Origin of the sequence: Streptomyces sp. NPDC005494 (assembly GCF_042872025.1) — a bacterium.
GTDB lineage: Bacteria > Actinomycetota > Actinomycetes > Streptomycetales > Streptomycetaceae > Streptomyces.
Genome location: NZ_JBIAJR010000001.1, coordinates 1077411 through 1133708 on the forward strand (window position 1 = coordinate 1077411; position 56298 = coordinate 1133708).

General features: G+C 71.8%; 48 protein-coding genes and 3 tRNA genes (1 of these 51 cut by a window edge). 20 read left to right on the forward strand and 31 right to left on the reverse strand.

Features of this window, described 5'->3' with window-relative positions; genetic code table 11:
* From ACFYQ6_RS04790 to ACFYQ6_RS04820, 7 genes are all read right to left on the reverse strand, one after another.
* A protein-coding gene (locus tag ACFYQ6_RS04790; protein WP_361571729.1) for a GH1 family beta-glucosidase crosses the window boundary here: on the reverse strand, nt 1–131 show its 5' portion. It extends 1327 nt beyond the left edge of the window; 131 of the gene's 1458 nt are visible here — the first part of the coding sequence; its start codon is at nt 129–131; its stop codon lies off the left edge, out of view.
* Between the two features lie 171 nt (nt 132–302).
* Entirely contained in the window at nt 303–1223 is a 921-nt protein-coding gene (locus tag ACFYQ6_RS04795; protein ID WP_356734835.1) for a carbohydrate ABC transporter permease, read from the reverse strand.
* Nucleotides 1224–1238: 15 nt separating this feature from the next.
* Complete coding sequence (locus tag ACFYQ6_RS04800; protein ID WP_388760512.1) at nt 1239–2237, reverse strand: carbohydrate ABC transporter permease; 999 nt, start codon at nt 2235–2237, stop codon at nt 1239–1241.
* A 170-nt stretch (nt 2238–2407) separates the two neighbouring features.
* Entirely contained in the window at nt 2408–3730 is a 1323-nt protein-coding gene (locus ACFYQ6_RS04805) for an extracellular solute-binding protein (protein WP_361571731.1), read from the reverse strand.
* A 699-nt stretch (nt 3731–4429) separates the two neighbouring features.
* The gene (locus ACFYQ6_RS04810; protein ID WP_388760514.1) at nt 4430–5917 is read right to left on the reverse strand and encodes a cellulose binding domain-containing protein; all 1488 of its coding nucleotides are present in this window, start codon (nt 5915–5917) and stop codon (nt 4430–4432) included.
* Between the two features lie 135 nt (nt 5918–6052).
* Nucleotides 6053–7513 (reverse strand): sensor histidine kinase, encoded by a 1461-nt coding sequence (locus ACFYQ6_RS04815; protein ID WP_388760517.1) that lies wholly within the window; start codon nt 7511–7513, stop codon nt 6053–6055.
* Nucleotides 7510–8220, reverse strand: a complete 711-nt coding sequence (locus ACFYQ6_RS04820) for a response regulator transcription factor (RefSeq protein ID WP_361571739.1) — start codon at nt 8218–8220, stop codon at nt 7510–7512. Before ACFYQ6_RS04820 ends, ACFYQ6_RS04815 begins: the two co-directional genes overlap by 4 nt.
* 78 nt (nt 8221–8298) lie before the next feature.
* Between ACFYQ6_RS04820 and ACFYQ6_RS04825 the strand changes: the two genes are divergently transcribed.
* On the forward strand, nt 8299–8859 hold the full coding sequence (locus ACFYQ6_RS04825; RefSeq protein ID WP_361571742.1) for a hypothetical protein: 561 nt from the start codon (nt 8299–8301) through the stop codon (nt 8857–8859).
* 17 nt (nt 8860–8876) lie between these two features.
* Here the strand turns inward: ACFYQ6_RS04825 and ACFYQ6_RS04830 are convergent, their stop codons facing one another.
* From ACFYQ6_RS04830 to ACFYQ6_RS04885, 12 genes are all read right to left on the reverse strand, one after another.
* The gene (locus ACFYQ6_RS04830) at nt 8877–9884 is read right to left on the reverse strand and encodes an aldo/keto reductase (RefSeq protein WP_388760520.1); all 1008 of its coding nucleotides are present in this window, start codon (nt 9882–9884) and stop codon (nt 8877–8879) included.
* Entirely contained in the window at nt 9878–10927 is a 1050-nt protein-coding gene (locus tag ACFYQ6_RS04835) for a lysylphosphatidylglycerol synthase domain-containing protein (RefSeq protein WP_361571747.1), read from the reverse strand. Before ACFYQ6_RS04835 ends, ACFYQ6_RS04830 begins: the two co-directional genes overlap by 7 nt.
* Before the next feature lie 19 nt (nt 10928–10946).
* Nucleotides 10947–11978 (reverse strand): glycosyltransferase family 2 protein, encoded by a 1032-nt coding sequence (locus ACFYQ6_RS04840; protein ID WP_361571750.1) that lies wholly within the window; start codon nt 11976–11978, stop codon nt 10947–10949.
* A gap of 9 nt (nt 11979–11987) precedes the next feature.
* Nucleotides 11988–12854 carry a UbiA prenyltransferase family protein gene (locus tag ACFYQ6_RS04845; RefSeq protein ID WP_361571753.1) on the reverse strand — a complete coding sequence of 289 codons (867 nt, stop codon included), beginning with the start codon at nt 12852–12854 and terminating at the stop codon, nt 11988–11990.
* A 194-nt stretch (nt 12855–13048) separates the two neighbouring features.
* A complete protein-coding gene (locus ACFYQ6_RS04850; protein WP_241839504.1) occupies nt 13049–14221 on the reverse strand; it encodes a glycosyltransferase family 4 protein in 1173 nt (390 codons plus the stop codon).
* Nucleotides 14218–15429 carry an endonuclease/exonuclease/phosphatase family protein gene (locus ACFYQ6_RS04855; RefSeq protein ID WP_388760524.1) on the reverse strand — a complete coding sequence of 404 codons (1212 nt, stop codon included), beginning with the start codon at nt 15427–15429 and terminating at the stop codon, nt 14218–14220. Before ACFYQ6_RS04855 ends, ACFYQ6_RS04850 begins: the two co-directional genes overlap by 4 nt.
* A gap of 31 nt (nt 15430–15460) precedes the next feature.
* Nucleotides 15461–16546 carry an NAD-dependent epimerase/dehydratase family protein gene (locus ACFYQ6_RS04860; RefSeq protein ID WP_361571759.1) on the reverse strand — a complete coding sequence of 362 codons (1086 nt, stop codon included), beginning with the start codon at nt 16544–16546 and terminating at the stop codon, nt 15461–15463.
* Nucleotides 16540–17970 (reverse strand): aspartate aminotransferase family protein, encoded by a 1431-nt coding sequence (locus ACFYQ6_RS04865; RefSeq protein ID WP_361571762.1) that lies wholly within the window; start codon nt 17968–17970, stop codon nt 16540–16542. Before ACFYQ6_RS04865 ends, ACFYQ6_RS04860 begins: the two co-directional genes overlap by 7 nt.
* A 113-nt stretch (nt 17971–18083) precedes the next feature.
* On the reverse strand, nt 18084–19184 hold the full coding sequence (locus tag ACFYQ6_RS04870; RefSeq protein ID WP_388760527.1) for a LuxR C-terminal-related transcriptional regulator: 1101 nt from the start codon (nt 19182–19184) through the stop codon (nt 18084–18086).
* Nucleotides 19185–19587: 403 nt separating this feature from the next.
* A complete protein-coding gene (locus ACFYQ6_RS04875; RefSeq protein ID WP_361571768.1) occupies nt 19588–20775 on the reverse strand; it encodes an aspartate-semialdehyde dehydrogenase in 1188 nt (395 codons plus the stop codon).
* 250 nt (nt 20776–21025) lie between these two features.
* A complete protein-coding gene (locus ACFYQ6_RS04880; protein WP_361571771.1) occupies nt 21026–21913 on the reverse strand; it encodes a fused MFS/spermidine synthase in 888 nt (295 codons plus the stop codon).
* A gap of 87 nt (nt 21914–22000) precedes the next feature.
* Nucleotides 22001–22363, reverse strand: a complete 363-nt coding sequence (locus ACFYQ6_RS04885; RefSeq protein WP_361571774.1) for a hypothetical protein — start codon at nt 22361–22363, stop codon at nt 22001–22003.
* Between the two features lie 248 nt (nt 22364–22611).
* Here ACFYQ6_RS04885 and ACFYQ6_RS04890 point away from each other — a divergent pair, with 248 nt between their 5' ends.
* A complete protein-coding gene (locus ACFYQ6_RS04890; protein ID WP_361571777.1) occupies nt 22612–23967 on the forward strand; it encodes a tetratricopeptide repeat protein in 1356 nt (451 codons plus the stop codon).
* 77 nt (nt 23968–24044) lie between these two features.
* Here ACFYQ6_RS04890 and ACFYQ6_RS04895 read toward each other — a convergent pair whose 3' ends face one another.
* Nucleotides 24045–24641, reverse strand: coding sequence for a histidine phosphatase family protein (locus tag ACFYQ6_RS04895; protein WP_361571780.1), 597 nt, complete (start codon nt 24639–24641; stop codon nt 24045–24047).
* Nucleotides 24642–24955: 314 nt separating this feature from the next.
* Here ACFYQ6_RS04895 and ACFYQ6_RS04900 point away from each other — a divergent pair, with 314 nt between their 5' ends.
* From ACFYQ6_RS04900 to ACFYQ6_RS04930, 7 genes are all read left to right on the forward strand, one after another.
* Nucleotides 24956–25903, forward strand: coding sequence for a phosphatase PAP2 family protein (locus tag ACFYQ6_RS04900; protein WP_361571783.1), 948 nt, complete (start codon nt 24956–24958; stop codon nt 25901–25903).
* The gene (locus ACFYQ6_RS04905) at nt 25800–26984 is read left to right on the forward strand and encodes a hypothetical protein (protein WP_388760533.1); all 1185 of its coding nucleotides are present in this window, start codon (nt 25800–25802) and stop codon (nt 26982–26984) included. Before ACFYQ6_RS04900 ends, ACFYQ6_RS04905 begins: the two co-directional genes overlap by 104 nt.
* Nucleotides 26975–28597 (forward strand): hypothetical protein, encoded by a 1623-nt coding sequence (locus tag ACFYQ6_RS04910; protein ID WP_388760536.1) that lies wholly within the window; start codon nt 26975–26977, stop codon nt 28595–28597. Before ACFYQ6_RS04905 ends, ACFYQ6_RS04910 begins: the two co-directional genes overlap by 10 nt.
* Nucleotides 28594–29928, forward strand: a complete 1335-nt coding sequence (locus tag ACFYQ6_RS04915; protein ID WP_361571790.1) for an AAA domain-containing protein — start codon at nt 28594–28596, stop codon at nt 29926–29928. The genes ACFYQ6_RS04910 and ACFYQ6_RS04915 overlap by 4 nt, the downstream gene beginning before the upstream one ends.
* 73 nt (nt 29929–30001) lie before the next feature.
* The gene (locus ACFYQ6_RS04920) at nt 30002–30343 is read left to right on the forward strand and encodes a hypothetical protein (RefSeq protein WP_356734791.1); all 342 of its coding nucleotides are present in this window, start codon (nt 30002–30004) and stop codon (nt 30341–30343) included.
* A gap of 280 nt (nt 30344–30623) precedes the next feature.
* A complete protein-coding gene (locus ACFYQ6_RS04925) occupies nt 30624–31322 on the forward strand; it encodes a bifunctional DNA primase/polymerase (RefSeq protein ID WP_361571793.1) in 699 nt (232 codons plus the stop codon).
* Nucleotides 31313–31386, forward strand: a tRNA-Lys gene (locus tag ACFYQ6_RS04930). Before ACFYQ6_RS04925 ends, ACFYQ6_RS04930 begins: the two co-directional genes overlap by 10 nt.
* Nucleotides 31387–31447: 61 nt before the next feature.
* Here ACFYQ6_RS04930 and ACFYQ6_RS04935 read toward each other — a convergent pair.
* Nucleotides 31448–32689, reverse strand: coding sequence for a M6 family metalloprotease domain-containing protein (locus tag ACFYQ6_RS04935; protein ID WP_388760541.1), 1242 nt, complete (start codon nt 32687–32689; stop codon nt 31448–31450).
* 411 nt (nt 32690–33100) lie between these two features.
* Between ACFYQ6_RS04935 and ACFYQ6_RS04940 the strand changes: the two genes are divergently transcribed.
* The gene (locus tag ACFYQ6_RS04940; protein ID WP_361571798.1) at nt 33101–34954 is read left to right on the forward strand and encodes an EAL domain-containing protein; all 1854 of its coding nucleotides are present in this window, start codon (nt 33101–33103) and stop codon (nt 34952–34954) included.
* A 126-nt stretch (nt 34955–35080) separates the two neighbouring features.
* Here the strand turns inward: ACFYQ6_RS04940 and ACFYQ6_RS04945 are convergent, their stop codons facing one another.
* Nucleotides 35081–36181 (reverse strand): LLM class flavin-dependent oxidoreductase, encoded by a 1101-nt coding sequence (locus ACFYQ6_RS04945; protein WP_361571801.1) that lies wholly within the window; start codon nt 36179–36181, stop codon nt 35081–35083.
* Nucleotides 36182–36314: 133 nt separating this feature from the next.
* Nucleotides 36315–37079: a decarboxylase gene (locus ACFYQ6_RS04950; protein WP_361571804.1), complete on the reverse strand. Its 765-nt coding sequence runs from the start codon at nt 37077–37079 to the stop codon at nt 36315–36317.
* A 183-nt stretch (nt 37080–37262) separates the two neighbouring features.
* Here ACFYQ6_RS04950 and ACFYQ6_RS04955 point away from each other — a divergent pair, with 183 nt between their 5' ends.
* From ACFYQ6_RS04955 to ACFYQ6_RS04985, 7 genes are all read left to right on the forward strand, one after another.
* Complete coding sequence (locus tag ACFYQ6_RS04955) at nt 37263–38225, forward strand: D-2-hydroxyacid dehydrogenase (RefSeq protein ID WP_361571807.1); 963 nt, start codon at nt 37263–37265, stop codon at nt 38223–38225.
* 222 nt (nt 38226–38447) lie between these two features.
* Nucleotides 38448–39350: an ectoine/hydroxyectoine ABC transporter substrate-binding protein EhuB gene (ehuB, locus tag ACFYQ6_RS04960; RefSeq protein ID WP_388760546.1), complete on the forward strand. Its 903-nt coding sequence runs from the start codon at nt 38448–38450 to the stop codon at nt 39348–39350.
* A 19-nt stretch (nt 39351–39369) separates the two neighbouring features.
* On the forward strand, nt 39370–40104 hold the full coding sequence (gene ehuC, locus ACFYQ6_RS04965; protein WP_388760549.1) for an ectoine/hydroxyectoine ABC transporter permease subunit EhuC: 735 nt from the start codon (nt 39370–39372) through the stop codon (nt 40102–40104).
* Nucleotides 40101–40745 carry an ectoine/hydroxyectoine ABC transporter permease subunit EhuD gene (ehuD, locus tag ACFYQ6_RS04970; protein WP_388760552.1) on the forward strand — a complete coding sequence of 215 codons (645 nt, stop codon included), beginning with the start codon at nt 40101–40103 and terminating at the stop codon, nt 40743–40745. The genes ehuC and ehuD overlap by 4 nt, the downstream gene beginning before the upstream one ends.
* A complete protein-coding gene (ehuA, locus tag ACFYQ6_RS04975; protein ID WP_388760555.1) occupies nt 40735–41568 on the forward strand; it encodes an ectoine/hydroxyectoine ABC transporter ATP-binding protein EhuA in 834 nt (277 codons plus the stop codon). The genes ehuD and ehuA overlap by 11 nt, the downstream gene beginning before the upstream one ends.
* A gap of 176 nt (nt 41569–41744) precedes the next feature.
* A complete protein-coding gene (locus ACFYQ6_RS04980) occupies nt 41745–42503 on the forward strand; it encodes an IclR family transcriptional regulator (protein WP_388760558.1) in 759 nt (252 codons plus the stop codon).
* 356 nt (nt 42504–42859) lie between these two features.
* A tRNA-Lys gene (locus ACFYQ6_RS04985) sits at nt 42860–42933 on the forward strand.
* Between the two features lie 63 nt (nt 42934–42996).
* Here ACFYQ6_RS04985 and ACFYQ6_RS04990 read toward each other — a convergent pair.
* The 3 genes from ACFYQ6_RS04990 to ACFYQ6_RS05000 all read right to left on the reverse strand — a co-directional run bounded on the left by ACFYQ6_RS04990 (nt 42997) and on the right by ACFYQ6_RS05000 (nt 47092).
* Nucleotides 42997–43587, reverse strand: coding sequence for a lytic polysaccharide monooxygenase (locus ACFYQ6_RS04990; RefSeq protein WP_356734769.1), 591 nt, complete (start codon nt 43585–43587; stop codon nt 42997–42999).
* A gap of 159 nt (nt 43588–43746) precedes the next feature.
* Nucleotides 43747–45768, reverse strand: a complete 2022-nt coding sequence (locus ACFYQ6_RS04995; RefSeq protein ID WP_388760562.1) for an SPFH domain-containing protein — start codon at nt 45766–45768, stop codon at nt 43747–43749.
* Between the two features lie 37 nt (nt 45769–45805).
* The gene (locus ACFYQ6_RS05000; RefSeq protein WP_388760564.1) at nt 45806–47092 is read right to left on the reverse strand and encodes a peptidoglycan-binding protein; all 1287 of its coding nucleotides are present in this window, start codon (nt 47090–47092) and stop codon (nt 45806–45808) included.
* A gap of 169 nt (nt 47093–47261) precedes the next feature.
* On the opposite strand from ACFYQ6_RS05000, the gene ACFYQ6_RS05005 reads away from it, so the two are divergent.
* The 3 genes from ACFYQ6_RS05005 to ACFYQ6_RS05015 all read left to right on the forward strand — a co-directional run bounded on the left by ACFYQ6_RS05005 (nt 47262) and on the right by ACFYQ6_RS05015 (nt 51524).
* A tRNA-Lys gene (locus ACFYQ6_RS05005) sits at nt 47262–47335 on the forward strand.
* A gap of 320 nt (nt 47336–47655) precedes the next feature.
* Nucleotides 47656–49593, forward strand: a complete 1938-nt coding sequence (locus ACFYQ6_RS05010) for a glycosyltransferase family 2 protein (protein ID WP_388760567.1) — start codon at nt 47656–47658, stop codon at nt 49591–49593.
* Nucleotides 49590–51524: a galactose oxidase-like domain-containing protein gene (locus tag ACFYQ6_RS05015; RefSeq protein WP_388760570.1), complete on the forward strand. Its 1935-nt coding sequence runs from the start codon at nt 49590–49592 to the stop codon at nt 51522–51524. Before ACFYQ6_RS05010 ends, ACFYQ6_RS05015 begins: the two co-directional genes overlap by 4 nt.
* A gap of 107 nt (nt 51525–51631) precedes the next feature.
* Here the strand turns inward: ACFYQ6_RS05015 and ACFYQ6_RS05020 are convergent, their stop codons facing one another.
* From ACFYQ6_RS05020 to ACFYQ6_RS05040, 5 genes are all read right to left on the reverse strand, one after another.
* Complete coding sequence (locus ACFYQ6_RS05020) at nt 51632–52660, reverse strand: glycoside hydrolase family 6 protein (RefSeq protein ID WP_388760574.1); 1029 nt, start codon at nt 52658–52660, stop codon at nt 51632–51634.
* Between the two features lie 280 nt (nt 52661–52940).
* A complete protein-coding gene (locus tag ACFYQ6_RS05025) occupies nt 52941–53636 on the reverse strand; it encodes a class F sortase (RefSeq protein WP_388760577.1) in 696 nt (231 codons plus the stop codon).
* 1 nt (nt 53637) lies between these two features.
* Entirely contained in the window at nt 53638–54198 is a 561-nt protein-coding gene (locus ACFYQ6_RS05030) for a hypothetical protein (protein WP_388760580.1), read from the reverse strand.
* 66 nt (nt 54199–54264) lie between these two features.
* Nucleotides 54265–55059: an HAD-IIA family hydrolase gene (locus tag ACFYQ6_RS05035; RefSeq protein WP_356734759.1), complete on the reverse strand. Its 795-nt coding sequence runs from the start codon at nt 55057–55059 to the stop codon at nt 54265–54267.
* A gap of 177 nt (nt 55060–55236) precedes the next feature.
* Nucleotides 55237–56112, reverse strand: coding sequence for a hypothetical protein (locus tag ACFYQ6_RS05040; RefSeq protein ID WP_388760583.1), 876 nt, complete (start codon nt 56110–56112; stop codon nt 55237–55239).
* Nucleotides 56113–56298 lie beyond the last annotated feature (186 nt).

The window sequence follows — 56298 nt, forward strand, 5'->3', positions numbered from 1 at the left end:
GGCGTGCGGCCGTCCTCGGCGGCGGCGCCCTCGACCTGGTAGGAGGCGGTCGCCGCACCCCAGATGAAGCCCGTGGGGAACTGTGCCTCAGGCGCCTGCTTCGGGGTGGTGTCGGGTCGTACGGCAGTCATGCGGGAGCGCTCCCATGAGGTGGAGGGACAGGGACAGGAAGTGCGGGGGCCCCGGCCCCGTACGGCCTGCGGTCAGGTACAGGCCGTACGGGACGGCCGGGGGCCGGACCAGGACGGAACGGCGGGCCCGGGGTCGGACCGGGAGGAACGGCGACGCCGGGGCGGGCGGGGTCAGCCCTTGACGGCGCCGGACATGATGCCCCCGACGATCTGCTTGCCGAAGATCACGAAGACGACGAGCAGCGGCAGGGTGCTGATCAGCGCGCCCGCCATGACGATGCTCTGGTCCGGCACGTAGGACGCGCTCAGCTGGCCGAGGGCCACCTGGAGCGTGGGGTTCTGCTGGTTCAGTGCGAGGTAGGGCCAGAAGAAGTCGTTCCAGGACTGGACGAAGGTGAGCATGCCGAGCACCATCATGGCGGGGCGGGCGACCGGCAGCACGATGCTCCACACGATGCGGAGGTTGTTCGCGCCGTCCATCCTGCCCGCCTCGATGAGCTCGTACGGCAGCGCCTCCAGGAGGTACTGGCGCATGAAGAACACACCGAACGCGCTGACGAGGGTCGGGAAGATCACCGACTCCAGCTGACCGCCCCAGCCGATGTCCGACATCATCATGAAGAGTGGCACGACGCTGAGCTGCGGGGGGATGGTCAGCGTGGCGATGACCGCGGTCATCAGTGCGCCACGGCCCTTGAAGCGCATCTTGGCGAAGGCGTATCCGGCCAGGGTGCAGAAGAACAGGGTGGCCAGGGTGATGCTCGCGGACACGATGACCGTGTTCAGGATGGCCTTGCCGAGGTTGGCCTGTTCCCAGGCCGCCTCGAGGTTGTTGAACAAGTTGCCGCCCGGGATGAGCGGCGGCGAGGTGTCGAGCACCTCGTCCTGGGTGCGGGAGGCGGCGACGAGCGTCCAGTACAGCGGGAACAGCGAGCCGAGGCCGACGACGGCGAGCGCGAAGTAGGCGAAGGGGCCCGCGTGGTGCTGGCGGCCGGCCCCCGGCTTGAAGCGGCGGCGACGCGGAGGCTCGTCACGGACGGCCTTGGAGACGCGGCGGTGGTCCGGAGCGGTGACGGTGCTGGTGGTGGTCATGGGTATCGCTCCCCGTCAGGCCGCGGTCTTGCGCACGAAGCGCCCGACGAGCCAGTTGATCGCGGCAATGAGCAGCAGCAGGACGAGCATGGCCCAGGCGACTGCGGCGGCCGGACCGAGGTGCCCGAGGTTCCAGCCGTAGTTGTAGAGATAGATGCTGAGGGTCTCGTACTGGTGCTCGGTGCCGCCCTGGGCTCCGATCTGGCCGCCCTCGAGCAGGAGTGGCTCACCGAAGAGCTGCATCGATCCGATGGTCGAGATGACGATCGTGAAGAGGATCGTCGGCCGGAGCGCGGGGATCGTCACGTTGCGGAACTGCTGCCAGCGTGAGGCGCCGTCGAGCGAGGCCGCTTCGTAGAGGTCGGACGGGACCGCCTGCATCGCGGCCAGGTAGATCAGCGTGTTGTAGCCCGTCCAGCGCCAGATCACGATGACCGCGATGGCGATGTTGGAGGACCAGTGACCGTTGGCCCAGTTCGTCTCACCGATGCCGAAGAAACCGAGAACCCAGTTCAGCAGGCCGCCGTCGGCCCGGAACACCAGGGCGAAGACGAGGGCCGCGGAGGCGACCGAGGTGGCGTACGGCGTGAGGATCACGGTGCGCCAGAAGGTGCTGGCCCGCAGTTTGTAGTTCAGCAGGTGGGCGAGGCCCAGCGCGATCATCAGCTGCGGGACGGTCGAGATGACGCCGATGACGAAGGTGTTGCTGACCGCGGTCCAGAACTCGCCGTCCTGGAGGATGTTGCTGAAATTCTCGAAGCCGACCCATTCCATCTGGTCGAGGCCGGTCATCTCCACCCGGTGGAGGGCTATCCAGCCGGTGTAGATCAGTGGGTAGAGCCCGAAGGCCCCGAACACGAGGAAGAAGGGCGCGATGTAGGCGTACGGCGACGCCTTGTCGTCGAAGCGCCAGAGCCGGCTGCGCCACGCCTGGCGGCCGGGGGACATGGGCTTCGGGGCGCGACGGCTGGGCCGCGAGCCCTGTACGTCCCTGGTGGGGGTGGTGGTTGCCACAGGTGGGAGTCCTTCCCTGGGGTGTGCCGACACCGCAGGGGCATGCCGGACCTCTGGTCAGGTCCGGCGGAGGTGTCGGAGAAGGTGCGCGGTGCCGGTAGGGGAACCGGCACCGGTGCGGGCCGGCCGGGACGCGTGGAAGGCGTCCCGGCCGCCCGCACCGGCGAGGATCAGCCGATCACCTTGTCGATGGCCTCGGTCGCCGCCTTCCAGGCGTCGTCCGGCTTGGTGCCGCGCTGCTCCATGTTGTTGATCTGCGTGCCGATGGTGTCCTTCATGACGCCGTCCTTCGGGCCGAGCACGGCCGCGGGGATGACCTGCGCCTCTTCGGCGTAGATCTCACCGATCGGGGCGTTGTTGAAGTACTCCAGCTTGGCGCTCTTCACGTCGGGGAGCTCGTACGCGCCCTTGTTCGACGGGAAGAGACCGGCGGCCTTGAAGACGGCGGCCTGCTGCTCGGGGGCGGTCAGCCACTTGACGAGCTCACCGGCCTCCTTGACGTGCTTGCCCTTGGCGGGCACGGAGAGGAACGAACCGCCCCAGTTGGCCGCGGTGTCACCCGGGGTACGGGCGATGTCCCACTTGCCCTTGAACTGGTCACCGGAGTAGGTGGCGATCTGCGCTGCCATCCACGCGGGGCACGCGACGGTGGCCATGGTGCCCTTGCGCAGGGCGGCCTGCCACGGCGGGCTGAACTGGGCGAGGCCCTGGGTCAGCTTCTTGTCGACCGCCTCGGAGGCGAGCTTCCAGCCCGCCTTGACGCCGGCGCTCTCCTTGTACATCGGCTTGCCGTCCTTGGCGTAGTACTGCTCCGAGTCGGAGCTCACGACGCCGTTGTACATGGCACTGGCGGAGTCCATGAAGAAGGTGCCCTTGGGAGCCTTCTTCTTGTACTCCTCACCGAGCGCGAGGTAGTCCTCCCAGCCGCCGGCGAGCTTCGCGGCGACCTCGGTGCGGTCGCTCGGCAGCCCGGCCTGCTCGAAGAGGTCGCGGCGGTAACAGATCGACATCGGGCCGATGTCGGTGCCGGCGCCGATGACCTTGCCCTCGTCGGTGGTCGCCTGCAGCGCCTTCCAGTTCACCCACTGGTCGGTGTCGATGACCTTGGAGAGGTCGGCGAAGGCGTCCGCCTTGGTGTCGACGAGCTCCTTCACACGGCCGACCTCGATGCCCTGCACGTCGGCCAGGCCGCTGCCCGTGTTGAGCTGCTGGAGGAACTTGGGGTAGTAGACCTTCTCGTCGGCCGTGACGTTTTCCTTGACCGTGATGTTCGGGTGGAGCTCGTGGTACTTCTCGAAGAGCCCCGCCTCCTTGTAGCCGAACTGTCCGAAGTCGGCCACGGTCAGGGTGATGTTCCCGTTCGCGTCGGACCCCTCGGAGTCCGATCCCGAGTCGCTGCAGCCGGTCAGCAGCAGGGCGGCGGCCGTGAGGCCCGTGGTGGCTATGACGGCGGTTCTGCGGCTTCGACCTGCGACGGTGCGGGTGATGCGCATTCCACTACTCCTTGTTCCAGGGTGGGACTGGCGTTCGATGTGCTCGGCAGACGCGCTGTGGGTGCGGATGCCGGTCGTACGGAGAAGACATGGGCCGTGCCGTCCCCGTACGAGCGAAAAAACCTCGTCCGATATGGGAGCGCTCCCATGCGCTGTTGCCGGAAGATTGCTGCCTCAAGGGGGTGGGTGTCAAGACTTGAAGACGCTTCCGTTGCCCGAGCGTGTCCTGCAAGTCACGCGACCGTGTCCGGCAGAGGGCTTGCGTTAACTCTGACGTCCTGCATGCGTCATCTGCTGCGGCCCGAGTCTGCGCAGGTCAGGTGGTGTTGGGCCACGAAACGCCTCTCGTGGGGACCGGAACGGCCCGGCCACGGCCGGTATTTCCACGCCGGATCCGAAAGGGTGCCGGGCAGCGCGGCCCGGCGATCACGCCCGCCGGAAAATGAACGGGGCGAGGCCTTGTGGGGGCGCCCTGGGGGGTCACGAGGTCTTCGCGCGTTCTTTCCCCGAACTCCGTTGCATCACGGAGCGGTTCCGCTTGTGCCGGGACGCGGCCCCTGAACCGCCCCGGCGATCGGACGGGGAGGCCGCGGCGCGCGCCGCGGCGGGAACGGCAAAGGAGCGCGCGCCCCGGGCCGGATGTGGGGGGGGTGGGGCCGGCCGGGGCGCGCGCGTCGAGGGGTGGTCAGGGGGGCGTGGCTACCGGAAGGCGCCGAACGCCTTGGTGAAGGCCAGCGGCTCCTGGAGGATCGAGCTGCAGGTCGCGTCCGCGGCCGGCTTCGCACCACCGGCGCACTGCACGTCCCGCGTTCCCGACCACATCGCCAGCCGGCCGATGCCCTTCTCCTCGGCGAAGCCGACCAGTTGGGTGGCGTCCTCGACGGTGAAGACCTCGGTGGCGACGTCGTTCACGCCGATCATCGGGGTGACCGCGACGGTCTTCCAGGCAGCCGCGTCCGAGAGGCCGAGCACGCCCTTGAGCTGCGCCTGTGTGGCGGTGGCGGCCTGGACGGCGTAGTCGCCCATGTCACCGCTGTAGGAGGCGCCGTAGTCCATCGCCATGATGTTGACCGCGTCGATCGTGACGCCGTTCCTCTTCGCGTCCGCGATCAGGTCCACACCCGGCTGGGTCAGCCCCTCGGGCATCACGGGCAGGGTGAAGGAGACGTCGAGGTCCGGGTGCGCCTCCTGCAGCTGGGCGATGGCCTGCGCGCGGCGCGAGTTGGCCGCGGCGTCCGGCAGGGCGCCGCCCTCGATGTCGAAGTCCACCTTGGTCAGCCCGTACGCGTCGACGACCTTCCCGTACGCGGCGGCGAGCTCGGATGCCGAGGAGCAGTTCAGCGCCAGTTCCGCGCCGGCCGCACCGCCGAAGGAGACCCGGACGTCGCCGCCCTCGGCGCGCAGCGCCGTGATCTGCGAGGCCACGTGGTCGTCCCCGAGCCCCGTCACGCCGCCCCACAGCGGGGCGCAGCCGCCGCCCGAGGTGATGAAGGCGAGGGTGAACTCCTTGACGCCGGTCCTGGAGGCGGTGTCCAGCAGGTCGTAGGCCGGGTGGAGGGAGGTGTCGACGTACGGGGAGAAGCCGGCGCCGCCGGTGGACCCGCCGGGCGTCTGCGACGGCTCTGCGGTCGGTTCCGGATCGGCCGTCGCGGTCTTCGTGGGCTCCGGTGCCTCGGTGGGCGCCTCCGTGGGCGCTTCCGTGGGCGTGGGCGTCCCGGTGGGGCGTCCGCTGGGCTCCGGCGTCGTACCGCCCTGCGCGGAGCAGGCGGCGTCGTTGATGAGACAGCCCTCCGGGTCGGCGGCCGTACCCGTGGACGCCGTGACGAAGCCGATCGTCACGGAGGCGCCGGGGGCGATGTCCGCGTTCCAGCTCGCGGGCTTCACGGTGACGTGGTTGCCGCTGACGGTGTGCTCGCCGTTCCACAACGAGTCGATCTTCGTGCCGGCGGGCAGGTCGAATTCGAGTGTCCAGCCGGACTGCACGGTCGCGGTGTCGTTCGAGACGACGTACTGACCGGTGTATCCGCCGGTCCAGCCGCTGGTCCTCGTGTAGGCCGCGCCGACCGCCGCGGCCTGGGCGGTGCCGGTGAGGGCGAAGACCGTACCGCCGACGACCGCCGCGGCGACGAGGGCGCCGACCGCCTTCGTGCGGGTGCTCGTCCTGCGGCGGTGCGTACTGGTGACCATCGCGTGCCTGCCTCTGTCCTGCTGGGGGGTGGGGGGTCCGCGTCAGCACGCTAGCCGCCCCGGAACAGGCAAAAGGGACGCATGGGACCGGAGTTGAGGTTCTTGAGGTGGGCTTAAGGAGGGCATCGGCGCCGGTTAAAGGTGGGAGCCGGCTCCCGGACCGCCCCGGAACGCTGTGTTCCGGCTCCTCACTCCCCGTGGTCCTCGCCTGCCGCTCCGCCGCCCCACCCGGTGACCCCCGCGTGCCCGTTCGGCCGCGCCGCCGTCGAGCCCGATCCAGATGCGGACCTCCGTGCCGCCGAGCACCGAGCGCCCGATGCGCAGATCTCCGCCGGTGGATTCGGCGACCCTGCGGACGATGTCGAGGCCGAGGCCGGTCGATCCCACCCCGCCCTTCGCGCCGTTGCTCCCGCTGGCTCCCCTGGCCAGGGCGGATTCCGGATCGGGTATGCCGGGCCCGGCGTCCGACACCAGCACGATGACGGCGTCGCCGCTGTGGTGCACGTCGACGGCGAACGCGGTGCCCTCCGGGGTGTGCCGGAAGACGTTGCCGAGCAACGCGTCGAGGGCTGCGGCCAGTTCGGGCCGGCCGACGGGGATGCGTACCGACCGGTCCACGCCCGCGAGGCGCACCGTGCGGCCCTCGTCCTCGGCCAGCGCCGACCAGAAGCCCATGCGTTCCCTGATGACCTCGGAGGCGTCGCACCCGGCTCCGGCGCCCGGGGGGCCCTGGGTCTGGGGGCGCTGCTCGCGTGCCGTACGGATGATCGTGTCGACCTCGTGCTCCAGCTGTTCGACGGCGGCCCTGGTCTGCTCGGCGGCCGGGCCCTCGCCCAGCGAGGCGGCGTTGAGGCGGAGCACGGTCAGCGGGGTGCGGAGCCGGTGCGACAGGTCGGCGGCCAGCTCGCGTTCGTTGGCCAGGAGCTGGACCACCTGGTCGGCCATGGAGTTGAAGGCGACCGCCGCGGAGCGCAGTTCGGTGGGCCCTTCCTCGGGAACCCTGGTTCCCAGCCGCCCCTCGCCCAGGTCGAGGGCGGCGCCCGCGAGGCGCTGCGCGGGCTCCACCATCCGCACACCGAGCCGGTCGGCGACGGCCACCGAACCGACGACGAGCGCCACTCCGACTCCCGCGAGTACCAGCCAGGCGGTGCCGACGCCGTTGGACACCTCGTTCTCGGGCACGAACACCTCGACGACGGCGATGCCTCCGGAGCCGAGCGCCGTGGGCTGGAGCAGCGCGGAGCCGCCCCGGACCTCGGCGATGGCGGCGCGGCCCGACTTCCGTACGGTCTCCAGGTCCGCCCGGGTGGCCCGCCGGGTGCCGATCTCCAGCCGGGAGCCGCCCTGTTCGGGGGCGGGGACGTGCACCGCGAGGCGTCCACGGCCGCCGGGCTCGGTGGACAGGACGGCCCGGGTCAGTTCCTCACGGTCGGTGGTGATGGTGAGGGTGGGGCCGATGGTGGCGGCCTGCCGCTCGGCGTCGGAGAAGGCGCGGTCGCGGGCCATCTCCTTGATGACCAGCCCGAGCGGCACGGCGAACGCGATCACGACCATGGCGGTGACGGCCAGGCAGACCTTGACCAGGGCCCATCTCATGCGGGCTGCCCGGCCGCCGGAGCCGGGGGTTCGAGCTTGACGCCGACTCCGCGCAGGGTGTGCAGATAGCGCGGCCGTGCGGCCGTCTCCCCCAGCTTGCGACGCAGCCAGGAGAGGTGGACGTCGATGGTCTGGTCGTCGCCGTACGACTGCTGCCAGACCTCGGCCAGCAGCTCGCGGCGCGGGACGACGACGCCGGGGCGGCTCGCGAGGAAGGCCAGCAGGTCGAACTCGCGGCGGGTCAGGTCCAGTGCCGTGCCGTCCAGTTCGGCCTGCCGGCGGAGCGGGTCGATGGAGAGTCCGCCGACCTGGAGGACGCGCGGCGGCGGGGCCTGGGCGCCGGGCCCACGGGTGCGGCGCAGGACGGCCGCCATGCGGGCGGAGAGGTGCTCCACCGAGAACGGCTTGGTCAGGTAGTCGTCGGCCCCGTCGTTGAGCAGCCTGACTATCTCGGCCTCGTCGTCACGCGCGGTCGCGATGATCACGGGTACGTCGGTGATGGAGCGCAGCATCTTGAGGGCCTCGCCGCCGTCGAGGTCGGGCAGTCCGAGATCGAGGACGACGACGTCGAAGCGGAAGTGCGCGACCTCGCGCAGCGCTTCGAGCGCGGTTCCGACGCTCCGTACCGTGTGGGAGGCCTCGGTCAGGTGCCGGATGAGGGCGGAACGTACGAACTGGTCGTCCTCGACCACGAGCACACTAGGCATGCGCCGCACCGTAGCCCATCCGGAGGAACACGGTCCCCTCCAGGACAGCGCGTGGACGGGTGGTGCAGGATGTGCCCGATGCAACGAGGACTCGTACACGTGATCGCGTGGTCGCTCGCCACCGGGGCGGCGGTCACCCTGTCGTGGTGGGGCGTGCACACCGTCATGTCGGGGACGGCGTACGACCCTCCGCTCGCCGTTCCGATCTCGGTGGAGGCGCGGGGCGGTCAGGCCACGGACGAGCCGGTGTCGTCCTCCACCCACCGCGCGCTGCCGTCAACGACCCGCTCGCCCTCGGCCTCGCCGTCCCCGAGCAGTGCCGCCCCGTCCCGCGCGCCGGCCTCCCCGCGGCCCTCCGCCCCGCCGTCGGGCGACCGGAGCCCTGCGGAGTCCCGGCCGCCCTCGGCGGCCTCGGGCAAGATGAAGAGCTACCCGACACGAGGCGGCCGGGTCGTCCTGGAGCTGGCGGACGACTCTGCCGAGCTCGTGTCGGCCACGCCGGAGACGGGCTGGTCGATGCAGGTGTGGACGAACCCGGAGTGGATCCGGGTGGACTTCGGCGACGGGGCGGGCGCGACGGTCTCCGTCTTCTGCACCTGGAACGGACATCCGCCGATCGTCGAGGTCGTCGACCAGTGAGCCCGCCCCGTCCGTGATCACCCGGAGACGGCGGAGGCGCCGGAGGGGCCGAGCGGGGCCAGCGCGTCGAGCTCGTCCCGGATCTCCTTCTCCAGCTCCAGCTCCAGCCCGTCCATGGCCTCGTCGAGCTGGGCCACGCTGCTCACGCCGAGCACCGGCATGACGGGCACCGGGCCCCCGGCCATCCATGCCAGGGACAGCTGGTTGGCGGTCACTCCGAGCCGTCCGGCCAGTTCGCGCAGCCTGCTCAGCCGCCGCTCGTTCACAGGGCTGCGGTACTCGGGCGAGAGCGGCCGGTCCGCCCGCGTGAGGGCACCCTGGAGCAGCGGCGAGTACCCCTGGAGCAGCGCGCCGTGCTCGCGGGCGTGGGCGAACAGGTCGTGGTCCAGCGGAAGCTGCGGCCGGATGTCGGCCGCCGGGTCGGGCCAGAGGTAGGAGTGGCGTGCCTGGATCACCCTCGGGGCCGCCGTCGTCGGGTCGTCCGCGGCGAGGCGTGCCGCCTCGGCCAGCCGGGCGGCGCCCGGGTTGCTCGCGCCGACGACACCGACCCGCCCCGAGCGCACGAGCTCCGAGAGGGCGCCCAGGGTGTCGGCGAGCGGCGTCCTCGGGTCGTCGGCGTGGCTGAAGTACACGTCGACGGAGGGGCGCCCCAGCCGCTCGGTGCTCCGCTCGAACTGCTTGAACACCACGTCGGGGGCCAGCCCTTCGGCGGATTCGGGGAACGGCCCGTCCAGCGGATCGGGCAGGCAGCCGACCTTGGTGGCGATCAGCATCTCGTCCCGGACGCCCGCAGCGGCCAGCCAGCGGCCGATGACCAGTTCCGACTCCTCACCCGTGCCGCCGGGCGACCAGAAGGCGTAGCAGTTCGCGGTGTCCAGCAGCCGGCCGCCGCGCTCGGTGTAGCGGTCGAGGATCTCCCGTGACGTCCTCTCGTCGACGGTGGTGCCGAAGTACATGGTGCCGAGGGCGACTCGGGTGCCTCGGAGCCGGTCCATGACCGACTCTCCGTAGACCGTCGTCAGCATGCGTCGTCCTTTCGTCGGTGGTGCGGTGAGGAGGAGGGAACGTGGGAGGCCGGAGCGTGGGTCGCGGGGACTGGGCGGGGTGTCCGCGCGGCCAACGAACCGTAGCCGAAGGCGAGTACGTCAGCAGCCGCCAGAACCAGCCGACTGGCGGCGGCGGCCGCGGCGGCCTCCGGGGCGGGCAGGACGGAGGCGAGGGACACCGCGAGCAGCGCCTCCCGCACCCCGAGCCCGTCCGGGACGACCACCACCAGACTGCTGAGCGAGGTCGCCACGGCGAACCCCGCGACACAGGGCACTACGGCCGCGAGCGGGTCGGCGCCCAGGGCGACCGCGAGCAGCCAGAGATGGACACCGGTCACGACCCACGACACGGCGCACAGCCACACGGAGCGGCGCAGCACGGGGAGCGGGACCGGCGCCAGCCTGCGGGCCAGTGACGGCACCGTCTTCACCAGCCGCACGGAGAGCGCCAGCAGCCGGGGCAGGACGAGCAGCAGAACCGGGACCAGGGCGGCGGCCACGAGCGCCGCCCCCGTCCCGTAGGCGTGCCGCGCCAGGGCGGCCAGCCCCAGCACCCCGCCGGTGCCGAGGGACACGGCGGCGTACAGCCCGAAAGCGGCGGTGAAGTGGAAGACGGTGATCCCCGAGGCCGCCGCGAGGCGGGACTGGAGCACGATCGACCACATCACCCCCGGTACGTACTTGCCCAGTTGGCCCGCCGCGAATATGCGTACGGCCGAGGGGCGGGACAGGGGGACCGACAGGGCCTGGAGGGGTTCGCGCCAGGAGAGTGCCGTCAGCCACAGCCCCGCCAGCGCCGGGACCAGGGCCAGGGGCAGCACGGGTCCCAGCAGTCCGACGGCCGTGCGGGTGGCCGCCCCGTCCCGGGCGAAGGAGTGCACCAGGAACCCGGCACAGAGCACGAGCACCACGGCGGTCGTCGTCCCCCGGACCCAGGGGCGCCGCGCGAAGGCCCGCACGGAGGCCCGGCGCCCCCGGCCCTCCGGGGGCGCCCCCTCACCGGAGACAGCCGGTCCAGGCACGGTGCCTCCGGGCGCCGTCCTAGACATCGGCGACCGCGCCGCCCGTGGCCGGCGGGTTGGAGTAGCGGCGCCTGAAGGACGGTGAGCCCGTCCAGCGGACCGCCCCCACCAGGGCGGCCACCCCGGTGGTAGCGGTCATCAGGGTGTGCAGCCCGGCCATCAGCGGCAGGGCACGTACGCCAGCCGTCGCGCGCAGGAACTTCAGCAGGCCCCACTCCTCGGCGACGAACACCGCCGCCCCCGCCGTGGCCGCGATCGCGCCCGCCACCGGCCACAGGGGCGCCGCGGCGAGCCCCGCCAGCGCCAGACCGGTACCGGCGACCGCCTTCGGGCGGTAGGCGGTGTCCGAAAGCTGTGGTCTGCCCGCACGGTCGCGGTCGCCGAACAGCGCGACCAGGGGGACCGAGCGGCGGTACTGCTTGCGCAGCAGAATCCCGATCCTGTCGTCGTCGTCGTGCCGGCCCACGATTCGGGGGTCGAGCAGCACGGTCGAGACGGCCGAGAGGCGAGCCCCGTACTCCACGTCCTCGGTGTCGCGCAGGCTCTCGTCCAGGGGACCCGCGCGGTCGTAGGCGGCGCGGGGCATCGCCCCGAGTGAGAAGTACGCGGCCTTGACCTCGCCCGCCGTGCGACGCCGCCAGTAGTGCCCGTGCAGCACCTTGTAGCGCTCCACGGCACCGTCGTCGATCAGCGGTACCGAGTCGTAGATGCCGCACACGAAGCCGATCCGCGGATCCGACTCCAGTACGTCCACCGCGCGCCGGACGGCGTCGGGGCGCAACGCGATGTCGGAGTCGAGGAAGAAGAGGACGTCACCGGTGCTGTGCCGCACCCCGGTGTTGCGGGCGGCGGAGACCCCCGCGTTGGCCGTACGGATCAGCCGTACGGGGAACTCCTCGGCGATCCGGGGGGATTCGTCGGTGCTGCCGTCGTCGACGACGACGATCTCGATGTGCGGATAACTCTGGGCGGCCACGGCCGTGAGGCACTGGCGGATGGTCCGCGCGTAGTTGTAGTTGGGAATGATGACGGAGACAAGGGTCGGTCGCACGAGCACACCTCACAGGAGTCGGCCGGCGGCCAGGCAGGCCAGCCACAGCACGGCGTTGATCACGAGCGGCACATCCGTGAGCACATCCCGTCCGGGCTCCCCGCCGCTGCTCCTGACCGCCACCATCTGGACGTAGCGGCAGACGGCGAAGACGGCGAAGGGCACGGTGGCGACGGCCAGTACGGCCGCGTGCGGATGGGGCGCGGACAGGACGAACAGCTCGTAGCTGATCAGCGTGGCGGCCAGCAGCAGGGTCATGAGCTGGTCGAGCAGCGGCACCGAGTACCCGGCGAGGGCCGGGCGCTGGGCGGAGGCCTGCCCGAGCAGGTCGGCGGCGGCCAGTTCGTGCCGGCGCTTGCCGAGCGAGAGCAGCAGGCAGGTGCAGTAGACACAGATGATCAGCGCGGGGTTGAAGGGCGCCGCCACCGCCACGCAGCCCGCCACGGCGCGCAGGACGAATCCGGAGGCGACCAGGCTGACGTCGACGAGCGAGTGGTGCTTCAGCGCCAGGCAGTAGGCCAGGTTGATCACGCCGTACCCGGCGATCGCCGCCTGGGCGGCGCCCGGGAGGACCGCCGCGCAGGCGACCGTGGTCGCCAGGCACGTCGCGCCCAGCAGCGCCGCCCCGACCGGGCCTATCCGCCCGCCGGCCAGGGGCCGGTGGCGTTTGACCGGGTGCAGCCGGTCCCGTTCACGGTCCAGCCAGTCGTTGAGCACGTAGACGGCCGCCGAGGCCGCCGTGAACGCCACGACCGCGGCGACGCCGCGTCCCGGGTGCCGCGTCAGGGCGGCGGGGTCCAGGGCCAGTGGGACGACCAGGACGAAGATGTTCTTGATCCACTGCCTGGGCCGCAGCAGCACCAGCGGCGCGGGCATCCTCCTCCGGCGCCTCGGCGGTGTGCGGACCGCGCCCGCCCCCGGAGGGGAGGCGGACCGCTGGCGCCCGCGCCATTCGCGTAACGGGACCTCGGCGGTCACGACGGCGGTGGCCGCCCCGCGCGACGGGGGCGCCGGGACCGTCCGGCTCTCCGCGCTCCCGGTCTTCACGGCGTCCCCGCCACCGGCCCGGTTCACAGCCGCCCGCCGGGGAGCAGCCGCCGGAACGCCTCTTCGTGGGCGTCGAGGAACGCGTCCCCGCCGAACAGCTTGGTCGCCGTCTCCGCTCCGGCCCTGCGGTCCTCGTCCGGCAGGTGAGCCATCTCCAGCAGTGCCTCGCGCAGCGCCTCGGGGTCCCGGGGCGGAACCAGCCGCCCGAAGCCGGTGGACGCCACCGGGTAGCGGGAGCCGGACAGGTCGGTGCTCACCGGGGGGACCCCGGCCATCATGGCCTCGACCTGCACGATGCCGAAGGACTCGGAGATCGACGGGAGCGCGAAGACGTCGATCGAGGCGTAGAAGTCGCGTACCGCTTCGCCCCGCAGCAGCCCGGTGAAGCGGATCCGCGGGTCGTCGCCGGCCTCCGCGCGCAGCTCGGCGATGTTGCTGCCGCCCGCGACGGTGGTGTAGTCCCCCGCGATCAGCAGCCTGGCCTTCGGGTCGGACATCGAGCGGAAGGCGCGGATGAGGTACTCGATGCCCTTGTCGACGGTGATCCGCCCCATGAAGCCGATGTGCAGCCCGTCGCCGTCGCGCAGCCGCGGCGAACCGCCGTTGCGGTCGACGCAGGGCGAGGAGATGGGGACGAGCCTGCGGCGGCGGATCGTCGGCCAGATCCGCGAACCCCGCGCCTGGTCCTCGCTGTTGGTGATGACGATGTCCGCCTTGCGGACCGCCACCTTGCAGACCTCGTCGACGGCGCGCATCCCGAAGCGGTTCACCGGGCTGTCAGGCAGGAACACGTCGATGTGGTACGTCACGACGAGACGGGCGCTGCCCTTCAGCGCGGCGACGAAGGCCGCCTCGGGGTTGGGCAGGTGCATGTGGAGGATGTCGGAGCGGGCGGCGAGACGCCGGGCCAGCAGCGGCAGCGCGGGGGACACGAAGCCGCGGCTGATGTTGGCGAGAACGGGCGCCCGGAAGACATGGACGCCGTTGATCACCTCGTACCGGGGCAGCTTCGGGTCGTGCTGGGCGCACACCACCGCGATGTTCCAGCCCCGGGCGGCCAGACCCTCGGCGGTCAGCCGCGCGGCCTCTGTCAGGCCGCTGACGTAGGGGGCGTAGTAGTCGAGCATCACCGTCACGTGGAACCGGCTGGGGCGCATGGTGGATCCCTCGCTCAGGGGGTTGTCCTGCGGGCTCATCGGGTCTCCTTCGGGTGTCCGGAGGCGGTGGGGTCGGGAACGACGAGTCGGATCTCCTGGGCCGCGTGGTCCGAGAAGTCCCCGCCGCCGTCGAAGCGGTAGCCGGGCACGGCCAGGTCCTCGGTGGTGAACAGCCAGTCCAGCCGCCACAGCCGGGGCAGCGGGTAGTCGGAGACGGGCCAGGAACGGGCGGGCAGGACTCCGCTCCCGGGGCTGTGCACCTGGGTGCCCGGGGCGGGGTCGAGGAGGCCGCCCGTCCAGGGTGAGTTGAAGTCCCCGGTCAGCAGGGCCGGGTGGGGGTTCTCCGCGAGATCGGAGCGCAGGGCGTCCAGTTCGCGGTCGCGCCATTCGTACTGGTCCCGCAGGAAGCGGTAGAAGCGGCCGGAGAGCGGGTTGTCGCCGACCTGGAAGGGGACCGGCATGTGCACGTTGTAGAAGGAGACCGTGCGGTCCCCGACCCGGATGTCGGTGCGCTGCGCCTTGCTTCCCTCGTGGTACCAGGCCGTGCCGGTGTCCGGGACGCGGCGGTGGTGCTCGGCGACCACGGGCAGCCGGGAGAGGGTCAGCAGCTCCCCCTCGACGGAGACGTGGTAGCCGGGGAACTCCTTGCGCAGCCGGGCCGTGTCATCGATCCTGACCGGCTCGTCCCCCTCCCAGTAGAGGTACTCCTGGAGGAGGTACACATCGGCGTCCTGGGCCCGCAGGAAGGCGTAGAAGTCCTGCTTGTCGTCGTCCATCTGCCAGTAGTCCGTGCTCCAGGCGAACACCTTGACCTCGGTGCCGCCGGCGGTGGTGCCCGTGCTGCCGCCCGGCCGGCCGGGTCCGAAGCCGGACAGGTGGGCGCCGGCCAGGAGCAGGAGCACCAGCACGGGGGCCAGCCATCGGCGTACCGGCCGGGCGAGCGGTGTCACCGCGAGGAGCAGCAGCGGCACGGCCACCAGCGTCAGCGGGGGTACCGCCTCGACGAGCAGCCACAGCCACCAGTTCCCCGCGAGCAGGACGTGCAGGCCGAGGAGCAGGGTCCAGGCGGCGCAGGCCCCCACCAGCAGGCGGGTGCCCCGGCACCAGCGGCGGGCCCGGGGGGCTTCTCCGGGCCCTTCGGCCGCGGACCCGCCCGGGGAGGGCGCGGACTCGGTGTCCCCTTCCGCGCCGGTGGGTTCGTGCGTGGGGGGTACCTCGTCCGTGCCGGGGAGACCGGAAACGGGCATGGGTGTCCCCGGCACTCGGGCTCCGGCCATGTCAGAAGAAGACCTTCGCGAGACCGAGGGCTCCCTGACGCCAGGGGTCCGTGCTGGTCCGGCCACCGTCCCGGCTCACCGCCGGCGGGGCGGCCGAGCGCTGCCCGCGCCACCAGGAGTACGTACGCAGGATGGCTTCCCGGTTTGACTGGCGGGGCCGGAAGCCGAGCCGTTCCTGTGCCTTGTCGACGCTGACGTAGGAGTCGTCGAGCAGCTTGTAGAGCAGCCGCCCGTACACCGGGGAGATCCCCGTACGCTCCAGCGCCCGCAGCACCGCGACGGCGGGACGGCCCGGGATCGATCTGACCGACTTGCCGTGCCCCGCCGCGTCCAGGACCGCCTGGAAGTCCTCGCGCAGGGTGGCGAACTCGACGGCGCCGATGTTGTACGTGTCGTGCGCGACCTCGTCCGGGGCCCGCAGCACGGTGATCACCGCGTCCACGAGGTCGTCCAGGGCGAGCATCTGGATGCGTACGTCGCCGCGGCCGAGCACCGGGAAGTTGCGGCCCTCCTCGGCCCACTGGAAGAGCATGTCGAACAGGCCCATGCGGCCCGGCCCCACGAAGGTCTTGGGCCGCAGCACCGGCAGGCACATGCCCTCGGCGCGGTACCGCTCGGCGACCTTCTCCGCCTCCGCCTTGGCCCTGCTGTAGGTGTCCACCGGCTCGTGCGGATGGTCCTCCGGAGTCGGCACCCGCTTGGGCAGCCCGTACACAGCGGTCGAGGAGATGTGCACGACCCTCGGGGTCCGTACGGTCCTGGCCGCCTCCAGCACGGTGGTGGTGCCTTCGACGACGATGGACCGGATGTCGGCGGCGGGGTAGCTGGGCAGCGCCGACGCGCAGTGCACGAGGGCATCGGCGCCGTCGAGCGCCCTGCGCACAGCGCCCGCGTCCCGGATGTCTCCGGTGGAGGAGGTCAGGCCGGAAGCGGCCGGCACCGGCCTGAGGTCGAAGGCGTGGACCTCTCGCCCCTCCTTCAGCAGCCGCTCCACCAGGTGCGCGCCGAGCACACCGGCGGCTCCGGTGACCGTGACGCGGCCGGGCAGTGCGGACAGGGCGCCCTTCTCGTTCCCGGGGTTCACCACAGCGAGCTCACCCGCTCCTTCATGAAGCGGGCCAGCAGCCGGCTCATGCCCTCGGAGAGGGTGGCGTCCAGGGCGTCGAGGAAACGTTCCACCTCGTCCGGTCCTGCCACCAGGGGCGGGCTCACGACCAGCGGGCTGCGGCCGTTGAGCGTGTAGTAGGAGTAGACGTCGTGCTTGCGGTACAGGGTGTCGATCACCGCCGCCGTGATGATCTTCGTACGGATCAGCGGGTCCTTGGCGAGACCGCCGGCCGGCAGCTTGCCCACCAGGTCGAGGATCTTGGGGCCGCCGGAGAGGAAGACCCCGAACAGCGCCCCCGATCCGCGCACGTCGGCGATCAGGTCCGGGTAGGTCTTCTGGATGCGTTCCAGCCCCGGCCGCAGGACGTCCTCGATGGCACGGGCCCGCGCCGGGTAGTCGTCCTCCACCGCGACGGAGATCGCCTCGATCGCGGTCGCGGTCTCCTCGCCGAAGCCGTAGTACGTCGTACTCGTGCTCTGCATCATGGCGTCCGTCATGTTGTCGTACACCTTGCGGAAGACGGGTTCGCGTGCCACGAAGGCGGAGATGGAGGACTTGCCGCCGCCGAACGACTTCGAGGTCGTCACGACGTCCGGCACCAGGCCCTCGTAGCGGGTGAAGTGGAACATGCTGCCGGTCTTGCCCCAGCCGGTGTAGATCTCGTCGAAGATCAGGATGATGTCCTCGGCCGTGCAGAGTTCGCGCAGCCCACGCAGGAACTCCTCGGAGCACCAGCGAATCGTGGACGCGCTGAACGGCTCGATGAGCAGCGCGTACACATCGCTGCGGCCGTTCGCGTCGCGGGCCTCGGCCAGCGCCCGGCGGACGGATTCGAGGTCGCCGTAGGCGAAGGTGCCGATACCGGGGATGGTCGGGAAGTCGAAGTGGTTCTGGGTGCTCCCGGTGAGCCCTCCGGAGCCGAGCAGCTTTCCGTGGAAGCTGATGTCGGCCCGCAGAATCCGCTTGCGCTTGCCACCGTGGTACTTGTACGCCATCTTGACGGCCCCCTCCACCGCCTCCGCACCGGAGTTCGGCAGGAAGGAGCGGTTGAGGTCGCCCGGCAGAACGGCCGCCAGGTTGTGGCCGAGAGCGGCCAGATAGGGCGAGAAGTAGGTCTTGTGCACCTCCATCCGCCGCTGTTCCTGGAAGCGCTTGCGGGCCGCCACGATCCGCGGGTGGTTGTGCCCGTGGTTGAGTACGCCCACGCCACCGGTGAAGTCGAGGATCCTGCGTCCGTCGCGGGTGTGGACGTAAGCGCCCTCCGCGTGGTCGACGAGCTCCTGGCCGAAGCCGAAGGAGGTCATCAGCCTGACCTGGCTCTTGTTGATATAGGTGCGGTAGAGATCGTGCACCTCGTCGACGTCGAGCTTCTCCGCCTCGTCGAGAGTGATGAGCTGTGCCATTGGGCCTCTCCCATGCAACGTCATCGTGCGACATCGTTGTCTGCCGGCACGAACAACGTCGCACGGGAGTGGACCCTGGCACGAGGTGCCACCGGCGTCCGGTGGCGGTACGGCTACTTGTGGACAGCGATCCCCTCGTCGGCCGGAACTCCGGCCGGGGCATCGGTCCGGTCGTCGGCCTCATCGCCCTGGTCATCGGCCGGGACGCCGCCCAGGACGTCGTCCGTGCCACCCTCTGCGGCCTGCCGGCCGATGAGGACACCGGCCTGGAACCGGCTGGTGGCACCGAGTTCCGTCATCAGCGCGGAGATATAGCGACGGCAGGTACGGGTCGCCATGCCCAGCCGCCGCGCGATGACCTCGTCCTTGAGCCCCATGGCCATCAACCGCAGGATGGAGGACCGCAGTTCCGCGCTCACCTGCTGCTGGTCGGCGGGCTCCGCACTGTTGAAGGGCCGGCCCACCTGCCAGGCCGCTTCGAAGGACCGGCAGAGATAGGCCACCAGGGTCGGATCGGTGACGACGGCCGCGCCGGGCGGCTCGGCGCCCTTCCTCTCCTTGGGCACGAAGGCGGTGTGGCGGTCGTAGACGATGAGCCGTTCGGAGAGCTCTGCCGAGGTCCGCACCTCGGCACCCTCTTCACAGATCTGGGCGACATAGCTGCGGGTGGTGAGGCTGGAACGCGCGGTGTGCTGATAGAGCGTGCGGACCCGGACACCGCGCCGCAGTAATTCTTGCGTCTGTACGAGATCCTGCTGAAGAAGTGGCGCCGACCTGCCACCCCCGGGCTGAAGACTCAGGCGTTCTTTGACACAGCGATGCCGGGCGAGGTCGATCTCACGGCGCACCTCGGCGGCATTATCGAGAACGCGTATCGACACATCTGTGCCATGGCGGTGCTCGACTGAGCGATATAATGCTGACAGCGCGTTCAACTGACGGTGAATTCCGGCTATCTGTCTTCGCTGACGGGCGACCGACATCTCCAGCGGCGCAATCAGTTCGACCTCGACGACCTCCGGGTCGAGCGGGATCGCGGGGCCGGCGCCCGGGCTCAACAGGCGCAAGTCCTGTAGTGCGGTGCGCGCTTCGGTGATCCGTACCCGCTCCACACCGAGCTCGGACGCGATCTCCTCGTCGATGAAAACACCGGCTCGCAGCGCTGATCTGTAGGCGTCAACCGCGAGTTCGTCCAACAGTGACTGGCTCTCCACGAGCACCCCTTCGCTCGACGTCCGACGCTTTCCACTTGTGGCCGCGCCATCATAGGACACCCAATGGACCAGGATCGGGACGGTTTTTGCTGGCAAGCTCTTCACGTCCCGAAGAACGGGTGCCGCGCGTTGTCGAATGAATCGAATCGAGGGAGAAACAAAATGGCGCACAATCGCCGGTTTGAAGTCCGTTCCCTGGTAGCGCCCCTCCTGATGGCCGGAATTGCTGGTTCCGTCGGCCTCGCTGTTTTCGCCGGTTCCGTCGTCCCTGTGGGTCCGGGATCAGCCCTCGTCACGAGCGCCGATGACAAATGGGACTCCACGCCTCACACCCCCGGCGAGGGGACGGCCTCGGCCGCTGCCGCCCGGTACTAGCGCGGCCGCGTCCGGGGCGGGGTCCGCCTCAGCGAGGGCTGCTTTTCAGCCGCTCATCGGACGCGCGGGAGGCGAGCGCGATCCTCGCGATCCGCAGAAGGGTCGACGCGCCTCCCGCGCGCAGGTTGTCGAAGACCAGCCACAACAGGAATCCCCTGGAGGTGTGCGGACTCACCCGCACCCTGCCCACATGGAAGCGGTCCGGGTCGCCCGCCGTCAGCGGAGTGGGGACAGAGCCCAGCACATTCCCTTCGCGCAGCACGAACGCTGCGCGCGCCGTGGGACCGTCGTGCGTCACGAGGTCGCCGCACACCACCCGATCGTCGTGCGTCGCGAGGTCGCGCACCACCTGGCCGTCATGCGTCACAAGGTCGTCGTGCACCACGAAATCCGGGAGCGAGGCCAGGAGTTCCACGAGCCCCTGCCGGTCTACCGGGTCGCCGGTCTCCACGAAGAGCGTCGCCCCGTGCCCGCTGACCACCGGCACCCGCACGCAGGTCACCGCCACCTCCGCGTCCGGCAGCCCCAGGACCCGCTGCGTCTCCTCGACGAGGCGCCGTTCCTGACAGCTGGCCCCGTCCTCCAGGAGCCGGTCCACGGCCGGTACGACATTGAACGCCAGGGCGGGGCGGAAGCCGTCTGCGGGCAGCTCCGCCCCCGGGTCGCTCAGCGTCAGCTCGCTGCCCTCCAGCAGTTCGTCGACTCCCTGGTGGCCCAGCCCGGAGGCGGACTCGTATGTACTCATCACCACCTGGCGCACCCCCCGCCACCGCTCGACCGCGTGCAGCAGGAGCGTCAGCGGCACCGTCATGCCGCTGGGCACCGCGACGGCCTCCGGGCACTCGGCCAGCAGGCAGTCGTTGACCGACGGGACGACCAGCGGGACTTCCGGGTGCGCGCTGAAGGCACCGGAGGCGTCTACGACCAGTGCGCCCGCCGCCATCGCCACGGGCACCCATCGGCGGCTCACCGCCTCGCCCGCGCAGAAGAGCACGAGATCGGCGCCCGCGAAGTCGAAGTCCTCCAGGTCGTGCACCGTCTTCGTACGTCCGCCGACGGGAATCTCCCGGCCCGCCGACTGCGCCGAGGCCACGAGCCGTATCTCCCGGTGCCGCATGCGGTGTTCCCCGATGAGTTCGAGGACGGCGGCTCCGAGCGCACCGGTCGCGCCGACCAGGACGATGCAAGGGTCCGCGGAGCGTTGGGCACGTACCATCAGGTACTCCGATCTGGCGAGGGCCGAGCTCAGGCACGCGTTCCGTGGACGGTCCGGCCGGTGGCACATCGTCTCCGTGCCGGAAGGCGCGGAGAGCTCGCGCGGCAGGAACGGCTCAGCCGGTTCCGCGTCGTCGCGACCCCCATGAAAACGCCGAACCCGCGGCTCCGGCACAGGGCGGTGCTGTCAGGAACCGGACAGGCCGGAGCATGCCATCGCACGTCCGGTCGATCCGGTCACCGCGGGCGGCTCAGTCGAAGGTCCCGGGCGGCGGAGCCGGGGACGCCTTGGCACCGGCGTCGGTGACGACGGCGGCGCCTCCCGTGAAGTCGACCAGCGCGCGGCCCTGTTCGACGCGGCCGGGGTGTGGGTCGCTCGCGATCCGCCGGGTCAGTTCGGCGACGGCGACCGGCAGGTCGGAGGCGACGAGGACGGCGTTGCCGAACCGTCGTCCGCGCCAGACCGCCGGGTCGGCGGCCAGGGCCAGTTCGGGGAAGAGCGAGGCGGCCGTGGCGATCTGGCCGCGCAGATGGGCGAGCGGCGGCCCGTCGGCGAGGTTCGCGGCGTACTGCCCGCCGGGCCTGAGCGCCCTGCGTACGTCCGCGAGGAATTCGGCCGAGGTCAGGTGCGCGGGGGTACGGGCGCCGCTGAAGACGTCGGCGATCACGAGATCCGCCCAGCCGTCGGGGACCTTGGCGAGCCCCGCGCGGGCGTCCACCGAGCGGACCCGTATCCGGGCCTGCGGATCCAGCGGGAGCTCCCGTCGCACGAACTGCACCAGGGCGGCGTCGATCTCGGCGATCTGCTGGGTGGAGCGGGGCCGGCTCGCGGCGACGTACCGGGCGAGCGTGAAGGCCCCGCCTCCGAGGTGGACCACCTGGAGGGGCCGGCCGGGGGGCGCCGCGAGGTCGATGACGTGGCCCAGCCTGCGCTGGTACTCGAACGAGAGGTACGAGGGGTCGTCCAGGTCCACGTGGGACTGCGGGGCGCCGTCCATCAGCAGGGTCCAGCCGCGCGGGCGTTCACGGTCGGGCACCAGCTCGGCGAGGCCGCCGTCCACCGTCGCGGAGACGGGCTCCTGCCGGCGCTCGGAGCGCCTGCGGTCGCTCGCCCCCTGTGCCGCACCTCGACGTGCCACGCGCGCTCGTCCTCGCTCACCGGTTCGGGCCGGCTGCCTGGAAGAACCGACGAGGGCGGGAGATCCGCCCACCTCGCCATTATGGCCTCAGCGGCAGTTGTCGGCCGCCTCGATGAGCCGTGCGGCCTGGTCGAGGGCGGCCCGGAGGACGGCCGGGTCGGTGACGGGGGCCTCCGCGGCGGGCGGCAGGAGCCAGCCGCCGCCGATGACGGGCGGCTCGGCGGGGACACGGAACCCGCGGCCGTCCGTCTGCGTACACGCGCTGCCGGGTACGTCCCACGCCGCGGCGGTGCCGGGGGGCACGAGGAAGCCGAGGACGGCACAGGCCCCGTCGTGCAGAACGGGACCGACGGCCTCGTTGTCCGAACCCCTGCGCAGGATGTCGACGGCTTCCAGGCCCTGACGCGCCGGGACGGTCACCAGGTCGCACGGTGTGGTTTCCGGGCCCATGTGAGGCAAGGGAACCCCTCCTCTCGTCTCGGCGGGGCCACGCCCCGTCTCCACATGGACCAACGCGCCGACGGCGTCAAGGGCTACGGCGGCACGCCGCCGCAAAGGGTGGCAGTTCATGGCAGATCAGGGGCGAGATGTCCAATTTATAGGCAAACGCTGTCTGTGTGCCCCGTCACAGCCGGTACGTTCTTGCTCCGCCGGGACACCGGAAGCAGGAGCCCGGCTGCACCAGAGAGGGCCCCGCCATGGTGTCGACACGGGCAGTTCCCAACCTCGCCTTCCGGCGGCTGCGCGGACGGCGCTCCGCCGGGGAGTTCGCGGCGGCGGTCCGCAGGGCCGCCCGTGAGATCGGTGAACAGGTCGCGTGCGACGCCCGGTACATCGGACGCGTGGAGTCCGGGGAGATCCGTTGCCCCAACTACGCGTACGAACGGGTGTTCCTGCACATGTTTCCGGGCGCGAGCCTGGAGGACCTGGGCTTCTCGTCCCGCGAGAGCGTGCGCGGACGGGGGGCCCGCACGGCACCTGCGTCCCTTCCCACCACACCCCCCACGCTCGACTGCGACATCGACGAGGAGAGCGACGTGCTGCGTCGCGTGTTCATGACGAGCGGCACCACCACGGTGGCAGCCGCGTCCCTGGGCCTGGGCGGCAGGCCCGCCACGGCGGGCCCTCTCGCCGTGCCCGTCCAGCGCCGCGTGGGCGAGGCCGAGGTGAGCGCCGTGGAGAAGGCCGTGCGCCAGATCCGGCTGCTGGACGACCGGCACGGTGCGGACGGTCTCTACCGGCGAGCGTCCCAGCCGCTCCGCGCGGCGTACGCCCTGCTCGACAGCGGGACGACGACGCGGCGCAGCACGGCCGACCGGCTGCACGCGGGCGCCGGGGAGCTGGCGATCTCGGTGGGCTGGCTGGCCCACGACTCGGGGCGCACGGAGGACGCGCGCTCCCATTACGCGGAGGCGCTCGCGACGGCGCGGCTGGCCGGGGATCCCGCGCTGGAGGCGCACGCGTTCTGCAACGCGTCGTTCCTGGCCCGTGACACGGGGCGCGCCCGGGAGGCCGTCCGCGCGGCGGAGGCCGGGCAGCGGGTGGCCGGACCTCTCGGCTCGCCGCGGCTGCTGGCCCTGCTGGCGTTGCGGGAGGCGGGCGGCCGGGCGTGGCTCGGGGACCGTACGGGGTGCGAGCGGGCGATCGGGCGGGCCCGTACGGCGTTCGAGCGCGGGGCGAGCGAGGCGGACCCGGAGTGGATGACCTTCTTCCGGGAGGCGGAACTGGAGCTGCTGGAGGCGCAGTGCTGGTCGGCGCTGGGTGACTGGCCGCGGGCGGCGCTGCACGGGCGCCGGGCGACCCGGCTGCAGGACCCGCACTTCACCCGGAACCTCGCGCTGTACAGGGCGCAGCTGGCGGGTGACCTGGCCCGGGCCGGCGCGGCCGACGAGGCGGCGACGGCGGGCCAGCAGGTGCTGGACCTGCTGGACCGGGTCCAGTCCTCCCGGATCAGGGGGATGCTGGCGAGTGCCGTACGGGCGCTACGGCCGCGGGGCGGCCCCGAGGTGACGGCGCTCCTTGCCCGCTACGAGGAACTCCCGCCCCTGTCCTGAGCGCCGTGCCGTGCCCCCCGGCCGGGCGCTCCGTTCACCGTGCGAGTGGTGGGGCCGGGCCGGCCGGGCGGACGGGGTCAGCGGTCCAGGTGCCCCGTGTCGTTCCAGCGTTCCAGGGCAGGAAGTCCGTATGCCCAGCCAAGCACCGACAGCGAAGTCGGCTCCAGGCGGATCCGCGCGGCGAAGGAGACGTCCTCGCCCAGCCACCGCGCCCCCAGCGCCCGCAGGATGTGGCCGTGCGCGAAGACCAGCACGTCGCGGTCGGCCGAGCGCGCCCACGCGACCACCTCGTCCGCCCGGGCGGAGAGCTCCGCCAGGGTCTCGCCGCCGGGTACTCCGTCGCGCCAGATGAGCCAGTCCGGCCGGTCCGCCCTGATCTGCGCCGGGGTCAGCCCCTCGTAGTCCCCGTAGTCGAACTCCATCAGCGCGTCCCAGGGCTCGGCCCGGTCGCCGAAGCCCGCGATCGCGCAGGTCTCGGAAGCCCGGACGAGCGGGCTGGTCCGCACCTCGACCCCGGGCAGTCCGTCCCAGGGCTCGCGGTGCAGGCGCTCGCCGAGCAGTTTGGCGCCCTCACGGCCGGCGTCGAGGAGGGGGATGTCGGTCCTGCCGGTGTGATTGCCCTGGACGGACCACTGTGTCTGGCCGTGCCGGGCGAGCAGGATTCGCGGTGCCATGACGGCTCTCCCTGAAAAAATACTGAGATCCGATGATCGGGGGACCCTAGGATCTGGTGGGTCCGGGACAGCGGTGTCCGGGACAGCGACGGGGTGACGGGCACGGGCAGCCGGCTGGGGACCGGTGCGGGCAGAGACCCCGACTCCATCATCTACCACTCACTCCACGGGCAACCTGCGGGGCGGCACCGGCGTCCCTCTCAGCGCACGACCAGGGACGTCCGCGGGGGGCGCACCCAGGAGAAGTCAAGGCATACGACCGCCGTACGGTTGAACACCCGCCGACGGCCGCATGACATGGGGAGAGCTACCGGATGACGTACGCCACCGCCGTGACCCCGTCCCGTGGTCACCGGCCCCGCTGGTGGACGGAGCTTCCACTGATAGCGGTGGTGTACGGGCTCTACTCGATGGGCCGGCTCCTGGTCCGTGAGGACATACCCGCGGCCGTGGACAACGGCCTCGCGATACTCCGCCTGGAACAGGCACTGCACATCAACGCCGAGCACCCCCTCAACCGGCTGCTGACCGCTCACCCCACTCTGGGGATACCCGCCGACTTCGCGTACGCCTCCTTGCACTACGTGGTGACGCCCGCCGTGCTGGTCTGGATGTTCCGGCGGCGCACCGCCGCCTACCGGGCGGCCCGCACCTGGCTGATGACCTCCACGCTCCTCGGGCTCGTCGGCTTCACCCTGATGCCGACCTGCCCGCCCCGGCTGCTCGACGCCCACCACGGTTTCGTCGACACGATGGCCCAGTACAGCGACTACGGATGGTGGGGCGCCGGCGCGAGCGCCCCGCGCGGGCTCAGCGGGATGACCAACCAGTACGCGGCGATGCCGAGCCTGCACGTCGGCTGGGCGGTGTGGTGCGGCGTCCTGCTGTGGCGCAACGCCCGTCACCCGCTCGTGCGGGCACTGGGTGTCGCGTATCCGCTGGTCACCGTGCTCGTCGTCATGGGCACGGCCAACCACTATTTCCTCGACGCCGTGGCGGGGGCCGGCGTGATGGCTGTCGGCGCCCTGCTGACCAGGCCGTTCATGCGGCTCGCGGACCGCGTGAATGACCGGGTGAGGGCCGTCTTCGTACAGGTCCCCGTACCCGTCACCCCCGTCAGGTCCACGATTGTCAGTGACGGATGCAAGACTTCGGCGGGTGAGCGAATCCCCGGCCAGCGGACCTCCTCCGCAGATTCCAGCGACGCGAGCACCGGCTCAGCGGCCGAAGCCAGCGACGACGCTACGGCAGCGGCTCGCTGAGCTGCGCGGACCGTCCGTCGCGCCGCATCCGCTCGACGCGCGGGCCCTGGCCGCTCTCGCCGCCAACCCGGGGTGCAAGCGCCGCGCCCTGCTCGACGGCGCGGGCGTCGACAAGGCCGTGCTGGCCACCGCGCTCGGTTCCCCCGCCGCTTTCGGGCAGTCGCAGTTCGCGTTCATCCGGGGCAACGCCTTCGAGGCGAAGGTCAAGGCCGACGGCGGTACAGAGCTGATCCGCCTGCTGTCCGAGCGGCTCGGCGGCGGGGCCGAGGCACCGGCCGGGGCCACGGTTCCGGATCTGACGGCCGCGGGCCCCGAGGGCCGTGCCGCACGCACGGCGCTGGCACTGCGCGAGGCCACGGCGGCGGGCGGCTGGGCGCTGCTCGACCATCCGATGCTCGCCCTGGAGGTGGCGGGCTCCCCCGCCTATCTGGAGCCGGACGCGGTGGTGGTACACCCCGACGGCACCTGGACGGTCGTCGAGATCAAGTCCTTTCCCATGATCGACAGCTCGGCGGACGCCGCGAAGGTCGGCGCGGCGGCCCGGCAGTCCGCGGTCTACGTCCTGGCGCTGGAGCGGATCGCCGCCGTGACCGAGGGCGCCGAGGTGGGGCACCGGGTGCTGCTGGTCTGCCCCAAGGACTTCTCCAACCTCCCGACCGCCTCGGTCGTGGACGTGCGCAAGCAGCGCGCTGTCACCCGCCGCCAGCTGACGAGGCTGACCCGCGTCGAGGACATCGCTGCCGCCCTGCCCGAGGGCACGACCTTCGACCCTGGCTGCTCCGCCGAGGACCTCGGCGCCGCCGTCGAGGCGGTCCCCGCCGCGTACGCCCCCGAGTGCCTGGCGGCGTGCGAGCTGGCCTTCCACTGCCGGGCGAAGGCCCGCGCGGAGGGCGCGGTGGAGTCGCTGGGGCGCAGCGTGCGGGGTGAGCTGGGGGGCCTGACCACGGTCGCCGGGGTGCTGGCCGCCGCGGCCGGCAAGGAGGGCGATCCCGCGGACCCGACGGTGGCGGCACTGCGCAGGGCCGCGGCACTGCGGGCCGAGGCCCTGGAGAGCGTGAGCGGCAGGGTGCCATGTCCCTGATCAGCACCCTGGCCCGGCTGGAGGCGGTGGACAGCGGGCGGGCACAGCCGCTGGCGACCGTCCGCCACCGGCATCTGACCGACCGGCCGCTCGTGCTGGTGCCGCTGACCACCGCCGGCGAGGCGGGCGCGCCGCTCGGCGCGCTGGTGGGCACGGACCGGGAGGCGCCCCGGCTGCTGTCGGTGGCCCAGCCGCGCGACCGCGATCTGCGGTTCGCCTTCCTCGCCGAACTGGCGGAGGCGGTGCTGCCGCACATCGAGTCGTACGCCGATGCCGTCGAACCCGCCGCCCGCAAGGAGACGGATCCCGAGACCGGCAAGAAGGTGGACGTCGAGGTCGAGCTGTGCACGGACGCGGCCCAGCTGATCGTGCCCAGCCGGGCCGGCGTCGAGTTCGTACGGCTGCTGGGGCGGTCCATGCGGTTCCGGCGCACCGTCGAGGACGACCCGGACACCCCGTATCCCGCGCCGGCCCGGGTGCCGCTGCTGGGGCGATGGCTGACGCACTACGGGGAGCGGGCCCGGGTGCCGGGCTCGTCGCTGCTGCTCGCCACGACGGATCTGCTGAACCGCCACTGGGCGACGGGGCAGAGCAGCCTGGAGGACCAGCACCTCGGGGCACTGCTCGCGTGGGTGGACCCGCCGGGCGGCGGTTCCGGTGCCGAGGCGGCGCTGCGGGCGGAGCTGGAGCGGGACCGCGCCGGCCAGCTGGTCTGTCCCCCGGCGGGTCCGGCCACGGATCCGGCCTTCGACAACAAGCTGCTGGCGCCCGCGATCGAGCGGTTCGACCGGGCGCGCACGGCGCTGGCCACCGCGCAGGACGGCCCCGACTTCGACACCCGGCTCGGTGAGCAGAGTGACGCCGAGCGTGCGATCAGGTCGCTGCTCGCGGGGGTGCTGCTGCCCACGTGGGACGCGGTGTGGCGGAGTCTCGACCTGTTGCGGGAGCTGCCGGAGGGTGCCAGGGCCGAGGACCGGTGGTCGAGGGACCGCTGGTCCTTCACCGGGCACCGGGACCGGGTGCGCGCGGGAGAGCCGCCGCAGCCGCGCCGGGACGACGCGGTGACCGCCGCGCAGAAGCTGGCTTCACGGGAGACGGCCCAGGCGCAGCTGGACGCCCAGGAGGCGCTCGACGATCCGCTGGTGATGGCGGGCAGGCGGCTGGCGGGCGAGGCGTTCGTCGGGGAGGTGGCGGAGGTGCAGATGGCGTACAGCGAGTCGAAGCGGCCCTCTCCGCGCCCCCTGGTCACGGTGCGCACCGCCGAGCGCCCGCATCTCGGTGAGCGGACCAAGGTGTACCGCTCGCTGGACGGTGACCCCGGCAGATCGCAGACGGCCGAGTTCGTGGAGTACGCCTCCGAGGACCCGGACGACGGCACGGTCTGCCTGGTGCTGCGGATCACGGACCGGATGGGGCGTGGCAAGGAGCCCGCGCCCGGTTCGGTGCCCGAGCCGGGCGACCGTATCGCCTGGACCTTGTTCGAACACGATCAGCGGGGCGGTCCGAAGCTGCCCGATCCGGAGAACACCCCCTGGACCCACGGCGGCCCGCCGGGGTCGGGTGGCGGGCAGGCCGAGCAGCCGGACTCAGTGACCGCGGAGGACCTCCTGTGACAGCCGTTCTCGACCCAGGCGCCGCGGCGGCCCGGGCGACCGACGCGATCCTCGGCGACACCCTGCGCGGCACGGCGCGCGGCATCGTGGTGGACTCCCCGCCGGGTGCGGGCAAGTCGACACTGGTGGTGCGCGCGGCGCTGGAGCTGGCCGCCGCGGGGCGCCCGCTCATGGTGGTCGCGCAGACCAACGCCCAGGTGGACGACCTGGTGGTGCGGCTGGCGGAGAAGGAGCCGGGGCTGCCGGTGGGGCGGCTGCACAGCAGCGACTCCGATCCGTACGACAAGGTCCTCGACGGCCTGGACAACGTACGGAAGTCGGCGAAGGCGGGGGATCTGGCGGGGCTGGACATCGTCATCTCCACGGCGGCGAAGTGGGCGCACGTGAAGAACGTGGAGCCGTGGGGTCACGCGATCGTCGACGAGGCCTACCAGATGCGCTCCGACGCTCTGCTGGCCGTGGCCGGGCTGTTCGAGCGGGCCCTGTTCGTGGGGGACCCCGGGCAGCTCGACCCGTTCTCGATCGTGGGCGCCGACCAGTGGGCGGGGCTGTCGTACGACCCGTCGGCGAGCGCGGTCTCCACGCTGCTGGCGCACAATCCGGAGCTCCCGCAGCACCGGTTGCCGGTGTCCTGGCGGCTGCCCGCGTCGGCGGCGCCGCTGGTGTCGGACGCGTTCTACCCGTACACCCCGTTCCGTAGCGGTACGGACCACGGCGACCGGCGGCTGTCGTTCGGCGTGCCCTCGGACGGGTCGGGCCCCGACCGGGTCCTGGACGAGGCGGCGGAGTCCGGCTGGGGCCTCCTGGAGCTCCCGGCCCGGCACACCCCCCGCACGGACCCCGAGGCGGTGCGGGCGGTGGCCGTCGTGGTCCGCAGGCTGCTGGACCGGGGAGGCGCCGCCACGAGCGAGCGGTCCCCCGGCCCGGTGCCGGTGACGGCGGAGCGGGTCGCGGTCGGCACGGCCCACCGTGACCAGGCCGCCGCCGTGCGCGCGGCGCTCGCGGATCTCGGCGTGACGGGCGTCGCGGTGGACACGGCGAACCGGCTCCAGGGCCGCGAGTTCGACGTGACCGTGGTGCTGCACCCGCTCTCGGGCCGCCCGGACGCAACCGCCTTCCACCTGGAGACGGGCCGCCTGTGTGTGCTGGCCTCCCGGCACCGGCACGCGTGCGTCGTCGTGTGCCGCGCGGGGGTGGCGGACCTGCTGGACGAGCACCCGTCGACGGAGCCGGTCCAGCTGGGCGTGACGGTGAAGTTCCCCGACGGCTGGGAGGCCAACCACGCGGTGCTGGCGCATCTCGCAGAGCACCGCGTGCATTGGGCGCCCTGATCCTGGGCAGCGCTCTTGCGCCGGGCTGGACAATGGAAGGTGGCCGTCCGGCCGTACGAGGAGGGAACACCACATGGCACAACCCGAGCGGGACGAACGGCAGAGGCTGCGTCCCGCGCCGCTGCTCTTCGAGCCGTCGGAGGCGGCAGCCGATCCGGAGCACTTCTTCGACCTGGAGTCGATGGAGGACCCGAAAGAGCTGCTGTCCCGCGCGACGGAGCTGACTCTCGCCTTCAGGGCGGCGACCGACCGGGCCGTGGAGTTCCAGGCCGTCGCCGCCGCGCAGCTCGCAGATCCGCGCCGTTTCGACCGGCTGACCGCCGCGGACATAGCCGCGCGCGCGGAGTGGACCGAGGACTACGCCAAGAAGATGATCGAGTTCGGCCGGTCCCTGCTGAGCGACCCCGCGCCCTGACCCCGCCCTCGGGCGTGAGGGTCGGCCCGCGCCCGGTGCTCGCCCCGCCACGGGCGGCGAGCCGAAGCGCGGGCACCCGGCTCCGGCGCGGGTGACCGACTCCGGCGCGGGTGGCCGGCTCCGGCGCGGGCGACCGGCTCCGGCGCGGGCGACCGGCTCCGCTCACCTCGGGTACACCCGTGGCATATGCCGCCGGGCAAGATACCCGCTCGTGTCCGACCCTGTCAGGTGTTTCGCAACTCTCGGGAACAGTAGCGTCACGCCCGGTAGACATGACGACATGAGCGCATGGCTGAATGACGAAACGACCCTGCGAACCGGTGCCACCCCGCGCCACGGCGTCGACATCTTCACCCTGCTGCGGGACCGCGCCGACAACCGCGCGGCCGACGACAGGGCAGCCCAGGTCACCGCCTCCGGGGCTGCCTGGCTGGCCGGCGCCTCGCCCAGCCCCCGCAGCACGCTCTCGCAGTGGGAGGCCCGCCCCGGTTCCCCCGGCGTCCTGCCGTGCGGCTCCTCCTTCGACGTCGTGAACGTCCCCGCGCTCTTCGGCCGGCGCATGCTGGAGCGGCTCTGGGCCGAGGGCCCCGGCTCGGGCCCCGTCGCCACGCACCGGGGCAGGATGCTGCTGTTCGCCTCCCCGGGCACCGCCCAGCGGCTGCCCTCCCTGCTGGCCTGGGAGGAGTGGGGCACGGGTTCCGGCGGCCCTCGGGCGGCCCGGGGCTGTCTGCCCCCGCTGCTCTGCCACGGCGCCGGGGACGCGGTCACCGTCCCCCCGCTGACCGGTGGCGCGGGCTCCGGCGGGCCCCGCTGGGTGGTCGCCCCGGACACCCGGAACCCCTGGCTGCCGGGCCCCGACGTACTGCTCTGGGCCTGCGTCCGGGTGGGCAGGTCGGCGGCCCCGTCGACCACGGGGAATTCGATTTTTCCTCCCGCCGATCCGGGTGCTAATGTCTACGACGTCAGCAGGCGCCGCTAGCTCAGTTGGTTAGAGCAGCTGACTCTTAATCAGCGGGTCCGGGGTTCGAGTCCCTGGCGGCGCACAGACGGAGGAAGCCCCCTCGCTCACGCGAGGGGGCTTCTTCGTGCTCCCCCCGGGGCCGGTCAGGTCCCCGTGGTGACCCTGACGGTCCAGGCGCCCGATCGTGTCCGGTCGGCGACCTCGATGCGGACGCGTTCCCCCGGAACCGTGTAGCGCTCGCCCTCCCGGAGCGGCGCGTCCGCGAGCGGCGGGTAGACCGAGCGGTCCCAGCAGGCGTCGGAGTCGGGGTGGGTGTCCAGCACCTCGACCGGTCCGCCGCCTGAGGGCGTCGCGTTGCGGATGCGGTAGATGAGCACGCCCTCGGTGCACGTCGTCCGGTCGTTGCCGACGGCGCTGCGGGCCTCGACGGCCAGGGCGCTGTCGGTGCCGGTCCGGATGACCGCGAGCCGGGTCCCGACGGAGGCGCCCGGCACGGGCACCTCGGCCATGGGTTCCAGGGTGAGGTCGGCGGCGCCCTGCACGCACACGACCTCCTGGCCGCCCAGCCAGCCGAGCTTCCACTTGTGCCAGCCGAACAGGTCGGGGGCCAGCCCGAACTGGCTGCCCATCACGTCCCAGTCGCCGACGTAGGTGTCCCAGTCGCCCTTGCCGTCCGCCGGCCGGTGGTAAAGGTCGGCCAGGTCGAAGACGTGTCCCGTCTCGTGCGCGAGGACGTTCCGGTCCGGGGGGTGCTCCTCGAACACGGTGACCACGCGCCTGATGTCCGCGCCGTCCGCGCGCAGGGGACGGTCGAAGTTGACGACCTTCGTGGCGTCGGAGTCGACACCGGGAGCGTCCGGGTCGGCGACGAGATAGACGATGTCGTAGTCCGAGAAGTCGACCTCTTCGTCGGCCGCCTCGATCGCGTCCCGCAGATAGGAGCTGCGCTGCTCCGAACCCCAGTCGCGCTGTATGCCGTACCAGGTGGAGGGGCGCGGCATGCGGGTCCACCGCTTCTGGGGATGGGCGCGCAGGGTGAACTTCCCGTACGAGGCGCGGTGGAAGAAGCGGGCGGTCGAGGGGAAGTAGTCGGCGGCCAGCAACTCGGGCGGAACGACGGGATCGGAGTCGGGGAACGAGAGGAAGACCATGACGGCGTCGAGGCGCCGGTCGGGGCGCGGGTAGGCGTCGTTCCAGCTGTCGAGGCCCAGCGAGTGGTGCGCGCCCGTCCTCGGCAGCGCACACGGTCCCGCGTCACGCGATGCCGCCACCGCGGGGCCGGCGACGAGTCCGGTGGCGGCGAGCGCCAGGAGGGCGGTGAGAGCAGCCGCCGCACTGCGCAGACTCGGCCTCTCCACTCCCCCGGGTCCGTGCTGACGCGGCACATCTACCTCCGGGTGGCGACGTGGGACTTCTCGTTCACCCTGTGCCGATTCGGCCCCGCATGCCCTGTTGTGCTGCCCCACACGGGTCAGCAGGGGGCGGCAGGGCGATACGGCAGCCACCCGTGTCGCTCACAGGTAGTCACAACCGATCACCCGAACATCCGAATAAAGCAAATCAACACAGAAGCGATCATGTCTGAGCAAAGGGCATAACGACGTCACGCGCGGAACAGGCGTGGGCCATGCGCGTGCCACGGGCCCGAAACGACGGGCGCGCTGGAACGCCCGGCGCGCCACCCTCTATGCTTCACCTCGCTTTCCTGCGTGGTTCCCGCCTCTGGCACGGCGTTTCGCTCCACGCCTCTGCCCGGCCACATCTGTTCACGACAATCTGCACAGCGGGAGCGAGCGGTGAGCGGAACCTTCGAAGGGCCGGCGCACGCGGCGGGCACGGCCCCCGGCGCGGGACCGCCGGAGGTCACGGAAAGTGATCAGCAGAGGTCGGTCCTCGCGGAACTGCGCGACTACCGGGCCGCCTTCATGGCGGCCGGGCTCGCGATGGCTGTCGTCGACCACCGGGGCCGCGTCGTCAGGGCGAACGACGCGCTGGGCGCACTGCTCGGCGCCGACCCCGCTTCCCTGACGGGACAGCCCGCAGCCGACCTGGTGGGCCTCGGCTCCGACCGCGCCGCCTGGCAGGCCTACAGCGAGGTCCTGGAGGGCGCCAGGTCCGGGTTCCGCCGCACCCGGCGGATCAAGCACGCCGACGGCCGCCCCCTGTGGGCCGAGGTCACCGTGGCGCCGGTGCCGGGCCCGGCCACGGGCGCGGGCCGCGTCCTGCTCTCCGTCGCCGACGTCAGCGACCGCCGTGAGCTGCGGGAGCGGCTGCGCCACCTGCGGATACACGATCCCGTGACCCGGCTGCCCAACCGCACGCTGTTCTTCGAACGGCTCGCGACCGCGCTGGAGACCCCGGCCGGCCAGGACGGCTCACCGGTGCGGCACAGCCGGATCGGGCTCTGCTACCTGGACATCGACGGCTTCAAGGCCGTCAACGACACCCTGGGGCACGCCACCGGAGACCGGCTGCTCGCCGCCGTGGCCGGGCGGCTCACCGACTGCGCCGAGACCGACGGCCACGGCAGCGAAGGCCGCGGGTCCGGGGGCCATCTGGTGGCGCGCCTCGGGGGTGACGAGTTCGCGATCCTGGTGGAGGACTCCTCGGGCACACACCAGCTCACCGACCTCGCCCGTTCCGTGCTCGCGGCCCTCCAGCGCCCGTTCGACGTGGGCGGGCACCGGCTGTCGGTCTCCGCGTCGATCGGGGTGGTGGAGCGGTCGTCGACGGGCACGTCGGCCACCGCCCTGATGCAGGCCGCCGACACCACGCTCTACTGGGCGAAGGCGGACGGCAGGGCTCGCTGGACCCTCTTCGACCCCGAGCGCAACGCGAACCGGATGACCCGGCAGGCGCTCTCGTCGACGCTCCGCCCGGCCGTCGAGCGCGGTGAGTTCACGCTGGAGTACCAGCCGCTGGTCGGCATGGCCGACGAGGTCGTACGGGGGGTGGAGGCCCTGGTCCGGTGGAACCATCCGCGCTTCGGGCTGCTGGCACCGAGCCGGTTCGTCCCGATCGCCGAGGAGGACGGCACGATCGTCCAGCTCGGCCGGTGGGTGCTGCGCACGGCCTGCCGCCAGGCCCGCCGCTGGCAGCAGGAACACCCGGACGAGCCCCCGCTGTTCATCAGCGTCAACGTCGCCGTTCGCCAGGTGTGGGACTCCGACCTGGTCGCCGACGTGGCGGAGATCCTCGCCGAGACGGGCCTGGAGCCCGGACTGCTGCAACTGGAGCTGACCGAGTCCGCCGTCATGGGTTCGTCCGGCCGGCCGCTGCGGGTCCTCCAGGCGCTCAGCGACATGGGGGTGCGGATCGCGATCGACGACTTCGGCACCGGCTACTCCAACCTCGCCTATCTGAGCCGGCTGCCCGTCTCGGTGCTGAAGCTGGACGGCTCCTTCGTGCGTGGCTTCCGTTACGAGGACGGCGCGCATCCCAGCCCGGCCGACGAGACGATCGTCGAGGCCATGGTGCAGCTGGCCCATCGCCTCGGGCTGACGGTCACCGCGGAGTGCGTGGAGACCTCGGGCCAGGCGGAGCGGCTGCGCAGGATCGGCTGCGACACCGGGCAGGGATGGCTGTACTCGCGTGCGGTGGCACCGGAACGGATCGCCGAGCTGATCGGCACCCGAGCCGCCGGGAGCTGAGCGGACCCGCACCGTCCCACCTGGCCCGCCGGTCCAGGTGGCCCAGATGCTCCAGGTGGTCCAGATGCTCCAGGTGGTCCAGATGCTCAGGTGGTCCAGATGGGACGGACGGGCAAATCCGTTGGCTCAGCCCGCCGCCGGAAGCCCGTAGGCGTCCGCGATGAGTTCGTACGACCGCAGCCGGGCCTCGCCGCCGTGCGCGTTGGCGGTGATCATCAGCTCGTCCGCGCCGGTGCGCTTGGCCAGGTCGTCCAGTCCGCCGCGGACCTCGTCCGCCGTGCCGTGGACGATGTCCTTCAGCCAGCCGTCGACGAACTCGCGCTCCATGGGGCTGAAGGAGTACGCCTCCGCCTCCTCGGGACTCGGCACCAGACCCGGGCGCCCGGTGCGCAGCCGGACCATCGACAGCGCACCCGTCAGCACCTGGCGCCTGGCCTCGCGCTCGTCGTCCGCCGCCAGCGCCGCGACCCCGATGAGGGCGTAGGGGGCGTCGAGTACCGCGGACGGCTTGAAGGACTCGCGGTACAGGTCCAGGGCCGGCACGGTGTTGCGGGCCGAGAAGTGGTGGGCGAACGCGAAGGGCAGGCCGAGGACACCGGCCAGGCGGGCGCTGAAGCCGGAGGAGCCCAGCAGCCAGACGGGCGGGCGGCCGGGCGACTGCACACCGCCGGGCGATGTGGCCTGCACGGGCCCCGGGACGGCGTGGATGCGGGCGTAGGGGTGCCCGTCGGGGAAGTCGTCGTCCAGGAAGCGGGTCAGCTCGGCCAGCTGCTGGGGGAAGTCGTCCGCGCCCTCGTTCAGCCGGTCGGTCCGGCGCAGGGCCGCCGCGGTGGCACCGTCCGTGCCGGGGGCGCGGCCGAGGCCGAGGTCGACGCGTCCGGGGGCCATCGCCTCCAGGGTGCCGAACTGCTCGGCGATGACCAGCGGGGCGTGGTTGGGCAGCATCACGCCGCCGGAACCGAGCCTGATGCGCTCGGTGTGGGCGGCCAGGTGCGCCAGGATCACGGCGGGCGACGAGGAGGCCACCCCGGGCATGGAGTGGTGCTCGGCGACCCAGTAGCGGTGGAATCCGCGCCGCTCGGCGAGCGTGGCGATGTCCACGGCTGTGCGCATGGCCTGGGTCGCGGTGCGGCCCTGGCCCACGGTCACCAGGTCGAGGACGGAGAGGGGCACGGGGGCCGTCCCGCCTGCGGTGCCGCGAATCTCGTCGCCTCGGTTCTCGTCCACGTGTTCGGCCTCTCCGGTGCTACGTCTGCGTATCGGAGGGTGCAAACAGGAGGATGGCTCCGCTTATTCCCCCGCGATCACCGGGGATGGCGCACCGGCGGTGGCGAGGCGGCCGTCGTCGCCGTGGCGACCGCTACTCGCGGACCTCGATGCCCCGGGGTTCGGCGGCGCCCAGCGGGGGCTCGCGGGTGGCGAAGAGCGTGCCGAGGGTGGGCGCCCAGATCCGGCGCTCGGCGAGCCGCAGGCCCTCCCAGACCGTCACCTGGTTCGCGGTGAGCACGGGCTTGCCGAGCAGTTGCTCCAGCTCCGGGACGTGCGCGGCGGTGTGGAGGGCGTTGTCGGGGAGCACCACGACCTCCGCGTCGGGGTGGTCGCCCGCGACGGCCAGTTCCTTCACCAGCTCCACGTCCGCGGCGGCGGCCTCGGAAGCCCTGATCAGCCCGCTGCCCCGCACGGCGGCCACCTCGACGCCCCCGGACTCCAGGAAGCCGGCGAAGAGCGCGGCGAGATCCTCGGGATAGCTCGCGGCGACGGCGACCCGGGTGGCACCCAGTTCGCGTACCGCGTGCACGAAGGCGAAGGAGGCACTCGAAGCCGGGAGCCCCGCGGCCCTGGCCAGACCGGCGATCTGTTCGTGGCCGCCGTCCCAGCCGTAGGCGAAGCTGCCGCCCGTGGAGGCCCAGACCACCGATTCGGCGCCGGCCATCCGCAGTTCCTCGACGCCGGCGGCCAGCCGGTCGGGCGCCCCCGCCGCGCGGAGGGCCTCGACGGTGCGGGAGTCCCCGTCGGCCTCGGTGTGGAACAACGGCACCCTGATGTCGCTGTCGAGCATGACCTCGATCCGCGGGAAGTCGTCCTCCGCGGCCTGGCCAGGGTAGAGAAGTCCTACGGTCGTCATGTCCATCCTTCCGTGCGTCCGGATGTCCTGCTGCCGCTCGTGTCACCGCTGCCCCTGCCTGGGACAAGTATTCCCCTTCCAGCCGTGCGCCGTCGCCCGCAACTGCTCTGACCAGCGGTTCTCTCCATGGCGCCGAGGTCCTGTTGACGCGCGTGCGCGCCGGTGCGAGCGTGGTGTGTCCTGATGACCACTCCCCTGATCCTCGTGCTGGGCGGCGATCCGCCACCCCGTCTGGGCCGGCTCACCGGGCGGGCCCGTGTCCGGTACGCCGACGAGCGCACGCTGGCCGGACAGCTCCCCGACGCCGACGTCCTGCTCGTCTGGGACTTCACGTCGGACGCCGTCCGCGAGGCCTGGCCCGGTCCCGGACGGCGGCCCGGCTGGGTGCACACGGCGAGCGCGGGGGTGGACCGTCTGCTCTGCCCCGCACTCGCCGCGTCCCCCACCGTCGTCACCAACGCCCGGGGCGTCTTCGAGCTGCCGATCGCCGAGTACGTCGCCGGTCTGGTGCTCGCCTTCGCCAAGGACCTGCCCCGCACGCTGGAGTACCAGCGGCGGCACCGGTGGCAGCACCGCGAGACCCGCGGTCTCTCCGGCACCCGCGCCGTCGTCGTCGGCGCCGGTCCCATCGGCCGGGAGATCATGCGGCTGCTCCACGGTCTCGGCGTCCGGGTGGCGCTCGTCGGGCGTACGCCACGGCGCACGATCCACGGCGCCGAGGACCTGGACCGGCTGGCGGCGAGCGCGGACTGGGTCATCGGCGCGGCCCCGCTGACCGACGAGACGCGCGGGATGTTCGACGCGCGCTTCTTCGGGCTGCTCCAGCCCTCCGCGCACTTCATCAACGTGGGCCGGGGTCCGCTGACCGTCGAGGAGGACCTCGCCGAGGCTCTGCGCAGGCACTGGATCGCCGGCGCCGCCCTGGACGTGTTCCAGGAGGAGCCGCTCGGCCCCGCCCACCCGTTGTGGGACGTGCCCGGGCTGCTGATCTCCCCTCACATGAGCGGGGACACGGCGGGCTGGCGGGACCGGCTGGGCGAGCAGTTCGTCTCGATGTACGAGGCGTGGGCCGCCGGGGAGCCGTTGCCCAACACCGTGGACATACAGCGGGGTTACGTACCTTCTGAGGACATCTCGCATCCGTAGTCCGGCATGAGGGGCAGTCATGAACCGTCCCTGCGCGGGGAATACGCAATACGCCCCGCACGCCGGCCGTCGCCCCGCGCCGTCGTCGAGACACGGAAAGGTCACCCTCCGGCCACCGTTGGGTTACATGGCGAGGCGACCTGCATAAGAAGCCTGGATCGGGCAGGTGCTCACCCTGTCCGGACTGTTCGACACCCCGATTTCTCCAGGAGATTGCGAACCATGGCTGACTTCCCTCACCTGTCCCGTCGGGGCTTCCTCAATCGAACGGCGGCGGTGGGAGGTCTGCTCGTCGTCCCCGGGCTGCTCAGCGCGTGCAGCAAGACCGACGCCGGCGCCGCGGACGGCGAGGGCGCCCTCGACAAACTCCGCAAGCAGGGATTCGTGCGGGTCGCGTACGCCAACGAGGCCCCGTACGGCTACATGGAGGGCAAGGAACTCAAGGGCGAGGCCCCCACCCTGCACCGGGAGATATTCAAGGCGCTCGGCGTCGACGAACTGAAGCCCACTCTCTCGGAGTGGGACGGTCTCATCCCCGGCCTTCAGGCCGGGAAGTACGACGTGGTCAGCGCGGGCATGGCCATCACCCCCGAGCGGTGCGCCAACGCCCTCTTCTCCGAGCCGGAGTTCATCTCCCCCACCGCCCTGATGGTGAAGAAGGGCAACCCGAAGAAGCTCACCGACCTGGCGTCGGCGAAGGCCGCGGGCGTCACCGTCGGCGTGATGTCGGGTGCGGTAGAGGGCTCCTACGCCAAGGGCGCGGGCATCGTCGAAGGGAAGATCAAGACACTGCAGAAGCCGCAGGACGGCGCGGACGCCGTCAAGGGCGGCAGGATCGACGCCTTCCTGCTCACCGGCATCTCGCTGCGCTGGCTCGCCAAGACCAACCCGGAGACCGAGGTCACCGAGGCCTTCGTCCCCGAGCTGGACGGCGAGCAGCAGTTCTCCCCGGGCGGCGCGGTCTTCCGCCAGGGCAACGAGGACCTGCGGGACTCCTTCAACCGCGAGCTCAAGAAGATCGTCTCCGACAAGTCGCGTTACGTGAGCCTGCTCCAGGAGTACGGCTTCGGCGCCACCGAGATCCCGCCGGCCACACTGAAGACGGCCGACCTGTGCAAGGGCTGACGGGGGCTGAACACACCGTATGAGTGACTTCTTCTCCACGTTCCTCGACGAGTTCCCCCAGGTCGGAGCAGGCCTGTGGGTGACCGTCGAGGCCACTGTCCTGGGCGCCCTGGTCGCTCTCCTCCTGGCGTTCGTCCTCGGCCTGGCGGCGGGCAGCAAGCTGCTGCTGGTGCGCGGGGTCTCCCGGACCGTCGTGGAGTTCTTCCGCGGCACCTCGCTCTACATCCAGCTGTTCTGGCTCTACTACGCCATGCCGCAGCTCACGGGGTACGAGCTCTCGCCGCTGCTCTGCGGCGTCGTGGCCTTCGGCCTCAACTACGGGGCGTACGGCTCGGAGGTCGTGCGCGGCGCGATCAACTCCGTGCCGCGCGCGCAGTACGAGGCGGCGGTGGCGCTGAACATGTCGCCCCTGCACCGCATGCGGAAGGTGATCCTGCCGCAGGCCTGGGTGCAGATGATCCCGTCCTTCACCAACCTGCTGATCCAGCTGCTGAAGTGCACGCCACTGCTGTGGCTGATCTCGGTGGCCGATCTGATGACCGTGATCCAGCAGATCCGCGATCGCACCGGTGAGACGCTGGTGGCGTATCTGACCCTGCTGGCGGTCTACTTCGTACTCGCCTACGCGCTGACCCTGCTGATGAATCTGCTGGAGCGGGCCGCCAAGAGGCGGCTCGGCCTGCACACGGGCGCGGGGAGTCTGCTGAAGTCCCGCAGCGCCGAACCCGCGACGACGGCCGGAGGTGCCCGGTGAACCAGGGATTCGACTGGGATGCCGCAGGCGACGTCCTCCCCCTGCTGCTGGAGGGGTTCAGGGTCACCCTGTTGGCGACCGTGCTCGGCACGCTCGTCGCGGCGGTGCTGGGCCTGGCGATCGCGGTGGCCGCACGGGCGCCGTCCCGCTGGGTGACCGTGCCCGTGAAAGCGGTGATGGAGTTCGTCCGTGCCACCCCGCTGCTGGTCCAGCTGGTCGGCGCGGCGGCCCTCTTCACCTCCGTGGAGCCTCTGACCGTCGGGATCGTGGTCCTGGGCATCCACTACGCCACGTACACCTCCGAGGTGTACCGGGCCGGGATCGACGGGGTGCCCAAGGGGCAGTGGGAAGCCTGCCGGGCCCTGTCACTGCCGCCGCGGCGCACCTGGCAGGCCGTGATCCTGCCGCAGGCGATACGCAACGTGCTGCCCGCCCTCGGCAACTACGCGATCTCGATGTTCAAGGAGACCCCGTTCCTCGCCGTGATCATGGTCCAGGAAATGGTTTTCGAGGCCCGGAAGTACGGGGCCGACCACTTCGCCTACACCGAGGCGTTCACGCTCGCCGGCCTGGTCTTCCTGGTCGCGAGCTACCCCACCTCGCTGCTGATGAGAAAGCTGGAGAAGCGTCTTGGCCACTGAACCCGCCCCCCTCAAGGAACCCGCGGACGCGGCCGGGGACCCCCTGGCCACGGGCGTCGAGCCGCTCGTCCGCTTCGAGAAGGTCGTCAAGCGCTACGGCGACCACGTGGTCCTGGACGAGCTGGACTTCACCGTGCGGCGCGGCGAGCACGTCACGCTGATCGGTCCCAGCGGCTCCGGGAAGACCACCATCCTGCGGCTGCTGATGACGCTGGAGAAGGTCAGTGACGGGGTGATCTGGGTCGACGGTGCGCCGCTGACCCATGTACGGACACCGTCCGGCGCACTGAAGCCCGCGGGCGACAAGGAGCTGCGCGAGTCCCGGAAGAAGATCGGGATGGTCTTCCAGCAGTTCAACCTCTTCCCGAACATGAAGGTGCTCCAGAACATCACCGAGGCGCCCGTCCACGTGCTCGGCATGGACCGGGACGAGGCGGAGGCCCGGGCCCGGGAGCTGCTCGACATGGTCGGGCTCTCGGGGAAGGTCGACGCCCACCCCTCCCAGCTCTCCGGGGGCCAGCAGCAGCGTGTCGCGATCGCCCGGGCGCTGGCGATGCGGCCGGAGATCCTGCTGCTCGACGAGGTGACGTCGGCGCTGGACCCGGAGCTGGTGGCCGGTGTGCTGGAGCTGCTGTCCGAGATCGCCCGGAACACCGACATCACGATGCTCTGCGTGACCCACGAGATGAACTTCGCCCGGGACGTGTCCGAGAAGGTACTGATGTTCGATGCGGGACGGGTCGTGGAGTCGGGGTCGCCCGAGAAAATATTCACCGCCCCCGAGCACGAACGTACGCGCGAGTTCCTGAGCGCGGTGCTGTGACCTCTCCCTCGGCGGCGCGTTCGTGACCTTGACATATGCCGCAGGAAAGCGCCCCGGTCGTCGCGGCCGGGGCGCGTCATGAAGTGGTCAACACCCCCTCCGTTTCGGGCTTTTGGCCACTATCGTTGGCCGAGAGCTTGTGGTCGCAACCTGGTAGAGGCCCTGGAGGGGGAACCGTGGCGTTGAAGCCCGAGCCGAAGGCACCGTTCCATTCGGTGCAGTACGCCCTGCGCGTGCTCGAATCCGTGTCCACGCACGGCGACGGGGTGACGGACGCCCAGCTCTCCCGCGAGACCGGACTGCCGCGCGGGCATCTCACCCCCCTCCTGCTGACCCTGCGCCGCGAGGGGTACGTCGAGCAGGTGGCCGACGGCGCGTACGTCATCGGTGCCTCACTTCTGGAGCTCGGCTCCGGCACAGCGCGCAGGCGCGCCCTGGAGGCGAAACTCCACGAGACACTGGTGCAGCTGCGCGACTCCCTCGGCGCGGCCGTCTATGTCAGCCGGTACCTCGACGGGGAGATCCGGGTCACGCAGGTCGCCGACGGGCCCCGCACACCCGCCGTCAACGAGTGGGTGGACTTCCGTTCGGCCGCGCACGCCAGCGCGATCGGCAAGTGCCTGCTGACGCAGCTCGACCAGAACGGCCGGCGTGACCATCTGTCGCGGCACCGGATCGCGCGGCTGACGTCGCGGACCATCACGAACGAGAAGGTCCTCTTCTCGAAACTCGACAGCCAGCCGGCCACCGTGCCGGTCCTCGACCTCCAGGAGTACGCCGTGGGCACGGTGTGCGCGGCGGTCCCCCTGACCGCCGGGTCGTCGGCGGGATGCCTGGCACTCTCCCTGCCGATCGAGCACGCGCACCGGCTGCGGGAGGCGGCGGCCACGCTGAACCGGCGCGCGGCCCCGGTCCTGTTGTCGATGGCGCTCTGAGCCGGACGCGACAGCCCCCTCCGACGGGTGGTCACCGCCACCCCGCACTCGGTATACATGACCTGCGGGCCCGCAGGTCAGGGGCGGGCCCGCGCCCTGGAACACCGCCCGGGTCCACCGCGGCCCTGCGTGAGCGCACGGTCACCCGCCGGCCTCCCGGGCGTGAGCGCACGGTCACCCGCCGGCCTCCCGGGCGTGAGCCCACGGGCACCCGACGGCCTCCGGAGCCCGGGGTCGCGGGCTCCGGAGCGTGCCGGCCGGGCAGTGGCGAGGCGTGTGGGGAAGGCCACCTCCGGGGGCCCGGGGCACGTGTCATCAGCACCCCCACGGACCAGGTATTATTTTCGAGTCAGCAGGCGCCGTTAGCTCAGTTGGTTAGAGCAGCTGACTCTTAATCAGCGGGTCCGGGGTTCGAGTCCCTGACGGCGCACCGACACCACAGTGGGCGGTCTCCTTCCGAGGGGACCGCCCACTGTGCTGTGTGCCGTGTGCGTCAGAACTGCACGTCGGAGCAGGCGTAGAACGCGTTGGTGGTGTCCGCCACGTTCCACACGGCCAGGATGATGTGCTTCCCGGTCTTCTGGGTGGGGATGGTGCCCTGGTGGGTCAGCGTGGCCGGGGGCTGCTGGTTCCCGTAGGGCACCGTCATGAAGGGCTGCGATTCCAGAGCCGCCCTGGTCAACGGCTTGGTGGAGTCCCAGCCGTTCTTGGTGATGTAGTACCGGAAGTCACTCGTGGAGTGGCGGGCCGTGAACTGCCAGCGGAAGCTGTAGCCCTGTCCGGCGGTGACCTTGGTGGCGGGCCAGGCGCCGCCGCGCGGGTCGTCGAGCTGGGCGAACTGGCTGTTCCCGCCGGCACAGATCTTGCCGTCCGCCGGTCCTGCCGCCGGGAAGCCCTTGGGACCCTCCACGCTCTGCGGCTCCCACTGGATGTTTCCGCAGTTGGTGACGGTGCCGTTGGCGCAGAGCTTCTGCCGGCTGATCGGTGAGTCGGTGTAGCCGTGGCTGCTCGCGCTGCTGGTCGCGAACATGGAGGCGCCGGCTATCGCCAGGCCGATGACGGCCGCGCTTGCCCTTTTCCGCATGCTGTGTCGCTCCTCGAGAACGTGGGGGAGGTTCTGGGGCTCTGCTGCGCGCATGTTTTTTTGCGGTCTAGACCAAGTCCAGATTATTGACGCTGCATGAACATGTCCAGACCAATGTGGGGACTGTTTCGGTGCGCGCACCCCTGTCCCGAGGAGCCTTCAGGCCCCTTCGCCGCCGCCGCGCCCGGTGTAGAACGCCACCGTGAGGTCCCTGACCAGTGCCTTGTGCTCGTAGGCGTCGAGCTCCACGATGCCGCGCGCGGTCAGCCGCCCCACGGTGTCGTCCACCGCGTCGACCACCGAGGTCAGCACGCCGTCCCGGTGCTTGGCGTCGAGGGCCGCCACCCGGCACCGCTGCATCGCCGCCGCGACCTCGGGGGCGTACTCGATCCCGGTCGGCTGCGCGGAGTACACCTCGATACCCACGGGTACGCAGTCCGCCTTCAGCATCCTGGTCAGCGCGTTCCCCACCGTCTCGGCGTCGCGCAGGGTGCGGGTGTCCTCGTGGAAGGCGTCGGCGGGGAGCTGGGAGAGCACCCGGGCCAGCGCCGCCTCGACCTGGTCGCGCAGGTAACGCTCGTGGTCCGCGACACCGAGGGTGGCCCGCGCGGTGTCCTTCACCCGCCACACGACGAGCACGACCGCCCGCAGCGCGGTCCCGTTCGCGTCCACCGCGGGAAGCGGCTCGCTGCGCCAGTGCCGCAGCCGTACGTCGACGCGGCGGCGCAGCAGGAGCGGCGAGATCCACAGAAGTCCGGTGCGCCGGACGCTGCCCCGGTAGTCGCCGAAGAGCGTCAGCACCGACGCGTGCCCGGCCCGGCCCCGGCCGAGGCCGCCGAGCGCGAGGAGCACCAGGGTCAGCAGCAGCGCGAGCAGCGCCCAGGCCCCGGTGCCGATGCCGTCGTACGCGCGTGTCCCGAGCCCGAGCCTGCCGGTCACGGCGGCGGGCAGTGCGCCCTGCCATCCCAGCACGGCAAGCCCGGCGGCCGTCCCCGCCGCCGCGGTCAGCAGTGCGGTCCACCCGGGCAGCACGGGCCCGGGCCGTTCGGTGAGCCGGGGGTCGGCGAGCGGCGCGGGCCGGGTGGACGCCTGCTCCTCGGGGGAGCGCGGCATGGGCGGGCGCCGGGCACCGGGCCGCCGGGGGAAAGGCGTTCCCGTACCGGCGGGGCTCGCACCACCGGGGGCGGTGCCGCCCGGGGCCGCGGGCCCGCCGGTGCCGTCGCCGGCGGCGTCACGGAAGAGCAGGTGTACGGGGATGGGCGCGGTGGTCTCGGTGGTGATGACGGGCTGTCTGCGACCTGCACCCCACCAGGCGACGGGGTCGGCGGCGCCCACGCCGACGGTCACCGGTGCACGCTCCTCATCCACGGGGAGACGCTTGCGCAGGCCCGCCACGCTGTCCGGTTCGCTCCCCCGCTCCTCCGCGGACTCCTCCGCGCGGCCGTCGCCGGTCACCACGGCGGGGGCCGGTTCCAGGCCGACCAGCGGGAAGTCACGAGCGGGCACGGCGGCCCGGCCCACCTCGGCCACCGCGTCCAGCGCCGGGCCGAGGTCGGGCGGGATGTCCTCGGTCTCCTCACGGAGCGCCGGCTCCTCCGCCCGTGGCATGTCCTGCGGGAGGCCACGCACGAGCGCCTCCGTCACGAACGGCCGTACCGCGAAAGGCTCCACCGCGAGCGCCTCCGTCACGAACGGCCGTACCGCGAAAGGCTCCACCGCGGGCGCCTCCGTCACGAACGGCCGTACCGCGAAAGGCTCCACCGCGAGCGCCTCCGTCACGAACGGCTCCGCCTCAGCCGGCTCGGCCGCTTCGGCCGGCTCCACCGCAGGCGGCTCCGCCTCGGTGGACCCCGCCCCGGTGGGCCCGGCCCCGGCCGCGCGCGCCCCGGTGGGCCCGGCCCCGGCCGCGCGCGCCCCGGTGGGCCCGGTCCCGGCCGCGTGCGGTTTCGGGGGTGCCTCCTTCGGGATCTCCGCCTCCTCCGAGGGCTCCCCCTCGGGCTCACGCACCGCGACGGCGTGCGGCCCGGCCTCCACCGATCCGGCCGCCGCCGCCCCGGGCACCTCCGTGACGAACACTCCCGGCACCTCGCCGGGCGCATCCCCTGGGCCGGGCACGATCACGCGCGCGTCCCGCTCGCCCAGCTCGTCCCACTCGCCCCGTACGTTCTCCGTGGATCGCATTCCCGCCTCCGTCATGTCCGTTACGCCGTTGCAGCCGTCACGCGAAGAGCCGTCGCCATGTCTCCGGCCCGGGGTATCCGTCCGCCGCGCTCCCGCTCCAGCCCTGGGCCTTCTGGAAGGCCTCGACGTTGCGGCGGTCGGCCTCCGTCCAGCGCGGGCCGGGGCCCGTCACGTAGTGCTTGCCGTATCCCTTCTTCACCAGCTGGGTCCCGAGCTTCTGGACGTGGCTGCTGGACTTTCCCGGGGCGAAGTAGCTCTTGCCGGGGTAGGGCACGGCACCGTTCGAGCCGGTGCCCGTCCCGGCGGCGGGGATCTTGCGGCCGGTGCCCTTGACCAGCAGGTTCCAGGTGGCCGGGCCCGGGACGCCGTCCGCCTCCTTGCCCTTCCACCCCTGTGCCAGCTGGAAGGCCTGCGTCGCCCGCTTGTCCGCGTCGCTCCAGCGGGGCCCCGCGCCGTTTTTGTAGAAGCGCTTGCCGCCCTGGGCGATGAGCATCTGTCCGAGGCGGGTCACGTGCGCGTTGTTCGCGCCCGGGCCGAACTTCGCCGCACCCGGGAAGGAGGTGGCCGTGCCGCCGCTCCCGCTCGCGCTGACCACGCCCTTGTAGCGGTAGGCCACGTACTTGGAGGAGTTGCTCCAGTACGCCATCGGCGTCGTCGCCTTCCTCGCGTGCGGGCGGGTCTGCTCGTAGGCGAGGTAGTGGGTGTGCGTGTGGTCGGACCAGCCCCCGAAGACCGTGACGTGCGACCCCACCGCCGGGTCGGCCAGGTTGTGGAAGAGGAGGATGTCGCCGGGCTGCAGGTCGGCCCGGGCGATCTTCGTCCCGAAGGTGGCGAGGCTGCCGGTCCACTCGTTGGCGGCCAGGTTCCAGGCCATCGACACGAAGCCGGAGCAGTCCTGCCGGTACCCGTCCGACCAGTACGCCGTCATGTCGTACGGGACCTTCGCGGTCACCCACTTCTTGGCGCGGTTGATGATGTCGGCCCGCGTCGTCGTGCGCAGCGCCGTGCCCTCTCCGGCGGGCGGCCCCGAAGCTCCGCCGCCGTTCAGGGGCCCGACCTGGCCCTGCGGTGTGACCGGCTGAGGTTCGGCCGCCGTGTCCGCGCGGCCCTTCGCGCCGGCGGCGGTCGCCGCCGCCGGCCCGGCGCCGCAGGACAGGACCACGCCCGCCGTGGTCACCAGCACCAGCGCGCGGCGTGCGCCGTGCGCGGCCGGGTGTCCGCCGTGGCGCACGGGCAGCCCGGCGGCCGTGCGCCGTCGCTGGGCACAGCCCGGACACCCGCAGTCGGCAGCGGGTTCGTACTCCTCGAAGACCGGCACAGTCATGCGGCTCCTCTTCCCTTCGGCGGTCGTCCAGATCGTCCGTGCGTCAACGTTCCCGACATACCTCATGGTGACGGACTAAAGGGAAAAAACGACCATCCGACAGGCCGGGCCGGAGAGGAATTGGTCAGGAGCACACCCGCTCATCGGGTAAAGTTCTCCAGGTCAGCAGGCGCCGTTAGCTCAGTTGGTTAGAGCAGCTGACTCTTAATCAGCGGGTCCGGGGTTCGAGTCCCTGACGGCGCACGCATGAGAGAGGCCCCTTCACCGAGTGTGAAGGGGCCTCTTTCACGTGCGCATGGCGCGCGAGCGCCCCTGAGCGCCTCCCGCCACCTCCGTACGCCTCCCTCGCCGCACGTACTCAAATCGCATGTATGGCTGGCAACCGGCACGTATCACCCTTGCGTTCATGCCCACGAATCGGACAACCTGACCAGGTGTCGTCCGGGGATCGGTGGATCTCCCGGCCGGGGGGAAGCGGGTTCGACCGCCTCACGAGGTGGGGAACACGCTCGGATACGCACACGTGAAAAGCACGCAGAGTTGCTGCGTGCGGGGGGATGACCATGACGTCGACGCCGCCGGGCGACCGGCAGCACAACGACCCTGCCCGGACGGTGCAGCTGCGGTTACCTCCGCAGCCACGCGCCGGGCGGCCCGGGCGGCAGCCGAAGGCTCCGCCCCGCTACGACTACGAGCACCACAGCCGGCTCGCCGGGCCTCTGACCCAGCCCGAGGCCGGCCGGCCCTACACGGTGCGCTACCGCTCGCTCCTCTCGCAGGAGCCGCACCGGATACGCGCGGCACTGCTGCTCGGGGCCGCTCCGCTCGTCTCGCTGGGCCTCTTCGTGTGGCTCATGCAGCCCGGGCACTGGACGGAGCGCGACCCGAATCTCGACAACGGCACCCTGCCGGCCCTCGACATCGTGATGCTGGTCGCGATCGGCCTCATCGAGCTCTTCCGCACCATGAACGTCCTGTCGAACGCCCACGCGACGCTGGTCGCGCGCGACCCGGTCCCCGTCGTCCCCGAGAGCGGTACGAGAGTCGCCTTCCTCACCTCCTTCGTCCCGGGCAAGGAGCCCCTGGAGATGGTGACGAGGACGCTGGAGGCCGCCGTGCGCATCCGGCACCGGGGGCTGATGCACGTCTGGCTGCTGGACGAGGGCGACGACCCCGCCGTGAAGGAGGTCTGCGCCCGCCTCGGGGTGCACCACTTCTCCCGCAAGGGCGTGGCCCGCTGGAACATGCCGAAGGGTCCGCACCGCGCCCGCACCAAGCATGGCAACTACAACGCCTGGCTCGACGCGCACGGCGACGCGTACGACTACTTCGCCTCGGTGGACACCGATCATGTCCCGCTGCCCAACTACCTGGAGCGGATGCTCGGTTACTTCCGTGACCCGGACGTCGGCTTCGTCATCGGTCCGCAGGTCTACGGCAACTACGACACCTTCGTGACCAAGGCCGCCGAGTCCCAGCAGTTCCTCTTCCACGCGCTGATCCAGCGCGCAGGCAACCGCTACGGCGCGCCGATGTTCGTCGGCACGAGCAACGCCGTCCGGATCTCCGCGCTCCGGCAGGTCGGCGGCCTCTACGACTCGATCACCGAGGACATGGCCACCGGATTCGAGATCCACCGCCACCGCAATCCGCTCACCGGCAGGAAGTGGCGCTCGGTCTACACCCCGGACGTGCTGGCCGTCGGCGAGGGCCCGACCGCGTGGACCGACTTCTTCACCCAGCAGCTGCGATGGTCGCGCGGGACCTACGAGACGATCCTCAAGCAGTACTGGAAGGGCTGGTTCTCGCTCCCGCCGGGCAAGCTCTTCAACTACACGATGATGATCATCTTCTACCCGATGTCCGCCCTGAACTGGATTCTCGCGGCCCTGAGCTGCGCCCTGTTCCTCGGCATGGGCGCCTCCGGTGTCCAGATCGACCCGGTGGCCTGGATGATGCTGTACGGCAACGCCTCGGCGCTCCAGATCGGCCTCTACGTCTGGAACCGGCGCCACAACGTCTCGCCGCACGAGCCCGAGGGTTCCGGCGGTCTCGCGGGCATGGTGATGTCGGCGCTCTCCGCGCCCGTCTACGCCCGCTCCCTGATGGACACGGTGCTGCGCCGCAAGAGCTCCTTCGTGGTGACGCCCAAGGGCGACTCGTCGAGCCCGGACACCCTTTTCGGCACCTTCCGCATCCACCTCTTCTTCATCCTGGTCTTCGGCGGTTCGATCGCCGCGTCCTTCGTCCTCGGCCACAGCCACCCGGCGATGCTCACGTGGGCCTGCCTGGCGCTGTTGATCACCGCGGCGCCGATCGCCGGCTGGCGGTACACGGTCCACGCCGAGCGGAACAGGCCCCGGGACACACCGGCCGCGCCCGCGTCCGGACCCGCGCCCCGGGCCGCCGAGCCGCCCCGGGCCGGTCCGCCCCGGGCCGAGCCCGCGTGGGCGGGGAACGACGACACCCTGCGGATCGCCCTTGGGGGGCCTGAGCAATGAAGTACCGTCCGAGCCGCCGTACCCGCCGCCTGGCGATCGGTACGGCGGTGGTTCTGGCACTCGCGGGGACGAACGGGCCGTGGCTGTACCGCTTCGGTACCGAGCGCTATCACGCGTACACCATCAACCAGCAGGACTACATGGCGGAGAACGGCCACTGGGACTTCCTGGACGTCCCCGCCGAATTCCGCGTCAACACGATCCACGCGGCGCTGCTGCACACCGGCAAGGTGCTGCTCGTCGCCGGGTCCGGCAACGACCAGAAGAACTTCGACGCCAAGAGCTTCCGTTCGGTGCTCTGGGACCCGGAGAAGAACACCTTCGAGAACATCCCCACGCCGAAGGACATGTTCTGCGCAGGGCACACCCAACTGCCGGGCGGGAAGCTGCTCATAGCCGGGGGCACGAAGCGCTACGAGAAGCTGGAGGGTGACGTCACCAAGGCCGGCGGTCTGATGGTCGTCCACAACGAGGACCCGGACAAGCCCGTCACCCTGCCCGCCGGCACCCGCTTCACCGGCCGGGACACCGGCAGGACCTACGTCTCCAAGGACCCGGTGCTCGTGGAGAAGGCCACCAAGGTCTTCGACAAGGGGACCGGGGCGTTCCTGCGCAACGAGCCGGGGCTCGGCAGGATCTACGTCGAGGCGCAGAAGTCCGGCGCCGCGTACGAGACGGGGACCGAGGACAACTACCGGGTCTCGGGCCTCAGCCGCTCCGACGCCCGCAACGTCTACGGGATCGCGCAGAAGCTCGCCCTCGACAAGAAGGACTTCCAGGGCATCAAGGAGGCCTACGAGTTCGACCCGGTCGCCGAGAGGTACATCCCCGTCGACCCGATGAACGAGGCCCGCTGGTACCCGACGCTCACCACGCTGGAGGACGGCAGGGTCCTCGCCCTCTCCGGCCTGGACGAGATCGGCCAGATCGTGCCGGGCAAGGACGAGATCTACGACCCGAGGACGGGGAAGTGGACGTACACCGGCGTCGTCCGCAGGTTCCCCACCTATCCCGCCGTCTTCCTGACGGCCGACGGCAGGCTCTTCTACTCCGGCTCCAACGCCGGTTACGGCCCCGCCGACGTGGGCCGCGAGCCGGGCGTCTGGGACCTGGAGTCCAACACCTTCACGAAGGTTCCCGGGCTCAGCGACCCGGACAGGATGGAGACCTCGGCGACCGTACGGCTGGCCCCCGCCCAGGACGAGCGGTACATGGTGATCGGCGGGGGCGGCGTCGGTGAGTCGGAGAAGTCCAGCGAGAAGTCGCGCCTGGTCGACCTGACCGAGGACGCCCCGCGCTTCACCGACGGCGCCTCGCTCTCCGAGGGCACCCGGTACCCGAGCGCCTCCCTCCTCCCGGACGACTCGGTGCTGGTCACCGGCGGTTCGGGCGACTACCGGGGGCGCGGCGGTTCGGACGTCCTCCAGGCCAGGCTGTACGACGCGGAGTCGGACACCTACCGCCGGGTCGCGGACCCGGCGGTGGGCCGCAACTACCACTCGGGGTCCCTGCTCCTCCCCGACGGCCGGGTCATGATCTTCGGCTCCGACCCGCTGTACGCCGACCGGGAGAACACCCGGCCCGGCACGTTCGAGCAGCGCATCGAGATCTACACACCGCCGTATCTGTACCGCGACGGGCGCCCGGAACTGACCGCGGGCCCCGAGCGCATCCCCCGGGGCGGCACCGGCATGTTCACGACCCGGCACGCGTCGTCCGTCACCTCGGCGAAGCTGATGCGGCCGGGCGCGGTCACCCACGTCACGGACACCGACCAGCGGTCCGTCGCACTGGAACTGAAGAGATCGGCCGACGGCATCACCGTGACGGTGCCGGAGAACCCTGCGCTGGTCCCCTCGGGCTGGTACATGCTCTTCGTCACCGACGCGGACGGCACCCCGTCGGAGGGCATGTGGGTGGAGATCCCCTAGAGGCCGTCCGGTACGAGGGCCGTCCGGGACGAGCGCCGCCCGGTACGGGACGGCCGCCGCCCCGTACCGGACGACCGGCCCACCCGCGGGAGGGCCGGCAGTCCTCGCTACTTCGTGGCGCGGGCCAGGTCCAGCGCATACGCGGGCCACCAGTCGCCGGCCTTCGGGCCGCCCTTGCAGTCGCCGTCCGATTCGCCCGGGCGTTTGACCCACAGGTAGGCGTCGACCAGTTCGTCGCCCGTCCTCGTCGTCGGAGGCTCGCCGAGCGCCCGGCCGGGCGGGTTGCACCACTTCTCCGCGGGGTCGCCGCCGTCGTACGGGCCGTTGCCGTTGCGGCTGGTGTCGATCACGAACGGCTTGCCGCCGACCCGGGCCGACAGCCGCTTCCCGAAGTCCGTACTGGCCTCGGTCGTCTCGAAGTTGGACACGTTCAGCGCGAAGCCGTCCGCCGTCGCGATCCCCGCACGCCGCAGCGGCTCGTCCAGGGCGGCGGGCGTCTGCCATCCCGCGTTGCCCGCGTCGATGTACACCGTGGCCCCGGGCTGCCGCTTCAGGCGCTCGACGGCGCCCTTCAGCAGCGCGTACCGCTCGTCGTGCAACTCCCGTGGTGTGCACCCGTCCACCAAGTGGAGCAGCGCGTCCGGTTCCAGGACCACCGTGGCCCGGCGGTCGCCGATGCCCTGGGCGACCCCCTCCAGCCATGCCCGGTAGGCGTCGCCGTCGGCCGCGCCCCCCTTGGAGAACTGGCCGCAGTCCCGGTGCGGGATGTTGTAGAGGACGAGCACCGGCTCCCGGCCGGCCTCTTGCGCCGCCCCGGTGACCGCCTTCACCGCCTCCTGCGGGTCCTCCGGGCCGATCCACTCCCCCACCGGCTGCTCGGCGATCCTCCGGATCAGGTCGGCGTTCTCCTTCTCGCCGCCCTTCACGTAGGCGGCGACCTGTCGTGCGGCGTTCCCGTCGGGATTGACCCAGTACGGGCTGCCGCCCTCGGGCTGCCCGCCGACGGCTGCCGGTGCACCCTTGTCCTCGTCGCCCGGGGTCCCCCCGCCCTCGGACGAGGAGCACCCTCCCAGAAGCAGCACCGCCCCCAGCCCGGCCACCGCACGCGCCCACGGCCCGGCCCAACTGCCGTACATCCACTCCCCCTTGTGCCGATGACACATCGGTCGAAAACCATCCTGGCACAGCGGGAGGAGCACCGGACGCTCCCGCACGGATCCGGACATCCTGCCGGAAACCCTCCGGCAGGCGCGGTCCGTCCCCCTACAGTGGCGAGTCGGTACGGGTGATCCGACCTCCCGCGCCGCACCCGCGCTACTCCCGCAGCCGGGGGCGCCGCGGTCGAGGGCCGGCCCGGCCGGCGACTCCGAGGGGGAGCGGGTGCCGGCCGGGCCGGGCGGTGCTGCCGGGGGCTGCTCAGACGCGGCTCTTCGCGCCGCCGCTCCCGCTCTTCGCGCCGTCCTTCTCCGCCGTGAGGTACGCCGAGACCACGACGTTGGCCGTGTACGCGTGGGACGTGTGGTCGTACGTGCCACCGCAGGTGATCAGCCGGAGCTCGGCCCGGCCGTCCTGGCGCTGTCCGTACGCCTTCTGCGCGTCGAAGCGTTCCCGGGTGAAGACCTGGACGTCGTCGATGGTGAACTCGGCGATCTTCCCGTCGGACCGGCTCACCCGGACCTTCTCGCCCGGGCGGGCCGCGCTGAGTCCGTAGAAGACGGCGGGCTTCGTCTCGGTGTCGACGTGACCGACGAAGAGCGCGGCGCCCTCCGTCCCGGGCTCGGTGCCCTGGCCGTACCAGCCGACGGCTCCCGGTGTCGCGAACGGCGGGGGCTCGATGGCCCCTTCGCCGTCCAGCCCGCGCCGCACGATCTCGGCGTCGATCCCGATGGAGGGGATCTCGACGCGCTGCGGTGCGGCGCCGTCGAGCGGGTCGTGGGGAGGCGGCAGCGGCACGCCCAAGGGGCGCCCGACCGCCGCGACGTCACCGGTCGTCGGGGCCGAGTTGCCGGCGGTGGCCGCGCGGCCCCACAACCACAGGCCCAGCAGGAGGACGGCCCACGCGACACCGGTGAGCAGACGCCCTGTTCCCGCGGGGCGGTCGGCGGCGGACATGTCAGCCCTGCGCCGAGCGGCGGCGCCGCACGCTGCGGAAGGCGACGGCGACGGCCGCGACGGCGCCCAGGCCGAGCCCGATCACGGCGTGCCGGGTGCCGGGGCCCTCGTCGGCGGCTTCCTCGGCGAGCACCGCCGTGCCGCCTCCGCCCGCCCGGACGGGGGCGATGGGCGAGGGCCTGCTGTGGTGGACGACGGTGACGGTGCCGGTGGCCTTGCCGTGGCCGTCCTTGCAGGTCACCCAGATCTCGTAGTCGTCGGGCGCGGCGTCGGAGCGGATCCGGGCCTGGGCGACGAGGTCCTTGCCGTCGCCCCGCTCGAAGCGTGCCTCGGAGGCGAACGCTTCGGAGTTACCCCGGGCCGACCTCCCCTTGCCGCAGATGTCGACCCGGAGTTCCACCTCCCCGCCGGGGGAGACACGGGACGGACTCACCGAGACCGTCCCCGAGCGCTTCTCTTCCCTCGGGTCGTCGCTCTTCGATTCGGCCAGGGCGGCGGACGCGGGAAGGGCTATCGTCGCGGCCGCCACTGCGGCACAGAATGTGATGGGCAGTGAACGCATCGTAAACCTCCTAGGGGAAGGTTCACGCTCCGGGCGGCGTCCCGCATCCGCTGTAGCCCGGTCGGGTTACGGGACGGGCAGGTCGACCAGGTCGACGAGGTCGGCGATGGAGTCGACGACCGTGGAGGGACGGAAGGGGTAGCGGTCCATGTCGTCCACCGTGGTGAGGCCGGTGAGCACCAGGAAGGTCTGCATCCCCGCCTCCAGCCCGGCCAGCACGTCGGTGTCCATGCGGTCACCGATCATGGCGGAGGTCTCGGAGTGGGCGCCGATGGCGTTGAGCCCGGTGCGCATCATCAGCGGGTTGGGCTTGCCGGCGAAGTACGGCGACTTGCCGGTGGCCTTCGTGATCAGCGCGGCCACCGAACCGGTCGCGGGCAGCGGGCCCTCCGCGGACGGGCCGGTCTCGTCGGGGTTGGTGCAGATGAAGCGGGCACCCCCGTTGATCAGCCGGATCGCCTTGGTGAGCGCCTCGAAGCTGTAGGTCCTGGTCTCCCCGAGGACGACGTAGTCGGGCTCGTGGTCGGTGAGGACGTAGCCGATGTCGTGCAGCGCGGTGGTGAGTCCGGCCTCGCCGATGACGTAGGCGGTACCGCGCGGACGCTGGTCGTCCAGGAACTGGGCGGTGGCCAGGGCGGAGGTCCAGATGTTCTCCACGGGGACGTCCAGACCCATGCGCTTGAGGCGCGCGTGCAGGTCACGGGCGGTGTAGATGGAGTTGTTGGTGAGGACCAGGAAGGGCAGACCGGAGTCCCGCAGCCGCTTGATGAAGGCGTCGGCCCCGGGGATCGGCGTGCCCTCGTGGATGAGGACGCCGTCCATGTCGGTCAGCCAGGACTCGATCGGCTTGCGCTCTGCCATGTGACGGGCTCCTGCCGTACGCACTGTGCACTCTGGGTGCTGGACGCCGGCGGCACCGCGTTGTGCAGCGCCGACACCCTGATCTTAGGCAGCCCGCCCGGGCCGGTGGAACCTGCGGGAGCCGACAGCCGGTCCGCACCGGCCGCCTGCCTCCGCCGGCCCGCTCCGGCCGCGGTCTCAGTCCCGTACGCGGCGGATCCTGCGGGCGCCCGCCAGCGCCGCCACACCGCTCACGAGCAGGACCCCGGAGGCGATCCCGGCCGCGGCCGCCTGGTCGTCCCGCCCGGTGCGGGCCAGTTCGGGGTCCCCGGACCCGGTCCGCGTCCCGCTCTCCTCCCCGGTGTCCGTCCCCGGGCCGGTGGGCTCCAGGTCGCTGCCGCCGTCGGGGTCCCCCTCGACGATGTCGAAGGTGTAGTCCTCGGACTCCCCGACCCAGTCGCCGTCCTCGCGCTTCTCCCCTGCCGGCAGGCGCTGCACGACGGCCGCGCTGACCGTGACCCGGCCGGGCTCGGTGTCCGAGGTGAAGCCCATGCGGACCTGGACGGTGACGGTGCCCAGCGCCGGCACGGTGAAGCCGGGGAAGTCCCCGTCCTCGGCGCCGAAGACCCCGATCTGTTCGTGCCGTTCCGTGGTCTCCCAGGTGACGCGGTGCCGGTTGTCCGGATCGGACCGCTCGGAGAACTCCAGCTGGATCCGCGCGGGGGTGAGGGTGCGGTCCTCATCGGTGAGCACCAGCACGGGGTGGATGGCCCGGCAGAGCTCGGACGTGGTGTTGGTGAGGTCGAGGTACCAGATGCCGTAACCGCCGCCGGAGGCGTACGTGTCCGGGCCGCCGTGGATCCGCGTCTCGATCGGGAAGCGCTCGGCGTCCGGCTCACCGCAGCCGGGCTGCCGGTCGTCGGCGACGACGGCGGTGGGCGCCGCCGGTGCGGCATCCGCCTGGGTGCCGGCGAGGAGGACGGCGGGTACGGCGAACCCTGCCGCCAGCCCGAACGTCCCGAGGGTGGAGAAGACACGGCCGTCGCGCGGCCGTACGGGGGGTTTGGGGCCCATCGGAGAACACCCTTTGCTGCTCGCGAACGACCGGCGCGGAGAGCCGCCGGCTGCCGCGGACGAGGCTGCCAGGCGGGTGCGGGCGCGGCCACCGCCGGGCGCCGCACACCGCCCGTTCGAGCGCGGTAATCCGCCCGATCAGCTCTGCCGGCCCCGGCCCCGGCTCCCCCGCCGCCCGGTCAGCCG

Excerpts from the sequence above, each read along its gene's own strand:
- ACFYQ6_RS04795 (WP_356734835.1), bottom strand. The coding sequence starts at position 1,223 with ATGACCACCACCAGCACCGTCACCGCTCCGGACCACCGCCGCGTCTCC.
- ACFYQ6_RS04805 (WP_361571731.1), bottom strand. The coding sequence starts at position 3,730 with ATGCGCATCACCCGCACCGTCGCAGGTCGAAGCCGCAGAACCGCCGTC.
- ACFYQ6_RS04810 (WP_388760514.1), bottom strand. The coding sequence starts at position 5,917 with ATGGTCACCAGTACGCACCGCCGCAGGACGAGCACCCGCACGAAGGCG.
- ACFYQ6_RS04815 (WP_388760517.1), bottom strand. The coding sequence starts at position 7,513 with ATGAGATGGGCCCTGGTCAAGGTCTGCCTGGCCGTCACCGCCATGGTC.
- ACFYQ6_RS04820 (WP_361571739.1), bottom strand. The coding sequence starts at position 8,220 with ATGCCTAGTGTGCTCGTGGTCGAGGACGACCAGTTCGTACGTTCCGCC.
- ACFYQ6_RS04825 (WP_361571742.1), top strand. The coding sequence starts at position 8,299 with ATGCAACGAGGACTCGTACACGTGATCGCGTGGTCGCTCGCCACCGGG.
- ACFYQ6_RS04830 (WP_388760520.1), bottom strand. The coding sequence starts at position 9,884 with ATGCTGACGACGGTCTACGGAGAGTCGGTCATGGACCGGCTCCGAGGC.
- ACFYQ6_RS04845 (WP_361571753.1), bottom strand. The coding sequence starts at position 12,854 with ATGCCCGCGCCGCTGGTGCTGCTGCGGCCCAGGCAGTGGATCAAGAAC.
- ACFYQ6_RS04850 (WP_241839504.1), bottom strand. The coding sequence starts at position 14,221 with ATGAGCCCGCAGGACAACCCCCTGAGCGAGGGATCCACCATGCGCCCC.
- ACFYQ6_RS04855 (WP_388760524.1), bottom strand. The coding sequence starts at position 15,429 with ATGCCCGTTTCCGGTCTCCCCGGCACGGACGAGGTACCCCCCACGCAC.
- ACFYQ6_RS04865 (WP_361571762.1), bottom strand. The coding sequence starts at position 17,970 with ATGGCACAGCTCATCACTCTCGACGAGGCGGAGAAGCTCGACGTCGAC.
- ACFYQ6_RS04875 (WP_361571768.1), bottom strand. The coding sequence starts at position 20,775 with ATGGTACGTGCCCAACGCTCCGCGGACCCTTGCATCGTCCTGGTCGGC.
- ACFYQ6_RS04885 (WP_361571774.1), bottom strand. The coding sequence starts at position 22,363 with ATGGGCCCGGAAACCACACCGTGCGACCTGGTGACCGTCCCGGCGCGT.
- ACFYQ6_RS04890 (WP_361571777.1), top strand. The coding sequence starts at position 22,612 with ATGGTGTCGACACGGGCAGTTCCCAACCTCGCCTTCCGGCGGCTGCGC.
- ACFYQ6_RS04895 (WP_361571780.1), bottom strand. The coding sequence starts at position 24,641 with ATGGCACCGCGAATCCTGCTCGCCCGGCACGGCCAGACACAGTGGTCC.
- ACFYQ6_RS04900 (WP_361571783.1), top strand. The coding sequence starts at position 24,956 with ATGACGTACGCCACCGCCGTGACCCCGTCCCGTGGTCACCGGCCCCGC.
- ACFYQ6_RS04910 (WP_388760536.1), top strand. The coding sequence starts at position 26,975 with ATGTCCCTGATCAGCACCCTGGCCCGGCTGGAGGCGGTGGACAGCGGG.
- ACFYQ6_RS04920 (WP_356734791.1), top strand. The coding sequence starts at position 30,002 with ATGGCACAACCCGAGCGGGACGAACGGCAGAGGCTGCGTCCCGCGCCG.
- ACFYQ6_RS04925 (WP_361571793.1), top strand. The coding sequence starts at position 30,624 with ATGAGCGCATGGCTGAATGACGAAACGACCCTGCGAACCGGTGCCACC.
- ACFYQ6_RS04950 (WP_361571804.1), bottom strand. The coding sequence starts at position 37,079 with ATGACGACCGTAGGACTTCTCTACCCTGGCCAGGCCGCGGAGGACGAC.
- ACFYQ6_RS04955 (WP_361571807.1), top strand. The coding sequence starts at position 37,263 with ATGACCACTCCCCTGATCCTCGTGCTGGGCGGCGATCCGCCACCCCGT.
- ehuB (WP_388760546.1), top strand. The coding sequence starts at position 38,448 with ATGGCTGACTTCCCTCACCTGTCCCGTCGGGGCTTCCTCAATCGAACG.
- ehuC (WP_388760549.1), top strand. The coding sequence starts at position 39,370 with ATGAGTGACTTCTTCTCCACGTTCCTCGACGAGTTCCCCCAGGTCGGA.
- ACFYQ6_RS04990 (WP_356734769.1), bottom strand. The coding sequence starts at position 43,587 with ATGCGGAAAAGGGCAAGCGCGGCCGTCATCGGCCTGGCGATAGCCGGC.
- ACFYQ6_RS04995 (WP_388760562.1), bottom strand. The coding sequence starts at position 45,768 with ATGCGATCCACGGAGAACGTACGGGGCGAGTGGGACGAGCTGGGCGAG.
- ACFYQ6_RS05000 (WP_388760564.1), bottom strand. The coding sequence starts at position 47,092 with ATGACTGTGCCGGTCTTCGAGGAGTACGAACCCGCTGCCGACTGCGGG.
- ACFYQ6_RS05010 (WP_388760567.1), top strand. The coding sequence starts at position 47,656 with ATGACGTCGACGCCGCCGGGCGACCGGCAGCACAACGACCCTGCCCGG.
- ACFYQ6_RS05015 (WP_388760570.1), top strand. The coding sequence starts at position 49,590 with ATGAAGTACCGTCCGAGCCGCCGTACCCGCCGCCTGGCGATCGGTACG.
- ACFYQ6_RS05020 (WP_388760574.1), bottom strand. The coding sequence starts at position 52,660 with ATGTACGGCAGTTGGGCCGGGCCGTGGGCGCGTGCGGTGGCCGGGCTG.
- ACFYQ6_RS05025 (WP_388760577.1), bottom strand. The coding sequence starts at position 53,636 with ATGTCCGCCGCCGACCGCCCCGCGGGAACAGGGCGTCTGCTCACCGGT.
- ACFYQ6_RS05030 (WP_388760580.1), bottom strand. The coding sequence starts at position 54,198 with ATGCGTTCACTGCCCATCACATTCTGTGCCGCAGTGGCGGCCGCGACG.
- ACFYQ6_RS05035 (WP_356734759.1), bottom strand. The coding sequence starts at position 55,059 with ATGGCAGAGCGCAAGCCGATCGAGTCCTGGCTGACCGACATGGACGGC.
- ACFYQ6_RS05040 (WP_388760583.1), bottom strand. The coding sequence starts at position 56,112 with ATGGGCCCCAAACCCCCCGTACGGCCGCGCGACGGCCGTGTCTTCTCC.